42 protein-coding genes and 1 tRNA gene (1 of these 43 cut by a window edge) are annotated in these 50,394 nt (G+C 40.6%); 19 read left to right on the forward strand and 24 right to left on the reverse strand.

The genetic code is table 11. The features are described 5' to 3' along the window. The 3 genes from aspS to FTU79_RS10720 form a co-directional block, all read left to right on the forward strand. A protein-coding gene (gene aspS, locus FTU79_RS10710) for an aspartate--tRNA ligase (RefSeq protein ID WP_180049989.1) crosses the window boundary here: on the forward strand, positions 1-1,130 show its 3' portion. Its footprint begins 655 nt before the window's first position; the window shows 1,130 of its 1,785 coding nt (coding positions 656-1,785); the start codon falls outside the window, past its left edge; the stop codon is at positions 1,128-1,130. Positions 1,131-1,424: 294 nt separating this feature from the next. Beyond that, positions 1,425-2,291 (forward strand): lysophospholipid acyltransferase family protein, encoded by an 867-nt coding sequence (locus FTU79_RS10715; RefSeq protein WP_180049991.1) that lies wholly within the window; start codon positions 1,425-1,427, stop codon positions 2,289-2,291. 125 nt (positions 2,292-2,416) lie between these two features. After that, positions 2,417-2,635 carry a hypothetical protein gene (locus FTU79_RS10720; RefSeq protein WP_168378747.1) on the forward strand — a complete coding sequence of 73 codons (219 nt, stop codon included), beginning with the start codon at positions 2,417-2,419 and terminating at the stop codon, positions 2,633-2,635. 769 nt (positions 2,636-3,404) lie between these two features. On the opposite strand, the gene FTU79_RS10725 is transcribed toward FTU79_RS10720, so the two are convergent. From FTU79_RS10725 to FTU79_RS10745, 5 genes are all read right to left on the reverse strand, one after another. After that, positions 3,405-4,025, reverse strand: coding sequence for an alpha-ketoglutarate-dependent dioxygenase AlkB (locus FTU79_RS10725; RefSeq protein ID WP_180049993.1), 621 nt, complete (start codon positions 4,023-4,025; stop codon positions 3,405-3,407). Next, positions 4,012-4,257, reverse strand: coding sequence for an Ada metal-binding domain-containing protein (locus FTU79_RS10730; protein WP_180049995.1), 246 nt, complete (start codon positions 4,255-4,257; stop codon positions 4,012-4,014). The genes FTU79_RS10725 and FTU79_RS10730 overlap by 14 nt, the downstream gene beginning before the upstream one ends. 2 nt (positions 4,258-4,259) lie before the next feature. Next, positions 4,260-4,991: a 2OG-Fe(II) oxygenase gene (locus tag FTU79_RS10735; protein WP_180049997.1), complete on the reverse strand. Its 732-nt coding sequence runs from the start codon at positions 4,989-4,991 to the stop codon at positions 4,260-4,262. Further along, positions 4,978-5,823 carry a methylated-DNA--[protein]-cysteine S-methyltransferase gene (locus tag FTU79_RS10740; protein ID WP_180049999.1) on the reverse strand — a complete coding sequence of 282 codons (846 nt, stop codon included), beginning with the start codon at positions 5,821-5,823 and terminating at the stop codon, positions 4,978-4,980. The genes FTU79_RS10735 and FTU79_RS10740 overlap by 14 nt, the downstream gene beginning before the upstream one ends. A gap of 545 nt (positions 5,824-6,368) precedes the next feature. Beyond that, a complete protein-coding gene (locus tag FTU79_RS10745) occupies positions 6,369-7,253 on the reverse strand; it encodes a polysaccharide pyruvyl transferase family protein (RefSeq protein ID WP_180050002.1) in 885 nt (294 codons plus the stop codon). 101 nt (positions 7,254-7,354) lie between these two features. Between FTU79_RS10745 and FTU79_RS10750 the strand changes: the two genes are divergently transcribed. Then, on the forward strand, positions 7,355-8,248 hold the full coding sequence (locus tag FTU79_RS10750) for a hypothetical protein (protein ID WP_168378745.1): 894 nt from the start codon (positions 7,355-7,357) through the stop codon (positions 8,246-8,248). A 1-nt stretch (position 8,249) separates the two neighbouring features. Here FTU79_RS10750 and FTU79_RS10755 read toward each other — a convergent pair whose 3' ends face one another. The 8 genes from FTU79_RS10755 to FTU79_RS10790 all read right to left on the reverse strand — a co-directional run bounded on the left by FTU79_RS10755 (position 8,250) and on the right by FTU79_RS10790 (position 18,700). Continuing rightward, entirely contained in the window at positions 8,250-9,242 is a 993-nt protein-coding gene (locus FTU79_RS10755) for a glycosyltransferase (RefSeq protein WP_168378744.1), read from the reverse strand. Positions 9,243-9,244: 2 nt separating this feature from the next. Continuing rightward, positions 9,245-9,898 (reverse strand): YrbL family protein, encoded by a 654-nt coding sequence (locus tag FTU79_RS10760; protein WP_168378743.1) that lies wholly within the window; start codon positions 9,896-9,898, stop codon positions 9,245-9,247. After that, complete coding sequence (locus FTU79_RS10765; RefSeq protein WP_168378742.1) at positions 9,882-10,901, reverse strand: glycosyltransferase; 1,020 nt, start codon at positions 10,899-10,901, stop codon at positions 9,882-9,884. The genes FTU79_RS10760 and FTU79_RS10765 overlap by 17 nt, the downstream gene beginning before the upstream one ends. A 171-nt stretch (positions 10,902-11,072) precedes the next feature. Then, positions 11,073-12,551, reverse strand: a complete 1,479-nt coding sequence (locus tag FTU79_RS10770) for a phosphoethanolamine transferase (protein ID WP_180050004.1) — start codon at positions 12,549-12,551, stop codon at positions 11,073-11,075. Positions 12,552-12,639: 88 nt separating this feature from the next. Beyond that, a complete protein-coding gene (locus tag FTU79_RS10775; RefSeq protein ID WP_180050006.1) occupies positions 12,640-13,533 on the reverse strand; it encodes a mitochondrial fission ELM1 family protein in 894 nt (297 codons plus the stop codon). Between the two features lie 83 nt (positions 13,534-13,616). After that, the gene (locus tag FTU79_RS10780) at positions 13,617-14,543 is read right to left on the reverse strand and encodes a branched-chain amino acid transaminase (protein WP_078191262.1); all 927 of its coding nucleotides are present in this window, start codon (positions 14,541-14,543) and stop codon (positions 13,617-13,619) included. A gap of 18 nt (positions 14,544-14,561) precedes the next feature. Further along, positions 14,562-17,321 carry a bifunctional [glutamate--ammonia ligase]-adenylyl-L-tyrosine phosphorylase/[glutamate--ammonia-ligase] adenylyltransferase gene (gene glnE / locus FTU79_RS10785; protein WP_180050008.1) on the reverse strand — a complete coding sequence of 920 codons (2,760 nt, stop codon included), beginning with the start codon at positions 17,319-17,321 and terminating at the stop codon, positions 14,562-14,564. A 92-nt stretch (positions 17,322-17,413) separates the two neighbouring features. Further along, positions 17,414-18,700: a sensor histidine kinase KdpD gene (locus tag FTU79_RS10790; RefSeq protein WP_180050010.1), complete on the reverse strand. Its 1,287-nt coding sequence runs from the start codon at positions 18,698-18,700 to the stop codon at positions 17,414-17,416. A 1,122-nt stretch (positions 18,701-19,822) separates the two neighbouring features. On the opposite strand from FTU79_RS10790, the gene FTU79_RS10795 reads away from it, so the two are divergent. Together FTU79_RS10795 and FTU79_RS10800 are read left to right on the forward strand one after the other, a co-directional pair. After that, positions 19,823-22,057 carry an NADP-dependent isocitrate dehydrogenase gene (locus FTU79_RS10795; RefSeq protein WP_180050012.1) on the forward strand — a complete coding sequence of 745 codons (2,235 nt, stop codon included), beginning with the start codon at positions 19,823-19,825 and terminating at the stop codon, positions 22,055-22,057. Positions 22,058-22,513: 456 nt separating this feature from the next. Continuing rightward, positions 22,514-22,888 (forward strand): hypothetical protein, encoded by a 375-nt coding sequence (locus FTU79_RS10800; RefSeq protein ID WP_180050014.1) that lies wholly within the window; start codon positions 22,514-22,516, stop codon positions 22,886-22,888. A gap of 431 nt (positions 22,889-23,319) precedes the next feature. Here the strand turns inward: FTU79_RS10800 and FTU79_RS10805 are convergent. Then, positions 23,320-23,406 (reverse strand) — tRNA-Leu (locus tag FTU79_RS10805). A gap of 180 nt (positions 23,407-23,586) precedes the next feature. Between FTU79_RS10805 and queA the strand changes: the two genes are divergently transcribed. The 8 genes from queA to secF all read left to right on the forward strand — a co-directional run bounded on the left by queA (position 23,587) and on the right by secF (position 31,848). Next, the gene (gene queA / locus FTU79_RS10810; RefSeq protein WP_078191326.1) at positions 23,587-24,627 is read left to right on the forward strand and encodes a tRNA preQ1(34) S-adenosylmethionine ribosyltransferase-isomerase QueA; all 1,041 of its coding nucleotides are present in this window, start codon (positions 23,587-23,589) and stop codon (positions 24,625-24,627) included. Positions 24,628-24,648: 21 nt separating this feature from the next. Continuing rightward, on the forward strand, positions 24,649-25,677 hold the full coding sequence (locus FTU79_RS10815) for a hypothetical protein (RefSeq protein ID WP_180050017.1): 1,029 nt from the start codon (positions 24,649-24,651) through the stop codon (positions 25,675-25,677). Positions 25,678-25,731: 54 nt separating this feature from the next. Continuing rightward, the gene (locus FTU79_RS10820) at positions 25,732-26,298 is read left to right on the forward strand and encodes a LemA family protein (RefSeq protein WP_180050020.1); all 567 of its coding nucleotides are present in this window, start codon (positions 25,732-25,734) and stop codon (positions 26,296-26,298) included. Between the two features lie 80 nt (positions 26,299-26,378). Then, the gene (locus FTU79_RS10825; RefSeq protein WP_180050022.1) at positions 26,379-27,275 is read left to right on the forward strand and encodes a DUF4303 domain-containing protein; all 897 of its coding nucleotides are present in this window, start codon (positions 26,379-26,381) and stop codon (positions 27,273-27,275) included. Between the two features lie 80 nt (positions 27,276-27,355). Continuing rightward, positions 27,356-28,486, forward strand: coding sequence for a tRNA guanosine(34) transglycosylase Tgt (gene tgt / locus FTU79_RS10830; RefSeq protein ID WP_168378731.1), 1,131 nt, complete (start codon positions 27,356-27,358; stop codon positions 28,484-28,486). A 106-nt stretch (positions 28,487-28,592) separates the two neighbouring features. Beyond that, a complete protein-coding gene (gene yajC / locus FTU79_RS10835; protein ID WP_078191271.1) occupies positions 28,593-28,922 on the forward strand; it encodes a preprotein translocase subunit YajC in 330 nt (109 codons plus the stop codon). A 54-nt stretch (positions 28,923-28,976) separates the two neighbouring features. Then, complete coding sequence (gene secD / locus FTU79_RS10840; RefSeq protein WP_078194180.1) at positions 28,977-30,875, forward strand: protein translocase subunit SecD; 1,899 nt, start codon at positions 28,977-28,979, stop codon at positions 30,873-30,875. A gap of 10 nt (positions 30,876-30,885) precedes the next feature. Continuing rightward, positions 30,886-31,848 carry a protein translocase subunit SecF gene (gene secF / locus FTU79_RS10845; protein ID WP_111885820.1) on the forward strand — a complete coding sequence of 321 codons (963 nt, stop codon included), beginning with the start codon at positions 30,886-30,888 and terminating at the stop codon, positions 31,846-31,848. 62 nt (positions 31,849-31,910) lie between these two features. Here secF and FTU79_RS10850 read toward each other — a convergent pair whose 3' ends face one another. The 5 genes from FTU79_RS10850 to cysM form a co-directional block, all read right to left on the reverse strand. Continuing rightward, positions 31,911-32,561, reverse strand: coding sequence for a hypothetical protein (locus FTU79_RS10850; protein ID WP_180050025.1), 651 nt, complete (start codon positions 32,559-32,561; stop codon positions 31,911-31,913). Positions 32,562-32,640: 79 nt separating this feature from the next. Next, complete coding sequence (locus FTU79_RS10855) at positions 32,641-34,947, reverse strand: bifunctional (p)ppGpp synthetase/guanosine-3',5'-bis(diphosphate) 3'-pyrophosphohydrolase (protein ID WP_078191275.1); 2,307 nt, start codon at positions 34,945-34,947, stop codon at positions 32,641-32,643. 33 nt (positions 34,948-34,980) lie between these two features. Next, positions 34,981-36,369 (reverse strand): 23S rRNA (uracil(1939)-C(5))-methyltransferase RlmD, encoded by a 1,389-nt coding sequence (gene rlmD / locus FTU79_RS10860; protein ID WP_180050028.1) that lies wholly within the window; start codon positions 36,367-36,369, stop codon positions 34,981-34,983. 6 nt (positions 36,370-36,375) lie between these two features. Then, the gene (locus FTU79_RS10865; protein WP_180050031.1) at positions 36,376-37,194 is read right to left on the reverse strand and encodes a 3'-5' exonuclease; all 819 of its coding nucleotides are present in this window, start codon (positions 37,192-37,194) and stop codon (positions 36,376-36,378) included. 32 nt (positions 37,195-37,226) lie between these two features. Beyond that, complete coding sequence (cysM, locus tag FTU79_RS10870) at positions 37,227-38,147, reverse strand: cysteine synthase CysM (protein WP_078191278.1); 921 nt, start codon at positions 38,145-38,147, stop codon at positions 37,227-37,229. A gap of 153 nt (positions 38,148-38,300) precedes the next feature. Between cysM and FTU79_RS10875 the strand changes: the two genes are divergently transcribed. The 5 genes from FTU79_RS10875 (at position 38,301) to rsfS (ending at position 44,225) form a co-directional block, all read left to right on the forward strand. Then, positions 38,301-41,108: an ATP-binding protein gene (locus FTU79_RS10875; protein ID WP_180050034.1), complete on the forward strand. Its 2,808-nt coding sequence runs from the start codon at positions 38,301-38,303 to the stop codon at positions 41,106-41,108. A 111-nt stretch (positions 41,109-41,219) separates the two neighbouring features. Then, the gene (locus FTU79_RS10880; RefSeq protein WP_168378725.1) at positions 41,220-42,008 is read left to right on the forward strand and encodes a crotonase/enoyl-CoA hydratase family protein; all 789 of its coding nucleotides are present in this window, start codon (positions 41,220-41,222) and stop codon (positions 42,006-42,008) included. 32 nt (positions 42,009-42,040) lie between these two features. Beyond that, on the forward strand, positions 42,041-42,910 hold the full coding sequence (locus FTU79_RS10885; protein WP_180050037.1) for an NAD(P)-dependent oxidoreductase: 870 nt from the start codon (positions 42,041-42,043) through the stop codon (positions 42,908-42,910). 42 nt (positions 42,911-42,952) lie between these two features. Continuing rightward, on the forward strand, positions 42,953-43,750 hold the full coding sequence (locus tag FTU79_RS10890; protein WP_180009001.1) for a hydroxypyruvate isomerase family protein: 798 nt from the start codon (positions 42,953-42,955) through the stop codon (positions 43,748-43,750). A 73-nt stretch (positions 43,751-43,823) separates the two neighbouring features. Further along, the gene (gene rsfS, locus FTU79_RS10895) at positions 43,824-44,225 is read left to right on the forward strand and encodes a ribosome silencing factor (RefSeq protein ID WP_078191283.1); all 402 of its coding nucleotides are present in this window, start codon (positions 43,824-43,826) and stop codon (positions 44,223-44,225) included. 94 nt (positions 44,226-44,319) lie between these two features. Here the strand turns inward: rsfS and FTU79_RS10900 are convergent, their stop codons facing one another. From FTU79_RS10900 to FTU79_RS10920, 5 genes are all read right to left on the reverse strand, one after another. Further along, on the reverse strand, positions 44,320-44,937 hold the full coding sequence (locus FTU79_RS10900) for a hypothetical protein (protein ID WP_180050041.1): 618 nt from the start codon (positions 44,935-44,937) through the stop codon (positions 44,320-44,322). A gap of 13 nt (positions 44,938-44,950) precedes the next feature. Further along, positions 44,951-46,282 carry an ammonium transporter gene (locus FTU79_RS10905; protein WP_180050044.1) on the reverse strand — a complete coding sequence of 444 codons (1,332 nt, stop codon included), beginning with the start codon at positions 46,280-46,282 and terminating at the stop codon, positions 44,951-44,953. A gap of 332 nt (positions 46,283-46,614) precedes the next feature. Next, positions 46,615-48,069 carry an NAD(P)(+) transhydrogenase (Re/Si-specific) subunit beta gene (locus FTU79_RS10910; RefSeq protein ID WP_180050047.1) on the reverse strand — a complete coding sequence of 485 codons (1,455 nt, stop codon included), beginning with the start codon at positions 48,067-48,069 and terminating at the stop codon, positions 46,615-46,617. A gap of 3 nt (positions 48,070-48,072) precedes the next feature. Next, positions 48,073-48,393, reverse strand: coding sequence for a proton-translocating transhydrogenase family protein (locus tag FTU79_RS10915; protein ID WP_078191287.1), 321 nt, complete (start codon positions 48,391-48,393; stop codon positions 48,073-48,075). Positions 48,394-48,404: 11 nt separating this feature from the next. Further along, positions 48,405-49,532, reverse strand: a complete 1,128-nt coding sequence (locus tag FTU79_RS10920) for a Re/Si-specific NAD(P)(+) transhydrogenase subunit alpha (RefSeq protein WP_111885447.1) — start codon at positions 49,530-49,532, stop codon at positions 48,405-48,407. Positions 49,533-50,394: the final 862 nt, after the last annotated feature.

The following is a 50,394-nucleotide window of genomic DNA, read 5'->3' on the forward strand; positions in this document are numbered from 1 at the left end:
GTTTCCGTGATGAAGACTTACGTGCTGACCGTCAGCCTGAATTCACACAAATCGACGTTGAAACATCGTTCATGAGTGACGATGACATTATGGATTTGATGGAACGTTTAACGGTTAAGATGTTCAAAGAACTTCTAAACGTTCAGTTCGACAAGTTCCCACGTATGACTTATGCAGATGCAATGCGTGACTATGCATCTGATAAACCTGACTTACGTATTCCTTTGAAACTTGTTGATGTTGCAGACATGATGCAAGACGTTGAGTTCAAAGTATTCGCAGGTCCTGCTAAAGACCCTAAAGGCCGTATTGTTGCGCTTCGCGTACCAGGTGCTGGCGCGCTTCCACGTAGCCAAATCGACGAATATACTAAATTTGTTGGCATTTATGGCGCGAAAGGTTTGGCTTACATCAAAGTCAACGAGCTTGAAAAAGGTATTGAAGGTCTTCAATCTCCAATCGTTAAATTTATCGAGCCTATCGTACTTGATCTATTGAAACGCGTTGGTGCTGAAAATGGCGACATCGTATTCTTTGGTGCGGACAAAGCGAAAATCGTAAATGATGCGATGGGTGCTTTACGTATTAAAGTCGGTCACGACATGAAACTTGCAACTTGCGAGTGGGCGCCACTTTGGGTTGTTGACTTCCCAATGTTCGAAGAAACTGATGACGGTAAATGGACGTCTGTTCACCACCCATTCACGCTGCCAAAATCAAGCGTTGAAGAAGTGAAGAACAACCCAGGTGCTGCACTTTCTGTTGCTTACGATATGGTATTGAACGGTACTGAAATCGGTGGTGGTTCATTACGTATCTTCAACCTAGAAATGCAAAAAGCGATCTTTGAAGCGCTTGGTATTTCTGAAGAAGAAGCAGAAGAGAAATTCAGCTTCTTACTTAACGCATTGAAATTCGGTGCGCCTCCTCACGGTGGTTTGGCATTCGGTCTTGACCGTCTAGTCATGTTGATGACTGGTGCATCTTCAATTCGTGACGTGATTGCATTCCCGAAAACTAAAACTGCTGAATGTCCATTGACTCAAGCACCAGCGCCAGTTGAGTCAACTCAACTTCGTGACCTTGGTATTCGTTTACGCGAAAAACCAAAAGCTGAAGAATCTAAATAATCTTACATTTTAAGATTTAGATTTTAAGGTTCAAAAAACCCTGCGCTATGCAGGGTTTTTTTATTTCAACCTACAAAACATAAATTAAAGATTTGATTGACTTTGCTAATATCAAAATGATTCAACTGCGTTATGATGTTGCACTACATCCTTTGGGCAATGGATAGCTCAATTTTCCACTTCCAATTATTTTGTTTTTAGATTCAGATCTTTTTATACTTTTCACTGAATAAGTCCGGTCTCTTGGCAAAATTTATTTTATTCCATGCTGTAAATTTTGAGACCTTGTGATCCATGTACTTTATATTCAAAATCATCGCGCTATTGCCACTTTGGCTGTTACAAAACTTCGCCTTGATGATCGCGTTTATTCTTGACCTGTTTAACTCATCAATCAAACGTATCACTAGCATCAATATTCAACTGGCCTACCCAGATATGTCAGCGACAGCGAAGAGACAGCTCGTCAGTCAAAGTATCCGCAGCCAATGCCTGACCTATATTGAATTTATTAAATGTTGGGGTATGCCACCAAGTTATAGCCTGAGCTTACTGAAAAATATTTATGGTGAAAATATCCTCACGGAAGCACTTGCGAATAAAAAAGGTGTCATTGTTGTGGTTCCGCATTTTGGCTGTTGGGAACTACTCAATGCATGGCTCAACCTGTATACAGAACCGATGATTATGTATAAACCGAATAAAAATAAAGGGATCAATCGTTATCTGTTAGAAGCACGAGAGAAGTTCAATGCAACCTTAGTCCCGACAGATGAAACAGGGATCCGTGCCATTTTTAAACATTTAAAACAAGGCGGCCTAACGGTGATTTTACCAGACCATTTACCAAAGCCTTCAGGCGGCATTTATTCCAATTTTTTTGGGCAAAATACCTTATCGATCACACTTGTTTCAAAACTTGCTGCAAAAACCCAATGCAATGTCATCGGCTTAAGTTGTATCCGACAACCCAACTTAAGGCACTTTGATGTGCATTGCCACCCCTTAGCAGACGAGATTTTATCTAAAGATTTACAATCGTCTGTCGACGCGCTGAACATCGCGATGCAAGACATCATTAACCAAGCACCAGAACAGTATATCTGGTCTTATAAACGCTTTCGGGTCTGCTTTGGCAACATCAATATGTACCGCAAATAAAGGCGATCTAAACAGAACTCAACCTTAAGATTTGTGTATCACGCGCTTGGATTAATCTTATTCAATTGAGATCGATTATCGACAGTGGCATAATAGCCTCAATTTCCACTTTAAGTGATTCTCCTATGGCTATGCGTCCTGAAGTCCGTCGTCGTGCAATCGTCTTGATTGTTTTTTCTGTCGTACAATGGTTGTTCATGCGCTACATTTTAGCCAACGAATTATTTAACTTAACCACCTATAACCGTATTGTTTTATTCTGTGTCAGCAGCCTTGCAGGTGCTTTATTAATCTTTGTCGGTTTGATTTATATGGTGTTGAAAGGTAATGCGGAGAAGGAATGACTCTATTCCTCTTTTTCCCAAAATAAAAATTATACAGGTTGGCATCTGTAGGTATTTTATAATGGCAACCAAATACATATACAAGCTAAGCCAATTGGACTTTCATCGTTACGCCTTAGCTTGTCATATCAGGTTGAAATTTTTATAGAATATTCCACTCCACAACTGGGATTTTCAACTAAGCACCTGATTTTATATAGCCGTCAACCCATATGATCAGAGAAAGTTTTAAATTCACTTTAGCATCTATTTCGATAATTTTTTAGAATCATATTTCTTACCAACACATAAAATACCAGCCAACTCTATATCGAATGCATCAAGTAGATTCGGTGCAATTTATACATTATCTGTCCCCCATAAGTATCCTCAGCTAAATGTATTTTGAGGTTATTTCCAAAGATGTTTATTTGCAATACGGAGTGTACCAACTGCATTTTGATGAGCATCAGCCTCAATAAACAAGCACTCTAAATCATCAGATTTTGACATTTATCCAAATATTTTTAGTAAATTGCAAAATCAATAACTACTTGGATATCTATTCTTCTTTCATCTGAACATTTTTTTCTGTTTTTAAGGTTAAATGAAACTATACAAAGATGTGGAACATTGTTTAAAAAGTAATCGTGAAACACCATTAACTATTAAAAATCCAAATACATTTGAGTTGGGATTTATAAAATAAATTAACACATTGAATTATATTAAATAAAAAATTGAATTACGTACGACTTTCATTATGTTAATTTTAGGTAAAGTTAAAAATCTAGGTTTTAATATCATAATTTTCAATTTGCCGAAAAGTTAAATTAATACGGGCTGTTGTAACTCGCTTACTTGGTGGTAAACGATGTAACCAGTGAGTCTGTGTCGAATCCTTCATCACCAATAAACTGCCATGTGCTAAAAATAACTCTCTCTTTTCTTTGGTCATTTTATGTTTAAAAGCAAATTTTCTTTCAGCCCCAAAGCTAAGAGATGCAATTGCACCATTTTTTTTTAAATCAACTTCTCCATCACTATGCCATGCCATACTTTCATTGCCATCATGATAAAGATTTAACAAACAGGAATTAAACGTTTCCCCCGTCAATTGCTCGACCATTTTTTTCAATTCAAGTAATACAGGACTCCAAGCCAAAGCGTGTTTTGTCGTTTTTGAATAGGTATATGAGAACGGGTGATCGCCATACCAAGCAACTTTACGTTTAGTTATGATTCGCTTTCCATAAATGACCGCTTCATCATGTTTCCAAGCAATTGAACGAAATAACTCATCAAAATATGTATTTGCTTGCTGTGATGTCAGAATCTGACCGAAATATAAAACCGTGCCGTCATAGGGCAATAGGTTTTTATGGAGATTTTCTTGCTCAAACATATCCATTTTTCCAGTCCATATACGCTTGTTTCATGCAATGTCCACAAGGACGGTAGCCTTGTGCAAGTGCTTCAACTTCATCTTTAAAAAAAACACGGTTCTTGCGTTTCATACGTTTGCCTGATCGACATCGCAACGAGCCATATATTTTTAAGTTCAGATTTCCTCCAAACAAGATTTTTTCCTGTCGAAGCAAACCATAAAGCTCCTGATCAGTAATCATTTCATGACGTATCATCTTTAGCTCACTGCATCATGAAAAATAATACCTAATGTATAACGCTCTCCATGATGTAACGGGCTGACTCCATGTTTCATATTGACCCGATAATAACCACGAGTCCCTTTTTCTGGTTTGAAGTGTGTTGTAAAAATGAGTACATCACCTTTTTGCGGCTGTAATACCGTGGCTTTGGATTGAGCGCGCGGAATTTGCTGAGTTAAAACAAATTCTCCACCTTGATAATCGACATTCACTTGGTTCAGAAATATCACCAGTTGAATCGGGAAATACACGTCACCATAGAGATCTTGATGCAAAGTATTAAAACCATCTTTGCGGTACTGTAGAATTAATGGGGTTGCTTTCTGTTGTCCATTTTCGTGACATTGTTGCAGTAATTCTTGATGCGTTTCTGGGAAAATCGTATTCAAATTCAGCACCTTAATCCATACATTAGCAATAGGCATAAGATAAGAATACATCTGCGTTCGTAATTGATGAATCAAGTGTGGCAGAGGATAAGTAAAGTACTTATATTCTCCTAATCCAAATCGATAGCGTTGCATATTCACGGTCTTACGATATAGCGTGGGATGATCATAATTGTTTTTTACAAGGTCACATTGTTCCTCAGTTAAAAACTTTTCGAGTACTACGAAACCATGTTGATGCATCGCCTCAGTAATAGCATTCCAATCGAGTTGAGCCAATCTAGCTTTAAAATATTCTTCTAGCTCAGTGAGATGCATGGGTTTTCACTCCTTCCCAACCAATGATGGCTGTTTTTCGCGTTGTTCCCCACATGTAACCACCAAAATGTCCTGATGATTGAATCACCCGATGGCATGGAATGAGAAATGCAACAGGGTTACTTCCTATTGCAGTTCCTACGGCACGCGAAGCTTTGTTATTGCCTATGTCCTTTGCAATTGCACCATAGGTCGTCAATTCACCCATAGGGATTTTTAGTAGGCTTTCCCAAACTTTAAGTTGAAATTCGGTGCCCTTTAGATGCAGCTTAATTTCGGATAGATCTTGATGATCCGACTGCAAGATAGAGACCGCTTTTTTCTGCAATTCATCTTGTTGCTGGACAAATTTTGCCTTTGGAAATTGTGCTTTAAGCTGTAAAAAAGCTTCATCATAATTCTCAGTGAAAGCCATATAACAAACACCTTTAGCTGTTGAGGCAATCACAATAGAACCAAAGAGTGTCTCTGAGAAACTATAATTAATTTGTAACGACTCTCCACCATTTTTATATTCAGCAGGAGTCATTCCTTCTATCCTTATAAATAGATCATGCAAACGGCTCGAGCTTGAAAAACCAGTGTCGAATGTAGCATCTAACACACTATTTTCTTTATGATTTTTTAAAATTGATTTTGCATGTTCCAGGCTAATATATTGCAGGAACTTTTTAGGGCTAATACCTGCCCATTCAGTGAAGATCCTTTGAAAATGGGCTTGGCTTAGATGAATATGTTCTGCAATTTCAGATAAGGTTGGTTGTTCTTTGAAATTCTGATTAATATATTCAATTGCCTTTGCAATGCGAATATAGTTTGTATCTTCTAACATTGTCATGTACCGCTTTTTTGGGCCTAAGAACAACATTAACAAATAGAACGGCTGAGAAAAATCCGATTCTTGCTATGAGTGAGAAATGCTATTTAATTTTATTTATCATAATGGTGATTATGCGAAATCGAAATGTTCGAACCCATTTAAAGTGTCCAAGTTAGATACGACTCGCTGTTTATTTATTTGTATGATTTGGTGTCCTTTAGGATAAGAATCTGCAGTAATTTAGATATTTTTGACTAATAACTAAATTTATAAAAATTTGAATTTGAATTACCAAAATTTTCCATTACTTATGCCAAAGTCAGTCGATCCCAAGTCTATAAAAAATCACTTCAAAAGTTGATCATAAATTTTACTAAAATAAATATATACATTTAGGAGAAGAGACTTCAGCTTAAACGAGTGTTGATCTTTCAGTTTTGTGCGAGGCATAGCGAGAAGTGAAGTTAGTGTAATTATGTAATTAATTAGATTCAGCTTTCTCACTATTTTTTGAACATTATATTTCAACAGCCCCTAAAAAATATTGGTCTTTATAATTACAGTGGGAAACTATTTTTTAAATCATCTAATGAAATATTAAATTTACCTAGGCGTCCCGTATTAGCGTGTAAATGAATAAAGTCCGGATTAAGACACTCATAACTAACATCTACGGGCAAAATTTGTTCACCATCTTTAAAAATCGAAAAAAAATCATAAAACTTAAATTTATCACCAACCAATTGATCTTCAGAAAACCGCAACCATCTCCATGGAACTTCATAGGCTTGGGCAATGATTAATCCATGCAAGGAACTTGATAAACAAACATCAGCACTCGCAATTTCATCAATCACTTTTTCTGGTGACTGCATTACATCCACGACATGTATATCATCACAACCTGCCAATTTATTCTTAACTTCCTGATAATGTATATGATGTGGGCAAATTGCGATTTTTATATCCAATGAATGTGGTTGATAATAATCTGAAATAAGCAAAGCTGGATCACCGTAAACATTAGGCACTTTCCAGTTCAATTTATTTTGAATTTCTTGTTGAGTTAGCGTTCCTCTCACCGCATGTATTTGGGGAATAAAAGAGCTTTTTAAACGCTTTAATATCTTCTTTTGTTCCAAAGGAGCAATAAGCCCACTCCCCCAAATATCAACAACTCCTTGATCTTCCGTGATATGGCCCAAAATAGAGCCTACACTAAATAAACTCTCATTAACGCGTTGGTCTCTAGTATTAATTACAACACGATCAGTCATTAAGCCAATTAACCATGGGCCAATCCAATCGCCAAAGTTTTGATTAACATCCCACCAATATGCAAATATAGGTGGTTTAGCGTTGATCAATCCATCTTTATTAATTGTTAAACATGCCTGATTTTCAAATCCTAAAGGCTTTTTTTTCCGAGAAAAAATACTCATTCTTTATACTACATCACGGTTTCACATCAAGGATAACAAAACAATAAATTTGAATAAATATCTAATATAATAAAGATTATATACTTTTATCCGAGTTTACTATGTCTTTATTTCGACGTCTTGCAAAAAAATACTATAAATCCCAAGAAAAAAAGAGAGATAAAGAGTTTAGGTCGCGTTGGTATCTTCGCTTCGGTAAATTAGAATCCAGTTTTGAAGCCAGTCTCATTCCGTCATTACATGAAATTTATGCGCCTGAGGGACATGTCTACGCTGATCCATTTATCGTAGAAGAAAATGGACATACTTATATTTTTATTGAAGAAGTGGCACCAGATCATCCTGTTGGTTTTTTGTCAGTAATGGAAGTATTTGAAGATGGTACATACACTGAACCCAAAGCTATTATTCAGTGCTCTTATCACCTTTCTTATCCTTGTATATTCAAACATGAAGATATTTGGTACATGATTCCTGAAAGTGCAGCCAACCAAAGTATCGAGTTATGGAAATGTACAAATTTTCCATATTCTTGGGAATTTGATCGTACATTAATAAGTCATATAAATGCTGCAGATACTACACCGTATTATCAAAATGGAATGTGGTATCTATTTACCGCGATTAAAAATCAAAAATCAAAAAAATATGGTAATGAACTCCATATTTTTTACAGTGAGAATCTACTGAGTAGTGATTGGCAACCACATCCTCAAAACCCAGTTAAAAAAGGCATTGTGCAATATCGCCCAGGTGGTCACTTGAGCATGATCAACAATAAATTAGTCCGCCCATCACAGGACTCTCTGAAACGCTATGGTGGCAGCTTAGACCTCAATGAAGTTACAAAACTTTCTCCAGAACACTACGAAGAGAAATTTTGGATGAAATTAGATAGTGAGTGGCACCCGAATGATAATGGCTGTCATACCTTTAATATTTTTAACCAACATATTGTGATAGACGCAATTCGTGAAACCCCTAAAAAACTTTAACTTAATTTTGATACAAATTTTCAGTTTGCTGCAACATTGATTCAAATTTTAGGTTTTGCTCTGCTTTTATAAATGCTGCTTCGAATAGAGGGAGCATTTCAGCTCTAGGTTTTAATTCCCTCGATATCAAGTTCGCCATCTGTTCACTCGAATTCGGTTCACAGATAAACTGCCCATCAATAAAGTCAGGCACCATCCCAACATCAGTCGATAGAGTTGGTACGTGACTCAATAGAGCTTCAGCCAAAGTAATAGGACCACCTTCTTTTAAAGAAGAAATTACGAAGCAATCTACCTGAGCAAGTAAATCAGAAATATCTGACCGAAAACCCAATAGTTTTACACGATCATTTAAGTTAAGTTGGTCGATCTGAGTTTTCAGCGATTGGTACTGAGTCCCATCCCCTACAATCCATAATTCAGCATTGATATTTTTCCAAGCATCAATCAGGATATGAAAGCCTTTCACTGTTTCCAATCTACCAATCGCCAAGGCAATGGTAGGCTGATTTTCACATTTCACTTTATTATTAATTTGATTAATATCTTGATCTACACCATTCCAAATCACATGAACTGATTTTGAAATCGGAAATTTTGCTTTAATTTTCCCACTCACAGCAATGATGTCATCAAACGCCATGAATGGTTTTAAATTACTTTTCATCCCATGTACGGTGACAATCTTTTTACAAGAAAACTGCTTTAACCACGGTGCTAAAATACTTGCTGCTTTACTTGCCTGAACATGTAAAACGTCTGGTTGAAGTTGCTTTATTTGTTTAACTAACGCATAAATGAGAAACGGATTCCAGCGACTTCTAGAAAAATCAAATGGATGTAGTGTGATATGACCACTTAGTTTTTGTTGATAGGAACGATCTGCAATTAAATGAACTTCATGACTTTGCGCCAATCCACGACATAAATCTAATGTATGTTTTTCCAACCCCCCCATACCACCATTCGTTGCCATGACCTGTACAATTTTCATGATTACTCCGACTTCATATTTTTTTGTATCAACTGCTTGAGACGCTCTGCACGGCGACGAAGTTTTTTATGCATTAAGAAATCAGACCAATAAGACCATGGAATAATCTCCTTACTCTTTAATGTTGATTTAACATCAATACATTTTAATCTAAGCCCACCTCGATGATGTTGAACAACTAAATTACCCGAGTTTAAATCAAATAGTGGAATATTATGTTGAATTAGCCAATCCGTTAACTGATCAATCGAGTGACATACAGCCTCTATATTCAATGGTATTTGATGCTTGAGATAATGATGAAGACTAAGCGATACCTCACCTTGCTCATCCCGAATTAACTCACAACTAAGAATTAGTTGTGCATGAACAACTTCTAACTTCAAACAAGAGGCAATAAATTGATGTAATTCATGCTCATCAATACGTCTTTTTAAACGCTGATATGCACTCCATTCAATGTAATTTTCATTAAACCGATAAAAATGAGCGCTTAAAAAGCGTTGGATTTTTTGGCGAAAATTCTTAATTTGACGTTGTTCTGGAGGTAAATCTATTTTTAAACACACCTGAGGATCGGAAGGTGAAATCACGCAATAACGATTTGCTCCCGCCCCCAAATACTCTGCTGACTCTAACTTAGCAACTGAAAACATGATCCTTCCATTCATAGTCTTCGGTATAAGGCTGTGAGAAAATAGTCTCTAACATGAACTTTGTGACACGTTTTGAACTATAGCTAGAATGCGTTCTGTTCCAACCAGCTTCAGCAATCACTTTTGCTTCCTCGGGATGATTCACATAATATTGAACCTTATTTGCTAAATCATCAACATCACTAAAATACACCACTTCTTTATCTGAAAATAACGTCTCAAATCCAGGAATATGAGGTGTGAAGGTCAATAACCCATTACCTGTCAGTTGTGTAATACGATCTGATGTATATAAATCTAATGAATTCGCACGTGAATAGTTTAAGCCCATACGGGATTGACTTAAAACTTTAAAATATTCCGCACCAAAAACTTTTGGATCTTCATCAAAACCGCAATAACGTGTAGGAATATGTTTAATTTTTTGTTGCAAACTACGAATAAATTGAGTACGTTCCACATCAGAAGATGAACCACAAAAGACCAATTCATTCACAAATTCATTTTTTTCAAAATTTTTTAGACTATCAACAGCATCCAGACTCATATTTGGCATATAAGCCACTTTATTGCCATTTCCTAAAGTCTTTAATAACTCACCACTTGTGGTGACAAAAATACAATCTAAATAAGGCGACCATTCTTTAATAAAATTCGCTTTCTTATCTACGCAAATCCAATCAACATACCAAAATGCTACTTTCGTTTTGGGATATTGTGCTTTAACTTGTTTTAACGTTTCCGTACTCAATAATGATGAATGGCCTATTAGGATTAAATCTGGTTCAAAATTTTTTACAACTTTTAATACTTCTTGATTTGCCCATTTTTTACCAACTTTTTTAGTGCGCCAAATGGTGCCATAATAAGCCATATCATGAAAAGAGAAGTCATAAACATGATGACCATTTAAAATCAAACCTGCCGAAATTTTTCTGTCTGTATTATAAAATTCAGCCCCAGATTTTTTAAAAGCAAAATTATTGATATGTAATATTTTCATAAGTTAACTCTGCAATCATATTTTAACATAATTAAAATTTCTTTCTTAATCTTACCTGGGTAATTCAATTATAAATAACCTCTAACAACAAATTAAAAGTGATTTATCAATTCTGCTAAGACTTACAAATAAAACAAAAAAAATCAATTCATTTTTATTTTTTGCTGTAAATCATTGCGCTTCGCTTTCATTTAATTTTTTATATGGCACATAATCATCCCAATCAAAAACGGTGACATTTTGATTGTCTTCGATATTCGCCAACGATTTTTTAGGATCTAATAATGGTGTTTTCACCCCCAATAAATCTGCATAAATATGCATATAATCATAGGCACTCACAGTCTTGTTATAGTGGTTTTTGGCCTGCGCATCGCTACGTAATACAAAAAATGGAACCTGATAATTATCTTTAAATTCATTATCTACATGATATGAATCTTCATCCACGGTCATACCATGATCAGAAAAATAGGTCACACTGAAACTACGCTGATCAGCCTTCAAAGAGGTATATATCTGTTCTATAAAGTGATCCAACTTATTGATCGAAGATAAATAACAATTAATCGTTTCAGGTTTATTCGCATACATACGTGGTGCCTTAAACAGACGTTCACAAGCATCCGGATGTGAACCCATCATATGAATAAAAATTACATTTTTTTGATTGGCATATTTTTTTAACTGGGCCTGTAATATTTCGACCATTTTGTCGTCATCAATATTACTCGACATATAGTTACCACTTTTCAGGAAGAACTGATGATCGGCATGAATGGCAATTTTAGAAATCGCCGTATCATTTTTCCCCATAAATCCCTGATTTGAAATCCATATGGTGTTATAGCCCGCTTGTTTTGCTAGCGTCACAACATTTTTTGCAATCTGCGGTTCACGATTTTGATCAACCAAAGTCAGCGTTCGAGTCAGACTGGTGACCGTATTCGGTGCAGTTGCGATGTAATGATCTACAACATCCAGTGGCATCTCATTTAAAAAAGGTGTGGTATCGTCTTTCGAACCGTAGAGTGATAAATGATCTCGCTGAACACTCTCACCAATGATAATCACTTGATTGTCATAGCTAGCATTCACCTGCTGAATTTCCCAATCGATATCTTGCAAATTATCTTCAAGGAGTTTGGCCTCTTCTTGTTTATATTTAACCGTCGCCATTGCAGTTTGAATACCAAACACACTAACGCCGTTAGCAATAAAGATAAGTGTCAAAATCAGCTTGGGATAATTTCCCTGATTAGATTGATTAAAAAATAAAACATAAAAACAAAGGCTTAAGAAAACAACAAAGGCAAAAACAATATATTTAGGATCGACTACAGATAAAAACTCAAAGGCTTCATTGGTATTACTTTGAAACATCGATGCCACGATTCCCAAAGACATATGCCCTTGTAAGAACCCTGTCCCACTTGCAATATACAGGCTAATGACAAAAAATAGCGCAAGGAAAATGTACTTAAAAATAGAACTATGTAGTTGTTTTACTGCAATGAAAAAAAACGTACTCGAAAGAACCAAAACAAAGAATAAAGGAGCATCTTTGATTTCAGATAAATAGTCCCAAAAACCTAAGCCAACGCAAAACCCAATTGAAAGCAAAAATGGAAACAAATAGGTTTTTAGCATTGACCGGACAACCCTGTAATATTATTCAAACATTTCCAAGATAGACTGAAATGTTGGTAGAAATTTTTCGTCGGGTATTATCTATACTTTAGGGACCGAGTACAATCTTTTTGGCGATACGGTCAGTTTCTTTAAATTCGGTAGCGAGATTCAAATCAGTTAAAGTGGTCTGTAACGACACCAAGCCTTGTTTTAAAATTTCATCTACCGACTTGGTAATCCGGTCTTCCTTCAACCGATCCACTTCAATCACCCCGACTTTACAACCCGCGGTGAGAGCCTCGTAAATCATTGAAACACTATCTTCAGTCACCCAAACTGCTTCGGCTTTTTGCATTTCTTCAAAAATCCAACCTTGCGGAGTGTCTTCAACTGGGAAAATCTGTACTTTTTCAATATTCTTTAACTGTTTTAATTCTGCTAAAAACGCTTTTGGTGTGCGCCGTGAAGTGGTCAAAATGATTTGTGAATTTGGATTCTGCTCGACTATTTGTTCAATCGCTTGGAGTACTTTAGCAGCATTCCACTGATGGCGTTTTGAAGAGCCCCCCAAGGCGATAAGGATTCGACCATGCTGATGCCGCTCCTCATTCACAATAGGATTTAACGCACCCTGTGTGGTCAGTACTTTATTTGATGCCTGAATACCATCGTGCTGTGGAATTACTGCATAATCAAACCATGCAAACGGCAAGCTGGGCTTCATTAAAATAATAGTTTTGGCTTTGTTATACACTTTGCCTAACAGCCATACTCGAAAATGTGTATGGCTGCCGACGCCAAAAATATAAGTTGGCTCGTGTTCTACGGCATGAAGCTGATGGCTAAATAGCGCAGAAATAAGTGTCACTATAGGCAAATCATCAATTGAAATTTCTTGAAATGTGACTGCTTCCTGAGATTGGCGCTGCATGGCTTTAAATAAACCCAAAGCTTGTGAGCGATGTCCTGCTTTACCATCACTGACATAAACAATATGCATAGTCACTTTCCCAAAAATTCAATGTCTTCAAGCCAATAAAAAAGGCGAAACTTAGTTTCGCCTTTTCATCTTAACCGATCAGCTTATTTTACGTAAGTTAACCAGTGCGCATATTTAGGGTCTTTACCCTGAACCGCATTAAAGAATGCAGTTTGGATTTGCTCAGTGATTGGACCACGACAACCTTCACCAATTTGACGGTCATCATATTCACGGATTGGCGTCACTTCAGCAGCAGTACCTGTGAAGAATGCTTCATCAGCGATATAGAATTCGTCACGTGTAATACGACGTTCAACCACTTCAAAACCAAGGTCTTTCGCAATCGTAATAATGGTTTGACGGGTAATACCATCAAGTGCACCACCCGCGATGTCAGGAGTATGAATCACGCCATCACGCACTAAGAATACGTTTTCGCCTGAACCTTGACATACATAACCTTGTGGGTCGAGTAACATTGCTTCGTCATAGCCAGCATGTGCCACTTCTTGGTGTGCAAGAATTGACAAAGTATAGTTACCAGATGCTTTTGCTTTACACATGGTCACGTTTGGATGATGGTGCGTAAATGAAGACGTTTTAACACGGATACCCTTCGCCATCGCTTCATCACCAAGGTAAGCACCCCAGCTCCATGCAGCAACAACGGCATGAATTGTATTGTCAGTTGCTGCAATACCTAATTTTTCTGAACCAATAAAAATAATTGGACGTAGGTAGCAAGAAGCCAATTTGTTTTCACGAACCACATCAATTTGAGCTTGTTCTAATGCTGCATGATCAAATGGGACTTTCATTTGATAAATTTTTGCAGAATTTAATAAACGCTTAGTGTGTTCTTTTAAACGGAAAATAGCCGTTCCATTCGGAGTTTCATAAGCACGGACGCCTTCAAACACACCCATGCTGTAATGCAATGTATGTGTTAATACGTGAGTTTTCGCCTCACGCCAGTCAACTAATTGTCCATCTTGCCAAATAAAACCATCACGATCAGCCAAGTTCATGGCACACACTCCAAATTTTTATACACAGTCATTTTTATCCAATGCAAACGTTGCAGTTGGATCAATTAATCTTTGCCATAGCTTGCAAACGACCACTCGGGTATCGTGCCAATCGTCAGCTGAAACTTGCATGGATTGATTCGCAAGTGCTAAACGGTGGCTCTCGGCTCGTTCACGGAGATAAGCTTGAATCAATGCTGTCGCATCGGCGCTGGATAAGCAATCCGTTCTTGCGGCATCCTCAAGGATTCGTACGTTGTCAGAGTAATGGGCGAGATCGGGATTCGACCCACTCCATGCTAATACTGCATACTGTGCCATAAATTCGATGTCAACGATACCACCTGCATCTTGTTTTAAATGAAAAATTCCATCTTTTTGCTGCTCTTTAGAAGAACCTAGATGGTCTTTCATTTTTTGGCGCATTTTGAGCACTTCTGCACGAACATTGTTCTCATCTCGTGGCTGCGTCAAAATATTGCAGCGCAAGTTTTCAATTTCAATCCGTAAACTGTGCTCGCCTGCAATGGTTCTGGCACGTACCAAAGCTTGATGCTCCCAAACCCAAGCATTTTTATGTTGATATTGCTCAAAAGCTTTTAAGCTGGTCACCAATAACCCCGCCTCTCCCGAAGGTCGTAAACGTGTGTCCACTTCATACACTCGACCATCTAGGGTTTGCGTGGTCATTAAGGACATAAATTTTTGTGCCACCCGCATGGCAAATTCAAAGCCACTAATTGGTTTCTGTCCATCGGTATCCGCTTGTTCGTCCATATAGTGAATAAACACCAAATCCAAGTCCGAACCATAACCCAGCTCGATGCCACCCACCTTGCCATAGCCAATTACCGCGAAAGCCGTGTGATCAATCGAACAACGCTGCCCTTCTGCATCAATTGGATAGCCATGTTTTTTGGCAACAATTTGATATGCCAAATGCAAGGTTGCATTCACCGACACTTCAGCAATATCGGTCAATGCATCCGACACTTTCATCAACGGACTTTCTGCCAAAACATCACTAGCAGCTACTGCTAAGACATTGGATTTTTTAAATAATCGAAGAACACGCATTTGGTCTTCGACTTGATCAATTTCAATTCGAAGCAGTTGTTGACGTAGAGAATCTTCTAAATCTTTACGCTTTGGCAGCTCAAAATCCATCGATAAAAACTCATCCAACAGCACGGGATAATGCGTCAATTCTTCGCAGATCCACGGACTCACTGTTGCCATTTTCACTAATCGTTGTAATGCCCCTTTGCTCTCAATCAGCATCACCAAATAGACCGTACGGCGCAGCACCGACTCCACCAAAGGCATGAGACGTAGTAAAGCCACCTGAGGTTTATCTGACTGTAATATCGCTTCAATGAGATGTGGCCAAAAGGTTTTTAAACGCTGTACTGCTTTGGCAGGTAATTTTTTCAGCGCATGTCCATACCAAAATTCGTGAATTAAATTTTTGGCATCATCATCTAGAACATCGTTCAACTGGGCTTCTAAATGACTAAAACTTTCCAATAACGGATCGGGTTCTTTTTCTTTAATAAGATGCTCAAATTGGTAAATGACTTTGGCACGCTTCTGATTGAGTACATGCAAAAATTCATCCCAAGATGCAAAACCTAAAGTATCTAAAATGCGCTGGCGGGGTTCAGGCTCATGTGGCAACGATTGGGTTTGCTGATCATTGAGCGCTTGAATCGCATGTTCAATGCGACGTAAAAATAAATATGCATCTTCTAGATCAGCAACTGCGGTTTTTTCTAATAATCCAACTTCACCTAAATGATGCAGACTCACTAAACATTGACGGTCTTGCAACTCGAGTTTTGAACCGCCATAGATGAGCTGAAAGACTTGAACAATAAACTCAACTTCACGAATTCCGCCTGCACCGAGTTTAATATCATCTTCGATATTACGACGTAGCACTTCACGTTCGATCATGGCTTTCATGTCACGCATAGCTTCGAAAGCGGTGTAATCGACATATTTGCGGAAGACGAAAGGTCGGGTCATTTCCAGTAACTCGGCGCCTTCTTTACCGCCCGTGACGATACGTGCCTTAATCCAGGCATAGCGCTCCCATTCGCGTCCATGCTGGCTTAAATATTTTTCTAATGCCGCATGACTGATTGCCAAGGCAGAACCATCACCCCATGGGCGAAGACGCATATCTACACGGAAGACAAAACCATCTGCGGTAATATGGTCAAGCAGGTAAATTAATTTTTGTCCCCACAAAATACAGAACTGCTGTACATCAATACATTTTCGACCATTGGTTTCGCCCTGTTCATCAAAGGCAAAAATAAGATCAATATCACTTGAAAGATTAAGTTCCTGTGCACCAAGTTTTCCCATGGCAACCACAATTAGATCTTGAACTTTCCCCTTATAGCCTAGCGGTTCGCCATATTTCGCAATCAACGGCTTTAGTGCAAAATCTTTTGCCGCACAGATGGACGCATCGGCAAAGTCTGAAAGCTCTCGCGTTAAGGTGACGACATCGGTGAGTTGATTGGCATCTTGCCAAATCCAACGAAACATCAGACGTGCGCGCAGCACACGAATTGCACGCATCCAACTATTTTCATCTTGGATATCGGCAAGGCTGCTTGCGACAAAATGTTGAATTTGTGCTGTACTGAGCGAGGTTTGAAACTGATCAATTGCATAGTCTTGTTCTAAACTGGCCTGATGGATTCCGAGCACCTGTTCAGCATATTGACTGGCACGTAATGTTTTCTGCAATTGCTCCGTATTCATTTCACAAACCCTAGCGTGATTTTTTTCTAGTTATAACAGTTGATAACGCTTAGGGAAAAGTATTTTTAGGCTTTTATACCAATAGATGCGCATTAAAGTTCACTTAAGGTCGCATCTTTCTGTGCACTGCTGCTCTCGGTACTTAGGGTTTGATGCAGGCTCGTCGCCTGTGGCAACCAGACTTTAAATTGTGTGCCTTCACCTTCTTTCGAGTTCACCACAATTTCACCCTGATTTAAGTCCACAAAACGTTTACAAAGGACTAAACCCAACCCCGTACCACGTTCTCCTGCCGTACCTTTAATACTAACCGTCAGTTTTTGCTGAAATAAATCATCAATCTGAGCTTGGGTCATCCCCAATCCAGTATCTTGAATAGTGAACACAACCCGTTCTCCATCTCGATCGGCTGAAATCGTCACCACACCTCTACCATCGGTATGGGTAAATTTCAATGCGTTTGACACCAAGTTTTGCATCACTGATGTGATCATATTGATATCTGCATTGACTTTAATGCCTTCAGGCACGGCATTGATCAGTCGAATATTTTTCTTCACAGCCAAGCTATTTAAGACATCACTTACGATTTTTGCAGACTGATGTAAATCAAAATTAATCGGATGATAAACAAAGCGACCACCTTCTGCCATGGCCCAGTTCAACAGGCTTTCTAAGAGGTTATACGTCGATTGTGTGGTGTCATATAAATAGTCTGCAATATTTTGCACACTTGAATCATCTAAGGTATGACGCTCCTGTGCCAAAACTTCAGAAAATCCAAGTAGACCATGAAAAGGTGCTCTTAAATCATGCGCAATAATTTGGAAAAATTTAGTCTTACTAAAATTCAGTGCCGACTGCTGTTCATAGGCTTCTTTTAATTCGGCATTTTCAACACGGAGTTGAATGATATTGACTAGACTTTGTACAAATTCTTCAACGATCTTTAATTGTTTGGCTTCAAATGCAGTGACTTGATCATCAAACAAAATCACTTTACCAATAGAGTCTTGATCATATTTTAAATCGAAAGCCACTAGACGCTGATGTCCTAAACCCAGTTCCTGCATATAGTCGCAGTAAGCTTGATAATTTGGAGCCGCTTGGTCTATTCGGGACTGTTCAGCAAAAAACTGATCGAGGCGATCATCATCGGCTTCGGCCAAAAAGGCTTTAAATGTGTGCTCTGAGGCATACCAGATATAAGGCTCATTTTTAAACGTTAGGACAGCGTTATCGACTTGCACGATACTGCGCGCGAACTTTAAAAATTCTGCAATGCGGTTGTCGTCCGTATAGACCCCCATCAATAAAGACAAACGACAGGCGGTCAATAATTCGGTTTGTGTACCAATATCCAGTAAACGTAAAGCCATCCCGTTGCTCTCCTCAGGGTTTATCTTAAAGATAAAAACCAACTGTTATGTTCAAGATTAATAGCAAAAATAGCCCAAACACTCAATAACAAAACCCAACAAAAAGACAAACATCATTTACAAATGCGCTATTTAATCGAACTTTCATCCAATTAGAAAATAAAAATATCTATAAAGAACATAACATTAAAGGTAAAACAAAAATTAAAACAATAAAATTAGAAACTTAAATTAATTTAAATTTTATTAACTGTTTATTTTAAATCGTACTTTTCGCGTTTTATTCAAACTAAAAACATGACCAAAAGAAATATTCACTTACATAAGACCTAAAAAACTGGGTTTAATTTTCTTTAACTACATCACAAAAAATAGTGAGTTTTATGATTATTCTACGACCAGATTGCTCATCAGGATGCTCGTTTCAGTCAGCTACACTAAATGAATCTATTTTTAAGTTTTTCCATTAGACTAATTTATTAGTTTTTATCAGTTGTGTGTGTCATTTGAGCGTTAAACCATACCTGCTCGCTTTTACTTTATTAAACTGAGCTAAAGATTCGTTTCATGCTTCTACTGTACATGAACTCATTCACCCAAATGACTGAAGCTGAAAAAGTGCCATGCCTTATTCATCAGATATATAAGTTATCGCATAAACATTCCGCGAACGTTCAAAGTCAAACGGAGCATCAAACTCACGTCGTTCTTTAATAAAGTCCTCAATCCTGACTAATTTTCGAACTTCCGCACCAAATCTACACCTAAAAGTTAAGGCATTCGGTTTGACCTATCAAACGCTTTGCTTTACAAATAAAACTTGAACGAGCCATAAAGAACAGATCAGCCCAAAAAAAATGATTTAAATTTAATTGTTCAATAGCTTTAAGCTATGAATAACAAGCTTTCAATATTTCCCTTTTCGGTTTTGCGCTAAAATTGGGCGTCAAACTGCACTTCTTTTGTATCATTTTTCTACGAAATGACCACATCACAGGATCTTGCGTTGACTGAAAAGCAATGAACCCCGATACTTTCATAGTTTTATTTAAGCAAATCGGTTCATAGAGGCGAGCCACAAGCTCGGACCTCAAAGACACAATCTAAAGCAAGGGGCTATATATGGCTGGTGGAAAGTCAACTATCATCTACACACTGACCGACGAGGCGCCATTATTGGCGACTTACTCTCTGCTGCCGATCATTGAAACCTTTACTAAACCTGCTGGCGTTGAAATCGTTAAACGCGATATCTCAGTTGCAGCACGTGTACTCGCTGAATTTTCAGACTACCTAAGCGAAGAACAAAAGGTGCCAAATAACTTGGCAGAGCTTGGACAATTAACCCAAGATCCAAGCACAAACATTATCAAACTTCCGAACATCAGTGCTTCAGTTGGCCAATTAACTGCTTGCATTAAAGAATTACAGTCTAAAGGTTTTGCAGTTCCGAACTACCCAGAAAACCCAACGACTGAGGAAGAAAAAGAAATCAAGGCGCGTTATAGCAAATGCCTAGGTTCTGCTGTAAACCCTGTACTTCGTGAAGGTAACTCTGACCGTCGTGCGCCTACTGCAGTAAAAAATTACGCGAAGAAACATCCGCACTCTATGAGCGAATGGAAACAGTGGTCACAAACTCACGTTTCTCACATGGACGAAGGTGACTTCTACCACGGCGAAAAGTCTATGACTTTAGACCGCGCTCGCAATGTAAAAATGGAATTGATCACTAAGTCTGGTGAAACTGTTGTTCTTAAGCCAAAAGTTGCGCTTCAAGACGGCGAAATCATCGACTCAATGTTCATGAGCAAAAAAGCACTTTGCGACTTCTATGAAAAAGAATTAGATGACTGTAAAGAAGCAGGCATTTTGTTCTCTCTACACGTAAAAGCGACCATGATGAAGGTATCTCACCCAATCGTTTTCGGTCACTGTGTGAAGATTTACTACAAAGAAGCATTCGAAAAACACGGCAAATTGTTTGATGAGTTAGGTATTAACATCAACAATGGTATGTCTGGTCTTTACGAAAAAATTGAAACTCTTCCGACTTCTCTTCGTGAAGAAATCATTGCTGACTTACATGCTTGCCAAGAACACCGTCCTGCACTTGCAATGGTTGATTCTGCAAAAGGCATCACTAACTTCCACTCACCTAACGACGTAATTGTAGATGCATCTATGCCTGCAATGATCCGTGGTGGCGGTAAAATGTGGGGTGCTGACGGCAAACAGTACGACTGTAAAGCTGTAATGCCTGAATCTACTTTCGCGCGTATCTACCAAGAAATGATCAATTTCTGTAAATGGAATGGTAACTTTGACCCACGTACTATGGGTACAGTTCCTAACGTTGGTTTGATGGCGCAAAAAGCTGAAGAATACGGCTCACACGACAAAACTTTCGAAATCACTGAAGCGGGTGTTGCAAACATCACTGACCTAGAAACTGGTGAAGTGTTGATGTCACAAAACGTGGAAGAAGGCGATATCTGGCGTATGTGCCAAGTGAAAGACGCTCCAATCCGTGACTGGGTGAAACTTGCAGTGACTCGTGCACGCAACTCAGGCATGCCTGCGATCTTCTGGCTTGACCCGTACCGTCCACACGAAAACGAACTCATCAAGAAAGTTCAAACTTACTTGAAAGAGCACGACACTACTGGTTTAGACATTCAAATCATGTCTCAAGTACGTGCTATGCGTTATACACTTGAACGTGTTGCTCGTGGCCTAGATACAATTTCTGTAACTGGTAACATCCTACGTGATTACCTAACAGACTTGTTCCCAATCATGGAATTGGGTACTTCTGCGAAAATGCTTTCTATCGTGCCTCTAATGGCTGGTGGCGGCATGTACGAAACTGGTGCGGGTGGTTCTGCGCCTAAACACGTACAACAACTTGTAGAAGAAAACCACTTACGTTGGGATTCTTTAGGTGAGTTCTTGGCACTTGCTGTTTCTCTTGAAGAAATGGGCATCAAAGAAGACAACGCGAAAGCTAAACTTCTTGCAAATACACTTGATGCTGCGACTGGTAAATTGCTTGACAATGACAAGTCTCCATCACGTCGTACTGGCGAACTTGACAACCGTGGCAGCCACTTCTACCTTGCTAAATACTGGGCTGAAGAACTTGCTGCGCAAGACGAAGATGCAGAGCTTAAAGCGAAATTCGCTCCTCTTGCTCAAGCACTTGCTGAAAACGAAGAAAAAATCGTTGCAGAACTTGCTGAAGTTCAAGGTAAAGCCGCGGACATCGGTGGTTACTACGCTGTAGACACAGCAAAAGTAAATGCTGTAATGCGTCCAAGCGCAACTTTAAATGCTGCTCTTGAAGCTGCTCAATAAGTTGATGCAAAACTAACTTAAGTTAGTGATGTAAAAAAACCAGCGCTTCGGCGCTGGTTTTTTTATACCCCAATTTATATAGTGTTATGCCAACTATTTCATTTAATACTTAGCTCTAAATTTTATGAATGTGAGTTATCAAAGGTTAGGATTTTTCATTCAACTACAGTCCAATGATATATTTACATATTTTAATCTTAGGCGAATAAGCAAAGGAATTAAAGGGTAAAATAAAACCTAAATCCAATGAGAAACTTTTACTAGTAAGCCATAGCATAAATGCTCTCTACAAGATATGGATGTCTAGAAGTATTATGTAGAAGATCTCATGGAGAATATTATTGGATAGGTGATAATACACACGGGGCATACTGCTATTAATCACCCTATATGAAAGAGAACGACTATCAAACATAATCCCAATCATCATTTTTTTTGGTTTTAAAGTGGTAAAAAATGAAAAAAATCATAAGTTTATTTATTCTATACTCAGTTGCATTGCATACTCACAGTCAAGAAATTTTAGACCAGGCTACCAAAGACATAAATGATGGAATGTTCCTAATTACCAAGTTGGATGAGTTAAATGATGTTAATGAAAGAATTGATGCTAACGTCAAATTAGGCAAATCAACTAAAAATTCTAGAGTATTAGATTCTATAATTTGTTCAACACGCCCCCTTATGGAGAAGAAGTTATTGATTATTAATGAACTTATTGATTCTGAAATATTGCTAGATGCAAATTTAAGGGATGCTAGAGATGAAAAAATAGAAGATAGGGTAAAAGTAAAAGCCTTTTTAGAAATGACTAAAAGTAGATGTTTATAAAATGATTATTTAGATACCACCTCGAACTTAGCACCATATTGCGTTGGCAGTAATACATATAAAGAAAATAAAGGCTTTCTAACTTGGTTCCACTCTGAGAATGCTCGAAAAAGAAGTGTTAACACTGAGACAATCGCAGATGTCATCAAAGTAGCTTTAGATAGTTAATAAAGCTTTTAAATACTACAAGCCCCTATAAGACACCCGATCAATCACATTTGATTATTGTATTGATCTAATAATTTAAGCTTAGCATCTGATTACACCATGAGTACCCAAACAAAGATCAGGTACTCATTTTACGAAGTGACCACCTGATATGTAGCTAATGGAATCATTGAAAATTTTCTAGGGATTTGATATAAGTTATTAATTCTAGACATAAAAAAAGCCCTCAAGTCTTATAGTGCTTGAGGGCTTTTCCAGATATCTGGTCCCGAGGGTCGGACTCGAACCGACACATCATCTCTGATAGTGGATTTTGAATCCACCGCGTCTACCAATTTCACCACCTCGGGAAGGTGTTGAAACGTATAATAAACTGTTTCAAAAACTTGTCAACGCATGATGTTCTCATTTGATTAAAAATAAACCGTATAAGATTTTTTAGATGGATAATCCATCAATTTCAGCGTTAAAACCCAAAAAAGCTTATACTAAGCCAAATTTCATTATCCCCCTTTTCAGATTTCTTAAACATGCAACTTTCTGACTTTAACTTCAATCTCCCGGACGAACTCATTGCCCGCTATCCGCTTGAAACACGTAGTGCATCACGCCTGCTCCATCTCGACCTGAATGGTGAATATCACGACCATCATTTCACTGACATTTTAGACTTGCTCAATGAAGGTGACTTATTGGTACTGAACGATACCAAAGTGATGAAAGCCCGCTTAAAAGGCAAACGTGCAACTGGCGGTGCAGTTGAAGTCTTGGTTGAACGTATTCTTGACCCAAAAACCGCACATTGCCACATTAAAGCCAGCAATACGCCTAAAGAAGGTGCGGAATTATTTATCGGTCCAGACGAAGTTAAAGTGACCGTTCAAGGCCGTCATGAAAACTTATTTGTTGTGGAATTTTCACAGCCTATTTTACAAGTTTTAGATTTATACGGCGCATTACCGATTCCGCCTTACTTTAACCGTGAAGCAGAAGCGATTGATACCGAACGTTATCAAACCGTGTTTAACGACCCAACCAAATTGGCATCTGTTGCAGCACCAACAGCAAGCTTACATTTTGATGAAGCGCTACTCAAAAAATTGGCAGACAAAGGCGTAAATAAAACCTTTGTTACCTTGCATGTGGGTGCTGGTACATTCTTACCCGTGCGCACCAATGACATTGAAAATCACATCATGCACAGCGAATGGTGTGACGTATCAGAAGAATCTATGGCTTTAATCCGTGAGACAAAAGCACGTGGCAATAAAGTCATTGCTGTCGGTACTACAGCGACTCGCGCGACTGAAAGTGCCGCTCAAGCCAATGGCGGCGAACTCAAGGGCTGGACTGGTGATACACAAATCTTTATCTACCCAGGTTATGAGTTCAAAGTAGTCGATCGTTTAATTACCAACTTCCATTTACCTGAGTCTACCCTGCTCATGTTAGTGTCAGCGTTGTCTAATCGGGATAATATTTTGAATGCCTATCACCATGCCGTCGACAGCCAATATCGCTTCTTTAGTTATGGCGATGCGATGTTAATTGATAACATTAACCACAAATAATCGAACGCTGAAATCATCCCTATGCCGATAGATTCTGTAAAGCATTCCATCCATATTCGTCGCAAAAAGAATGAAGTTGTTTTTCAGAATATTGCTCGGCTATGGGATATAGGCCGAAACGCAAAAACACACCAAGAGCTCCTCGATGGGTTACACCCTTGGAACGCGCCCATTACGCTCAAATTTGAAAATTTACTGCCGCTGGCTTTAGCCGCACTGGGTATCGGCTTCATGCTGTTTATTGTGATTCAGCCCGATCATGGCTGGGCACAGCTTTGCTTTGCTGCGGGATTGGTCATGGTGTTTTGGGCGTATATCAGCTATGAAAAAGATGATCCGATCGAAGATGTAATTGCATTTTTAGAAACCGAATGCATTGCAAAAAAATACCAACTGGCCTTTAACCGACAGCCTGAATACATTTCGATGCCACTGAATAATCTACAGTTTATTGGCAATCTTAAACGTATGTTCCCCGTGTTTAAGCAAGGCAGCCTTTCGAATGATATTCAGACCTTTGCGAGCACCGTTTGGGAAGATGAAAATCAGCAACAGCATCAGGTCATGGTCTTTCATTATCACTATGTGAATGAACTGAAAGTACGTGACAAAGACGGTGATGAAGTCACGGTCAAAGAAATTCATAAAGACCTGTGGGGCGTATTTGTTTTTGATATTGGCATCCATGGACTTGCCGTATCTGCAACAGGCAAAAACTTTGGCTATCCCTATAGTTTTCCTTGGCACAGCAGCGACATCCAAACCAATCAAAAATTAAAGTTTTATGGCGATAACCAAATGGAAATGGCTAAATTACTCAGCCCGGGATTTGTCCTCCGACTGGCGGATTTTTTTCAAAACCGTGAAGGTGATCTGCTATTTCATCCGAGCCACCGAATAATGTGCTATCTTGGCTCTACAGATTTATTTAAAGTCAGTAGTAAAGCAAAACGAATTCAGGATGTTTCTGCATTGCGTGGACATCTCAGAACCTTTAAATTAAATGCTTTAGAAAATTTGAAAAACGACTTAACGCAGTTTTTAAAATAGATTTCATACAATAATGTTTTAAACTACGACCTTTTATCTTGAGGATAAAATTTTATGGGGCTTTTGATCTTTGTTTTAATCATCATTGTATTGGTGATTGGCGCAATCATGATTCGCAACAACATTGTCCGACATCACAATGCAACCATTCGTGCATGGTCAGATGTAGCCAGCTATGAACGTCAAAAAATCAAAATTTTAGATGGATTACAGCCTTTGGTTGAGCAATATTCCAATTTTGAACAAGGGACTTTGGCAAAAGTCACTGAACTCCGTCAAAACATTATGAATTTGAACGTAAATAGTACCGATGTCAGCCAATTACAGCGTATCGAAGCCTTAAATCAAGATCTAATGCGCAGCCTGAATGTTGTAGTTGAAAACTATCCTGAGCTCAAAGCCAATGATATTTATCTGAAAATGATGAATGAAATTGAAGAACAAAACGAAAATGTCGGTGCGGCAATTACTATTTTTAACCGCAACGTCGAGTTGTTCAACAACCACATTCAAGTGTTTCCTAACAATATTATTAATACGCTATTGCTGAGTAAAAAAGCGGTTCGCCCTTTCCGCGATCAAGCTGCCAGCCAAAATTTTGATTATCGTCCGAACTTTTAAGTTCGGGCTTTAACGTACCAAAGTAAAAAAATAATGATGAGGTGATCAAGCACCTCCAAAACTAGAAAGAAAAATAAAATATGCACAATCAAATTAATGCACTAAAAAATGTGCTGATTCAGGCGTTTTTCAAACTCTATGAACAGCACCAGGACGACCATATTTACGCATGTACGTTGGTCTTCAATTCCTATTTATCCATGGATTATATCGCTGTCTCTACGCAGCGTAGTATTTTTGCCGAAGATGAAGATTCTGCTCAATATCTTGCAGCGCATGATCGATGGAATGTGTCGAAATGGCGCTATCGTAGCCTACCGTCTTTAAGTCAAGACTTGGCGCAGTTTAAACTAACATCTGTAAATGAAGTGAGCTATTTAAACCTTGATCCATCTTCGATCGAAAGCTCAATGAAGTCTGAGTCAACTAACCATCTTTCAATCTTGCTCAATGCCATACAACAAACAAAAGTCGACTTGGCTCAGTCCTACGGCATTGAATTGGACAATATTCTGTTTTTTATCACGGTGCCTACACAGCCCGAAATAGAGATTTATTCAGCTCAGGTTTTAAATATACCAAGTACACAACTTGACGATTTTCTCAAATCCAAACAACCGCTCAAACTCGACAGCTTACCTAAACGTATGAAGCTGTCTCAGTATGATAAAGACCTGCTGATTGATTTGGCTCAAATCGTTGAAATACAACCTTTTAACTATTTACATGTAGCCAATGAAGTCTATCTTTTAAGCTTAGAAAAAAGTTATGCAACCACGAACCCCTATATTCAAAAGCTTATTGACAGCATCGTAGCCATGACATCAGACCCGAAAGGCACATTTGCGATGGAAAAAGAAGAAATTTTGCAGCGAATTAACCAGTTTTATTTTAATGCCAAGAGTTCAGATGAAGCCCTGTCACAAGAAGCGATCTATAAATTTACAGACTTAACACCCGACAAAGCTAGCGTTTAACCGCAGAATCAAGGAAAATAGAGCACTTTTAGCACTCTTACCATCAGCGAACTGTTTTTTCGCCTTGATCTGGACCTTGTATGAAGTTTGAAAAATTGGCGCAATCGGGCCGTGCTCGTCGCGGCCGTTTAACCCTTGAACATGGTGTCGTTGAAACACCTATGTTCATGCCTGTCGGTACTTACGGTACTGTAAAAGGCATGCTCCCACGTGACATTAAAGAAATTAAATCCCAAGTTATTTTGGGTAATACTTTCCATTTATATCTACGCCCAGGCCTAGATGTTATTCGTGAACATGGTGGTTTACACCAATTCATGAAATGGAATAACCCGATTTTGACAGATTCAGGCGGTTTCCAAGTCTTCAGCCTTGGCGCTATGCGCAAAATTAAAGAAGATGGCGTAACTTTCCGCTCTCCAATTGACGGCTCTAAAGTCTTTTTATCTCCTGAAATTTCGATGGATATTCAGCACACGCTGAATTCAGACATCGTGATGATTTTTGATGAATGTACGCCTTATCCTGCGACACATGAAGAAGCGCAAAAATCATTGCAGCTTTCTTTGCGTTGGGCAAAACGCTGTAAAACTCAACATCATGACGTGCTGAAAAACCGTAATGCCCTGTTTGGTATTATCCAAGGCGGCATGTACGAAGATTTACGTGATGAATCTTTAAATGGTCTGAAAGAAATTGATTTTGATGGTTATGCGATTGGCGGCTTGTCCGTTGGCGAACCAAAAGAAGAAATGATCAAAGTATTGGATTATCTTCCAGAGAAAATGCCTGCGGATAAACCACGTTACTTGATGGGTGTCGGTAAACCAGAAGATATCGTAGAAGCGGTTCGTCGCGGTGTCGATATGTTTGACTGTGTGATGCCAACTCGAAATGCACGTAATGGTCATTATTTTGTGACCGACGGTTTAGTGCGTATTCGTAATGCCAAATATCGTCATGATCAAAGTCCGCTTGACTCACATTGCGACTGTTATACCTGTACAAACTTCACCAAATCTTATCTCTTCCATCTTGAGAAATGCGGCGAAATGCTCGGTTCGATGCTCGGTACTATTCATAACTTACGTTATTACCTACGTCTGACTGAAGCGATGCGTGATGCTCTCGATCATGGCACTTTTGATGAGTTTGTTGAAGACTTTTATCGTCGTCGCGGCATGGAAGTGCCACCTTGTCCTCAAGATTAATTCTTTCAGCATTTGCGCTGAAGAAAAAGACAAGGTAAATTGCTGAACAAGTCCAATTTATTTATCAAAGTATTGATAACCAGTTTTTTTAGTTTAGGAAAATGAAATGAGCCTTTTTATTTCTACTGCTCACGCGGCAGGTGAAGCTGCACAGCAACCAAGCATGATGGCAAACCTGTTGATGATTGCGGTATTTGTCGCAATCTTCTACTTCTTGATCTGGCGCCCTCAATCAAAACGTGCAAAAGAACATCGTGCACTAATTGAAAGCCTAGGTGTTGGTAGTGAAGTTGTTTTTGCGGGCGGTTTAATGGGTAAAATCACAAAAATCGAAGGTGATTTTGCAGTTGTTGAACTGAACCGTGGCGTAGAAGTAAAAGTACAACGCGCAAGTGTGATTTCAGTTCTGCCTGAAGGCACTCTAAATAACCTTTAATCAAAAAATAAGTCGTGCACCCGCACGGCTTTTTTCATTTTAAGAAGAAAACGAATGCGTTACCCAGCATGGAAATATCTACTGATTCTAGTGGTACTAGTCATCAGTACATTATATGCCCTGCCAAGTTTGTATCCTGATGAACCTGCTGTTCAAATTTCAGGTGCCAAAGCCGGTACCCAGATTGACCAAAGCATCGTACAAAAAGCAGAGCAGATTTTAAAATCTGAAAATATTGCCAGCCATGACAATAGCTTCACCAATAATGCCGCTTTATTACGTGTTGATTCGAGCGAACAACAATTAAAAGCGAAAGAAGCACTACGTCGTGGGCTCGGTGAAAATTATGTCGTCGCACTGAACCTTGCGCCTACTACCCCAGAATGGCTACAAAAAATTGGTGCTAAACCAATGAAGCTGGGTCTGGATTTACGTGGTGGTGTACATTTCCTACTCGAAGTGGATATGGATAAAGCCATTTCACAACGTATGGAAACGTCTGCGGCTGACTTACGTCGCCAACTTCGTGACAATAAATTAAAATTCAATAGCTTATCTTTGAACAACAACACCATTACGATGCAATTTGCAAATAATGATGACCGTTCTGCAGCTATGGATTTCCTTCGTCGTAACGGCAATGAATATACTCAACAAGCGGTTGCAACAACTGAAGGTTCGACTCTTCGTCTAAGCTACACAGATACACGTAAACAAGAAATTCAGTCTTATGCTGTCAACCAAAACTTAACAACTTTACGTAACCGTATTAACGAGTTAGGTGTAGCGGAAGCATTAGTACAAACTCAAGGTAGCAACCGTATTGTGGTTGAATTACCGGGTGTACAAGATACTGCTGAAGCAAAACGTGTACTTGGTCGTACTGCAAACCTTGAGTTCCGCTTAGTTTCTGACTTAAATGATCAATATATCGATCCTTACACAGGTCAAGCAAAAGGCTCATTACCGCCAGGTACAGAAGCATTTGCTTATGAATCTTTGGACAGCGGTCGTCAATTATTGCTTAACCGTAACCGTATCTTAACAGGTGAACGTGTACAAAATGCGTCATCAGGCTTTAGCCAAGATACAGGTGGTGCTGAAGTAAATATTACTTTGGATACTGCGGGCGGTAAGTTGATGTCTGAAGCCACTCGTAATGCTGTAGGCAAACGAATGGCTGTTCTGTTCATCGAGAACAAACAAAAAATTAGTTATGTTGCAGATCCTACAACAGGCACACAAACTGAAGTTCGTACACCTTATACCGAATCTGTGGTCATCAATGCGGCAACGATTCAAGCCGTATTGGGTTCTCAGTTTCGTATTACTGGTCTGGATTCACCTCAAGAAGCGTCTGAACTTGCATTGATGCTACGTGCAGGTGCATTGGCAGCGCCAATGTACTTCGTGGAAGAACGTGTGATTGGTCCAAGTCTCGGTCAAGAAAACATCGACAAAGGCGTATTATCAACTCAAATCGGTTTCTTATTGGTTGCGATTTGGATGGTGGTCTTCTTCCGTGTGTTCGGTTTGATTGCCAACTTTGCTCTCGTGGTTAACCTTGCCATGATTTTAACCATCATGTCTTGGATTGGCGCGTCCCTCACCCTTCCGGGTATTGCAGGTATCGTGATTACCATTGGTATGGCGGTCGATGCCAACGTACTGATCTGTGAGCGGATACGAGAGGAAATTAAATGGGGTGCCTCACCGAAACAGGCGATTGTTGCGGGTTATGATCGTGCGTATAACACCATCTTTGACTCCAACTTAACCACATTCTTGGTTGCTTTCATTCTGTTTGCAATTGGTACAGGCCCGATTAAAGGCTTCGCGGTTACCCTAATGATTGGTATTGTGTGCTCAATGTTCACAGCAATTACTGTGACACGTGCAATCGTACAAATCATTTATGGTAAAAAACGTAACCTGAAGAAGTTGAGCATTTAGGAGATCTAAGATGACTGAAAATACTCAACCGAAACAATACGGCCGTCCTGACAACGAGCGCATTATTCCGTTTATGAAGATTGCCAAACCGGCAGCCTTGATATCGATTATTTTAACGCTCGCAAGTATCTTTTTTATTTGCACCAAAGGTCTAAACCTCGGTTTGGACTTTACTGGCGGTGTAGCAGCAGAGTTGAACTATAGTCAACCAGTAAAATCTACCGATGTGAGCTCAGCGCTGACAAAAGCTGGTTTTAAAGACCCTGTGGTACAAACCTTAGGATCTGACCGCGACCTGATGGTTCGTATGCCAGTTCAAAAAGACATTGAAGCTGAAGACCTAACCAAAGCCATTACGACTGCCGCTCAATTGCCAGGCAATAAAGCAGAAGTACATAAAGTTGATGTGGTTGGTGGTCAAGTCGGTAATGAACTCTACGTGCGTTCTGCGGGCGCTGTTGGTCTTGCCCTACTGCTCATGCTGGTTTATGTCACTATTCGCTTTGAGTTCAAACTTGCGATGGGCGCTGTACTGTCTTTATTCCACGATATCGTGGTGACCATTGGTATCTTTGCTATGATGCAGTGGCCGTTTGACTTAACAGTTTTGGCTGCGCTACTCGCGATTATCGGTTTCTCGCTCAACGATAACATCGTTGTATCTGACCGTATTCGTGAAAACTTCCGTAAGATTCGTGGTGCTGAGCCTCTCGAAGTTGTCAACAGTGCATTAACTGAAACACTTCGCCGTACCATTCATACCTCAATGACACTATTACTGGTTGTTGTGGCGATGATGGTACTGGGCGGTGATGGTCTGAAATGGTTCTCTGTTGCAATGTTTGTTGGTGTATTTGTGGGTACATATTCATCAATCTACATTGGTACAGCCTTCGCGTTATGGCGTGGCCTGAACCGTCAAGACTTCATTGTACAAGTGAAGCCTGAATTTGAAGAAGAAGAGATTCCTTAAGCTTTTCAACTTATAGTTCAGATCAAAACCCATCTTCGGATGGGTTTTTTTATGCGACTACCTTAAATAAATGAGCTAGGCAAAATCGCAATAATAGGATGTAACTTTTTAATATCGGATTGCAGGAATTCTACCTGTCGTTTTTGGTCTAGACTTGCAAATTGCCATGTATCATCTGTTTGCTGTATCACGTTTAAAATTAAATTTAAGCCATTTCGCAAATAGACACAGGCTAGATCCGATCTCTCTACCCCTCGCCGTTCATCACAGACCACAAGCCAACCCTCTTGTAATACAGGGGCATAATACGATGCTGTGATGCGAATCAAATACAGGTCTTGAGTGTTTTTAAATAATGCTGAATATTGAGATGAATCATTTGAAATCGGTTTTAAAGAAAATGCCTGTGTCTCAACCACCTGCATTTCAAAAAGGACCAAGCTTGCTTGCTCCTCAGTGCACTTGTCTTGTTCTATAAACTGAACCTCATTATCTAAACTTCCCTTAATGAGTCCCAATTGTGACTCTAATTCACGTGCAAATTTCTCTCCAATCTGCCGATGACTATTTAATAATTGGGAAATTAAAGGAACTGATAAGCCAAAATGTTCACATACGGCTTTACCATTTTTAAAAGGGCCAATTGACACCCAATGATCGATAGCTCGTGTTAAATTCTGTCGACGCTTTTCAAAAAGCTCTGAAGGCAGCATAAGCACTCAATTTTATAATTTCTCTCCCCCAATATAATAAAAAACCCGCACGCAGCGGGTTTTTTATACAGCTTTATTTTTAGCTACCTTGTACCAAGCGACGTGCGCTGATAATGCCCGGTTGTTGTTCTAGACGTGCCAACAGTTTCGACAACTGTGCCAAGCCCTTCACTTCAATCAACAGCTTCATATTGGCAATACCATCACTTTCGGAAATCGTATTCACCTGACGAATGTTGATTTGGTCTGAGAAAATCACTTGAGTCAAATCTTTGAGTAAACCACGACGGTCATAAGCTTCCACCACGATTTGCACACTTTGACCACGGGTTGGCTGCATTTCCCAATCCGCTTCAACCGCACGTTCAGGCTCTTGTCCAATCATACGGATATAATCCGGACATGCGACCTTATGGATACTCACGCCACGATTCAGGGTGATATAACCAGCAATCGATTCACCATGCACAGGCTGACAACACTGAGCAATGTGTAGTTCTACATTGTCCAGACCATCAATCAAAATACCATGCGCCGAAAGCGTATGACTTGCACGAGGGTTCAAGGTCGGTTTTAACACCAGTTCAGGCTCATCCTGATCGAGGTGCATATGACGGTTAACCTGATTGATTAAGGCATGTAAGCTAATGTCGCCACTCACCAAGCCAATCAAGATATCTTCACCCAATTTCACATTAAAATGATTGCAGTAATCATTCAAATCGATACTTTTCGGGTGAATCGCCAAACGTGACAATTCTTTATTCAGAATCTCACGTCCCACTTCCAAATTTTTACTACGGTCTTGCTGACGGAACCAATGACGCAACTTATCACGTGCACGAGCCGTCTTGATATAACCCAGCGAGTTCACCAACCAATCTCGGTTAGGCTCACGATCTTTCTTGGTTAAAATCTCAACCTGTTCCCCAGTTTTGAGGGTATAGGTTAAAGGCACATAACGTTGGTTCACTCGTGCCGCATAGCACTTGTTGCCTACTTCAGTATGCACATGATAGGCAAAGTCGAGCACGGTGGAACCGCGTGGTAATTCTTTGATATCACCATCACGACTAAACACATAGATTTTCTCAAAATCTTCAAACTCTTGGATTTGTTCGAAGTTTTCAGAATCTTCATCTTCTTTATGGGCGCTAGCATCATTTCGTTCTTGATAATGTTCAAGCACTGCACGCAAAGAATGTAAGCGATGATTAAATGAATAATCTGTGGTTTTAGAGCCTTCTTTATAGTTAAAGTGCGAACACACCCCGAGTTCAGCTTCTTCGTGCATATTGTGCGTACGAATTTGCACTTCTAAAGATTTGTTCTCTGCAATCACGGCCGTATGCAGTGAGCGATAACCATTGGCTTTCGGGTTGGTAATATAATCATCGAACTGATGCGGAATATGACGCCAAATCTGATGAACGATCCCCAGTGTGTGATAACACTCAGGTACATTATCCACCAGAACACGAACCGCTCGAATGTCATAAAGCTGATCAAAGCTCAGGTTCTTACTCTTCATTTTTCGATAAATCGAATAAATGTGTTTCACCCGACCATTAATCTCGGCCTCAATGCCATGATCTAATAGTTCTTTACGTAACTTTTCTGTCACGAACTGAATATATTGTTCACGCTCTAAACGTTTTTCATTTAGTAAGGATGCAATTTCTTTATAGCGTTCAGGTGCAAGATAACGGAAAGCAAGATCTTCAAGCTCCCATTTAAGCTGTGCAATCCCTAAACGGTGCGCAAGCGGCGAGTAAATGGTTAAAATTTCTCGTGCGACACGCTCTTGACGCTCTTTCGTTGAGTGCGCCAACTCACGTAATGCATAGGTACGTTCAGAAAGTTTGATTAATACAACACGTACATCTTCGGTCACCGAAATCAGCATTTTATAAATGCCGGTCAAATGTTCACGCTGATTATTATTAAAATGATCTTCTAGACGTTTATTTTGCTCGATCAGGTCAGACAACTTACCCATGGCAAGCGTGCCTTTCACCAAAGCATGCACTTGATCGCCAAATTTGCTTTGGACTTCTTCTAAACTGGTTACGCCTTCACGAACACTTCGATACAGCATGGCTGCTGATAACGTATCTTCATCCGCATACAGATGAGCAAGAATATCCGCCATTTCAATACCGGTATAGAAGGTATTCGAGCGATGGTTGACCGTTGTTTCAAGTTCATTCTGTAAGGTCAGATGTGCAACTTCTTCGAGTTGCTTTAGAGGAGCCCCGTCAAACATGCCACTCACACGCTCTAGCCATTCAGCCAAATCATGCTGTGCTTGCTCGGCATGTTCTACAGTCGTTTCCTGAGACAGCTCATTGAGACGTCCAGGTAATTGTTCACGTACTGTGACCATACCCTACTCCTAGTTTTCTACGCTTCATAACTTTTAATCGTTTATCTGATTTTCTTTTTCGAACAAAGCAATCGATTCGACATGCCCTGTATGGGTAAACATGTCCATGACACCCGCTTTTTTCAAACGGTAGCCTTGTTGTACCAACATTCCAGCATCGCGTGCTAGTGTTGCAGGATTACATGACACATAAACGATTCTTTTTGCACCAAATTTGGGCACATAACGCATTATTTCTTCTGCACCAGAACGTGGTGGGTCTATCAATAATGCATCAAATCCTTGTTTTGCCCAAGAATGATGCGAAAAATCTTTTGTTAAATCTTGTGAATAAAATTTCAGTTGCGAAAGGCCATTGTTTTGTGCATTTTCTGCACCACGCCGAACCATTTCTTCACTCCCTTCAACTGCAACGACTTGACCCGTTGAACCCACACATTGAGCAAGTGGTAAAGAAAAGTTTCCTAAGCCACAAAACAGATCTAGAACTCGCTCACCCTGTTGTAACTGAAGCAATTCACATGCCAGTTTCACCATTTGCGGATTAATCGTGGAATTCACTTGCGTGAAGTCTTGAGGATTAAAGCCAAATTCCACACCAAAGTCACTTAGACCATAGTGCAGACGCATCGGTGCATCGGGATGATCCACACGATGTAAGCTGTCTGGCCCTTCAGGTTGTAAGTACAGTTGCCACTCTTTATGTAACGCAAATTTTACTAATTGGTTGACATCTTCCGTGCAAAGTTCCGCCGTATGACGAATCAGGAGAGCAATTTCTTGATCTCCCATGGCCAGTTCCATATGCCCAATATCTGCTTTACCTTGCAAACTTTGTAACAATTGTTTGAGTGTGGTGATTGAGCCAAACTCACGATCCAACACCATACAACGGTCAATCGAAGTCAGCTTATTTGACTGGCTCTCACGAAAGCCGACCACGAGCTTATCTTTTGCAGGTAGGTAACGCACACCAATACGTGCTTTGCGACGGTAGTCTTCACGCAATGAACGTAAAGGAGCTAACCATTGATCAGGCTGAATGCCGGCAAAATGTTGCAAATGTGATTGTAAAACATCTTGTTTTAAACGAATTTGCTCGTCGGGATGGATATGTTGCATGCTACAACCACCGCAGACCCCATAATGTGGGCAGGCCGGTTTTACTCGTAGTGTAGACTCTTCGCTCAGCAATTCCAGACTGTCTGCATCTTCAAGACGCTTAACGACATTGGTAATACGCGCACGCACTGTTTCACCCGGCAAGGCATAACGGATAAAGACTTTCTTACCGTGTTTTTCTGCAGGATGATCTGGATGCGTGCCAAAGTGCGCTATGCCTCGCCCCTCATGTGAAAGCGATTCAACCTGAAATGTATAAATGGGTTGTTGGGCTTTTTGGGGTTTGGCTTTGTGTTTCATGCGTACCTAATGTGTGGAAGATGGGAAATCAGATTGAGTGAATTCGGTACGCTGCGAGGTTTGCTGCCATACCGATAAAAAGTCAGCGTGTTGCGGCTGAGTTTGTAAATATTGAATCGTACTTTGAATCAGGTGCTGATGATCATTCAACAATAACTGCCCTTTCAGCAACAGCCAGCGTAAATAAATCAACCATGTATTGAGCACATCGCCTTCACAGTAGCTGGTCAGTTCCATCCACTGTTGTTCACGTACATATTCAGGCACATGGTAGCCACCATCACCACGTTTACCGGGGAAACCAAGTAAATGTGCTGCATCGTCGAGCTTTTGAAAATGACGACCATGGAACATGGCCATGACATCCATCAAATCTACATGACGATGATGATAACGATTCTGGTAGTTATTATAGCGCTTTTGCGTATCAATCTCGCCCTGATCGAACAAACTTGGTGCAGATAATCCGTGATACATGGCACGGAACAAAATCACAGGCAAATCAAACTGCGAACCGTTCCAACTGACCAAGGTCGGATGACGCTTTTCAAAAATAGAAACGAATTTTTTTAAAATTTCAGCTTCGCTATTGTCTTCACGGCTAAATGAAAACAACTTCATGCCCTTTTCATCAATCCATAGTCCAGAGATACAGACAATTTCATGCAAGGCCAAACGCTGAAAATCCGTGCCCACCTCTTGGCGACGCAGTTTAGTCAGCGCTGCATCTAAATCCACCTCAGGCAGATCCAGTCCATACAAATGCGCACCTGACTTCAAATCTGTCAGTGTTTCGATATCAAAAATTAAAACAGGTAAACGCATAAGTACTCACCAGTGCCGATCGGCTACTGTAATTATTCAGGATCAACAACAGAGAATAGACCAGTAGATAAGTAACGGTCACCACGGTCACATACGATGCAAACAATCACGGCATCCGGATTTTCTTCAGCCAATTTAACTGAAGCCCATACCGCACCACCCGATGATGTACCTGCACTGATACCTTCTGTACGCGCTAAACGACGAGCCGTTTTTTCCGCTTCAATTTGCGGAATATCCATAATACGATCAACACGTGAAGGGTCAAAAATCGTAGGAAGATATTCTTGTGGCCAACGGCGAATACCAGCAATGTTTGAGCCTTCAGACGGCTGTAAACCGACAATTTGAATATCCGGATTTTGTTCTTTTAAATATTTCGAAATCCCCATAATGGTCCCGGTGGTTCCCATAGAGCTGACGAAATGTGTAATTTTACCGCCCGTTTGTTTCCAAATTTCTGGACCCGTAGTGAGGTAATGTGCTTCTACATTGTCCGGGTTACCAAACTGGTTTAGGACTAAACCTTTGCCGTCTTTTTCCATTTGAAGGGCAAGATCACGTGCTTCTTCCATGTTTTCTGATTCGATCAGTTCGGCACCGTAGGCACGCATGGCATCTTTACGCTCTTGGCTAGAACTTGCAGGCATGATCAAAGTCATTTTATAGCCACGCATTGCAGCAACCATGGCTAAAGCAATCCCTGTATTTCCGCTCGTCGCTTCAATCAACGTATCACCCGGTTTAATCTGACCACGCTTTTCCGCTTGCATAATCATGTTATATGCAGGGCGATCTTTGACCGAACCCGCTGGGTTATTGCCTTCTAACTTGGCTAATACTGTTGCTTGAGTATGACTTGCCAGACGTTGTAAACGCACTAACGGCGTGTTGCCGACGTAATGGTCTAATAAAAAATCGTCTGCTTGAAAATCAGGGGTTGTATTACTCATTATTCACACCTATATCGAGGTGCGCCTATTGTATGAAAAAATGCCTTTGCCTGCACCCATTTGCCTCGCTTTTTCGCGAAAGTGATTAAAGCGCAATCAGTTTTAAATAATCCATGCTAATATTCGGGGCATAAGGAATAAACTGCTTAAACCATGTCAAATATCAACAAAAAGCTTTTTAAACGCCTACACTTAAATCATGCCTATGGTCAGTTGATTGCACTTATTTTCGTGCCGATCACCATTTTGGCCTGTGTCGGTGCGATGTTGGTAATAACAGAAACCTCCAATGCAGCCAAAGCACAACAAAAACAAATGGCTGTCGCGATCCTGACGCGCTATCAACCCACGTCAGAATCTGCCATAGAGTTGCTCAACCATTATCCGTGGCAGTTTGATCAAGCTCGCAACGCCATGCAAAGCATGTTGAACGAAAAACATTTGATTCGTGCCGCGATTTTAGATCTCAAAGGCAACAACCGCCTGAGCATTGGCTTTCAAGATCAAGATATTTGGCCTGCTTTTGACAGTAAAGCGTCTTTTATTGGACCGATTGCACATCAGGGTAACCATATTTATGCCCTGAAAATTTTAGATTCAACCCAGACGCCGGCATGGTTAAGCATTGAACTGGATAATCAACCGCTGCAAATTGCCCGCTATCGCGTGTTAATCGTGTTGATTGCAACAGGCTTATTGACGCTCTTATTACTTTTGCTGTGTTTGAATTTTTATTCACGTCGTTGGATCGCACCAATGTACGAAATTCGCATGCAGTTACAACGTTTAAATGCCGACACCCTAGATCAGCACATGATCATTAACAGTACTGGCGAACTCCGTTTATTACAGCGTGATATTGCCAATGTTGTTAAACGCTTACATTTCAGCTTTTTAGAACTACGTGAACATACAGAACAAACGGAAGATGACTTAAGACGCACGCTCGATACTTTAGAGGTGCAAAACATCACCTACCGTCAAGCACGTGACCAAGCAATCCATGCCAATCAGTCGAAGTCGGTGTTCTTAGCCAATATTTCCCATGAACTGCGCACGCCACTTAACAGTATTGATGGTTTTATTCATCTTTTACTGCGCCAAGGCAACCTCAGTAATGAGCAAAATTTATATCTACAAACGATTCGTAAATCTTCTGCACATTTATTGGCTTTAATTAATGACGTGCTCGATTTCTCCAAAATTGATGCCGGCAAACTAGAACTCGAAACTGCGCAATTTGACTTAGAAGAAGCCGTCTTTGATGTGATGGATATGTTGTCGCCATTGGCAGCGCAAAAGCATATTGATATGACCTTCTACTATGCGGACAATGTGCCGAAATTTGTGGTCGGCGATGCCCTACGCTTCAAGCAAATTTTGACCAACTTAATTTCAAATGCGATTAAGTTCACCCCAGATGGTGAAATTATTGTCCGTGTCCGTATGGAGCATGATGACATCGGTCAATGTCTGCTGCATTTTAGTGTCCAAGACAGTGGTATCGGCCTAAGCGGTACCGACCGTAAGAAACTGTTTGAATCCTTCTCACAAGGTGATGCATCTGTGACCCGTCAATTTGGCGGTACAGGTTTAGGTCTTGCCATTTCCAAACAATTGGTCAGCCTAATGCATGGACAAATTGGTTTTGAAGATAACCAAGAACGTGCCCCAACAGAAAAAGGCTCAACCTTCTGGTTTACTGCGCGCTTTGTGGTGGATGATGAAATTGAAATTGTGCATCCACAATTTAGCAATCTACAAGTTGTGTCTTATTTGGCGCACCCAGCAACTGCCAATGTCCTACGTCATTATTTAGAAAATTATGATGTTGAACATATTGAAACGCAGTCAATCCTAGATTTATTTAGCCGACTCAATCAGTTGCAAACCAACGAAAATACCTGGTTGATCGTCGATCACAGTGGTGACTCCGAAGCCTTACTGAAAGAAATTCGTCATCGTTATAGCGGTAACTTAGCGGTTTATGGCTACCAAATGATGCTCGATCCAAACATGTTGAACGAGTACCGTGCCCGTCCATTGCATCAACCACTCAGCCGTACAGCGCTGATTCAGTTGTTGAGTAATGAGCCGTGGTTTGATCAAGAGCAACATGAAGAATTTAATGGTCAAGGTCTGCACATTTTGGCTGTCGACGACCATTTGCCAAACCTGATTGTGCTTGAAGCCCTGCTCTCTGAGTTAAATGTGAAAACCACCAAGGCTTTGAGTGGACAAGAAGCCATAGAAATCATTCAGGCTCGCCAAGAGCAAGGTTTGGCAGCTTTTGACCTCATCTTTATGGATATTCAAATGCCTGTGATGTCAGGTGTCGATACTACGCGCGCTATTCGTTCACTTGAGTCAACCTTTGAAAATCATAAGCGCCTTCCTATCATCGCTTTGACGGCACATGCGCTCTCTGATGAAAAACAAAAGCTCCTACAAAGCGGTATGGATGACTATGTCACCAAGCCAATTCAAATGGATCAAATTATTCAAATCTTGACCCAATGGACTACCGATAACTTTAAGAAAGTACCGGTTTTAGAGCGCAGTTCAGTGATTGAAGCCCTAGAGCCGAGTATTTTAGATTGGCAGCAAAGCTTGCAGTTGGCCGCGAATAAAGAAGACCTTGCAATCGATTTACTGAAAATGCTCGTCGATAGCTTTGAGCAAGAAATCCATGAAATGGCACAGCTCATCGAAGATGAAGATTTTCCACAATTAGAGCATGTGCTACATCGGCTTTATGGTGCAACCCGCTATGTGGGCGCTCCGACCCTCCAAGAGGTTTCAGGTCAATTTGAGCAATTTGTATCGACCTTACGTAAGGAACGCCGTAAAGCAGATGAAGCTTTTGTTCAAGAAACCCTGAACCGTTTTGATGAGTTAAAAAATGTCATGAGGCAAGTTGAACACGCGGCTCAACAAATCTTAGCCAAACAAAATAATTAAGCGCAGTCCGACTAAAGTCAGTGCCGTCCAGCTTCTGTTGTGACTGCACTGTCATGTATCCTGTCAGGGTGCATGCTATGCTCGGGCGCAGAAACAACAAGAGTAATTACCATGGCTTTATTACGTGTAGAAAAAAATAATGGCATTGCAACGGTTTACTTAAACCGTCCAGAAAAACGTAATGCAATGAGCTTTGCATTGCTCAAAGAATTGGTTAGCACCGCTGAAAAATTAAAAAAAGATCGTAGCTTACGCTGTGTCATTTTAACGGGTGAAGCCAATGTATTTAGTGCTGGCATTGATTTGGCTGACCTCAATGATCCGAAAAATCGTGCCTATGCCGCGTGGGAACTGTTAAAGCCCGGTCAAAGTTTATTTCAAAAAGCCTTTTTGATTTGGCAACAACTTCCTGTGCCGGTGATTGCCGCACTTGAAGGCTTTTGTTTTGGAGCAGGCATGCAACTTGCCTTGGCTGCAGATATCCGTATTGCCCACCCGAAAACGCAAATGTCGATTATGGAAAGTCGTTGGGGCTTAGTACCCGACATGGGCTTAACTCGCTCACTCAAAGGTGTGATTGGACTGGATTTAGCCAAAGAATTAACCCTTACAGCACGTATTTTTGACGCAGAATATGCCAAGGATATTGGCTTAGTGACGCATTTAAATGAACAGCCTTTGCTTCAAGCGCAGCAGTTAGCCGAAGAATTATCACAACGTTCACCAGATGCCTTGGCAGCGGCAAAACAAGTACTAGATGCCATGGAACATAGTCCAAAACGCTCTTTACGCTTAGAAAAAATCTGGCAATTTAAATTACTGCTCGGCAAAAACAGCCAATTGGCACGTAAAAAAGACAAGAACCCAGAGGTTCAGTTTTTACCACGCCAATATAAGTAAAATAATCACACAGGATAGATTGAGTACAGCACATGGCGTTTGATCGTAATACAAAAATTGCATTTCTAGGTATGGGGCTGATGGGTAGCCGCATGGCCACGCGTCTCATTCAGGCAGGATTTGAAGTTGCGGTGTGGAACAGAACTGCCGCTGCGTGTGATGAGTTGATTGCGATTGGCGCGACGGCGCTTCAATTGGAGAATATTGCCCATTATCCTGTGGTTTTATCTTGTCTCGCAGATGATGCTGCCGTTGCCGCGGTGTATGCAAGCATCGAAACCCATTTAGTGGCAGGACAAATTATTGTCGATTTTTCGAGTCTTTCTGTAAATCAAACCCATCAATTGGCTCATGCTGCAAAGTTGAAACAAGTCACCTGGATTGACTCTCCTGTTTCGGGGGGCACAGCCGGTGCTGAACAAGGCACCTTGGTCATCTTTGCCGGTGGTGATGCTCAAACGATTCAAGATTTGAGTCTGATTTACAATGTTTTATCTCAACGTGTTACTCGCATGGGCGACTCAGGTACAGGTCAAGCCACCAAAATTTGTAATCAGCTGATCGTCGCTGCCAATAGTACTTTAATCGCAGAAGCTGTAGCACTGGCCGAGAAATCAGGTGTAGACACCACGTTATTAGCACCAGCACTTGCTGGTGGATTTGCAGACTCAAAGCCTTTTCAGATTTTAACTCCACGTATGGCAACGCATCAGTTCGAGCCCGTGCAATGGAAAGTTCAAACTTTATCTAAAGACCTGAATAATGCAGTCCAACTGGCTGCCCAGTTTGAATTAAGCATCCCTGTTGCCAGCCTTGCTTTATCGCAACTCAAAGCCCATCAGGACAATGGTTTTGCAGAAAAAGATTTAGCCACCATCATTCAACATGTCGAACATAACTAACGACTTTCACTTTAGAAGTAAATTGCTTCAAGGACGATATACATGACTCAGCTCGCGGTTAATTTATCCATGATTTTTACCGAAGTGCCATTGTTAGAGCGTTTTGCGTTGGCTCGTGAACACGGTTTTAAGCATGTAGAAATTCAGTTTCCGTATGAGCTGAGTATTGAGCAGATCCAAACCCAACTCACCATCAATGATTTAAGCCTGTGTTTAATCAATGTCCCTGCGGGTGATTTGATGCAAGGTGGTGATGGTCTTGCGGGAGTTCCGGGGCGTGAAAATCAATTTCATCAAGCCTTAGAACAATGCATTCGCTATGCCACTGCGTTAAATGTACCGAGTGTCAATATTTTAGCCGGCAAACAGCCACAAGATGCTGACTTGCTCCCATGTTTAAATACCTTGTCGAGCAACCTAAAACTGGCGTGCCACATGTTGTCTGAACATCATATTCAACCGGTATTTGAAATGATTAATGGCACTGATATGCCGCGCTTTTTGGTCCAAAATATTGCCCAAGCTCAGGAAATGCTTGAAGCTGTACAACACTCTGCTTTGAAGATGCAATATGACTGCTACCACATGGCGATGATGGGTGAAGATATTCTCAGTACTTTGGCAGAAAATATTCAGGATATCGGTCACATACAGTTTGCTGACTGTCCGGGGCGACATGAACCTGACTCAGCGCAGATTCCATTTGCAGAGATTTTTAAATGGTTAGATCAAAGCCAATATACAGGCTACATCGCGGCTGAATACCGACCACGAAGCAACTCATCACATTCTTTTGCGTGGAAAGACAAATACTTCCCTCATTTAGCTAATGGTCAATGACGTGTTGATTTGAAATTCAGCAACAAAACCGCTATATTAGACCATGTAAAATTGTCAGGAAATCATACCCTCTATGAATTTAGAACCATCGCCCAGCGCTTCTAATTCTCTCGATCTCGCAAAATCAACGCAAATCAAAGACGTACAAGCTTGCTTAGCTGTTGTACGTGAAGCACTTGAAGATGTAAAAGCCAAAGATATTATTGAACTTGATATCAGCACTATCAGCAACGTAGCAGATGCGATTGTTATTGCGAGCGGTACTTCAACTCGTCACATTAAGTCTCTTGCAGACAACGTGGCAGAAGAAGCACGTAAAGCTGGATTCCGCCCTATCGGTGTTGAAGGCGAACGTGATGCAGAATGGATCCTGATTGATCTCGGTTTTGTAGTGGTACATGTGATGTTACCTACAGCACGTAAATTCTATGATTTAGAAAGCTTATGGCGTACAGCTCCAGAAACTGTAGCTTAAGCTTCCAGAAAAAAGCGACCTAATTAGGTCGCTTTTTTTATCCCTTGATTTTATACACCAAGGACTATCAGCTTCATGGTGTTTCCCCCCGGCACTAAACCAGTTGATGTAAATCCACCTCAGGATAATTGGCTTTAATTTTCAGCTTGGTTTGTGCATAAACTTGGTCTGCACGCATCGGGCCATAAAAGTCACAATACACTTCATAAATGCTCGTTAAAACTTTGGCATAACTGGTCAAGGGCAAAAACTCGACAAAACTCGCCGTATTTATTTGTGCATTTGCCGCAATTGCCAGCCCGATTTCTTCTAATTGCTCAATCACATCTTGGGTGAAATCAGCCTGATCTGTAGATTTCACCGTCAGCATGACTGACTCGATAAAGCCTAAAAAAGCGTCGCTAATGGTCTCTGCAATGAGCTCGTCGTCTTGCTCCTGCTCCTGCGGTTTTTCACCCCTTAACAGTTCCTGCTTTTCTAAGGTAGATAACTCATACAAGACTTGCTTCAGCATATCTTTACGATAAAAGCGAAGCTCCTCTGTGGTACAGATATCATTTAAGAAGCGATTTAAGACAAATGACGGTTTCATGCTGTACTGCTGCTCCCAGTGCCGTAGCGCACTGTCGAGTAACGTCCCATGAATAAAATGTTGTAAGCCTTTTTCTAAAGCTTCGCGGCGTTGTGCCAAATTTAACAGTTCGGTGCTCATTGCTTTACTCCTGTTAATGACGTTTAGTCATATCATCCGTTTCAAAAGTCACATCTTTTTGAAACTCGGGATAAGACAATTCAGCATGCTCGGTATAGTCCAAACCCCGTTGTTCATGTTGCTTACTCACCCGTAAGCCACCCAACAATTGATCCAAGACCTTAAATACAATGAACGCAACGCCAAAGCCCCATAAAAAGGCTGCAATCACCCCAAGCCCTTGTATCGCGATGACATCGCCATTAAACATGTTATTTTCAAGGAAGATCCCTGCAGCCAATGTTCCCCATGCGCCACAGAAACCATGTACCGTCACCGCATCCACCACATCATCCAGTTTCATTTTTTCCATGAGCATTGGCAGGAAGGTCACCATTACACCTGCACATAAACCGGTGATGACTGCATAGAGTGGAGACATCGTTGCACAGCCTGCCGTAATGGCAACTAAACCACCCAGTGAGGCATTTATCGTACTGCGGATCAAAATGGCTTTAGATCGGATGAGACAGAGCAACATATATGCAACCACGGCAGCACACGCCGCAAGATGCGTATTTAAAGCAATACGTCCTACGCTGACATTGGCATTAATGGTCGAGCCTGCATTAAAACCAAACCATGCTAACCATAAAATAAAACCGCCTAATGCTACCAAAGGTAAGTTATGCCCTGGTAAATAATGGCTTTGCCCATTGCGTCCAAATCGACCCAAACGTGGTCCCAATACAATGATGCCAGCCAAGGCAACCCAGCCGCCCATTGAATGCACCACGGTCGAACCTGCAAAGTCGATAAATCCGAGTGCTTTTAACCAACCGTCTCCGCCAAATAAACTGCCCCATGCCCAACTACCAAAGACAGGATAAATCAGACCTGACACAACGGCCGCACTCACCACATAAGCCACAAAATGAATCCGCTCCGCCATGGCACCACTGGCAATAGTGGTTGCCGTTGCAGCAAACATCATTTGGAAAAACAAAAGGTTCCAGTGCCAATCATCCAGTTGATCGGGTGCAAAATGACTTAAGCCAAACCAGCCCGTGGTATTGACCCCAAACATCAGACCAAAACCCACCAGCCAAAACACCAGACCACCCAAGCAGGCATCCATGTAGTTTTTCATGAGTACGTTCACGGTGTTTTTACTGCGAACTGAACCACTTTCGATCATGGCAAATCCGGCTTGCATAAAGAACACCAAGATACCGCCCAGTACCACCCAAATACTGTCGAGCGAAATACGAATGTCTTGAATATTACTGGCGATTTGCGGGTCGACTGCCCATGCAGTCGATGTCAGGACACTCAGAAACAGTGCCATCAAGTATGTTTTTTTCATGATTATTCCCCCAAGAATAACCATGCTGTGCAAAAAGAATACCAAATTTCAGACAATTAATTATTTTTCAATGCATTGCGTCACAAAACCAGTTCGCGACAATATTTTGAATCACTGAGATCGAATTTAATGAAACAAAACAGCGCATAAATCTGCACCTTGGTTTCAAAATACGCATCAATTTGATTCAAGCACCTGATGCGCTAAATATTTGTGCACTTTTAGTGTGAAACATCAATTAATCAAAAGCGAACAAAACAAAAAACCACCCGAAGGTGGTTTTAAATCTTCCTCAGTCCCGCTTTATCACAGCGGGACTTTGGCAATATGGATTAATGACCGCCGCCATTAATGGCTTTTGTCATATCTTCCACAACTTTCTTCGCATCACCGAAGATCATCATCGTTTTATCGTTATAGAACAAGTCATTATCTAGACCTGCGTAGCCTGTAGCCATAGAACGTTTGATCACCATAATAGTACGTGCTTTATGCGCTTCAAGGATTGGCATACCGTAAATTGGAGAACTTGGATCGTCTTTTGCCGCTGGGTTCACAACGTCATTCGCACCAATCACTAGTACTACATCAGTTGCTGGGAAGTCTGAGTTGATCTCATCCATTTCAAGAATGTCTTCATATGCAACGTCAGCTTCAGCTAAAAGTACGTTCATGTGACCCGGCATACGACCTGCCACTGGGTGAATCGCAAAACGAACTTTTACACCTTGCTCTTTTAAGATTTCACACAATTCTTTCACGGCATTTTGTGCACGACCTTGCGCCATACCATAACCCGGTACGATCACCACGCTGTCCGCATTTGACATCAAGAAGCCAGCATCGTCTGCAGAACCTGAACGGTGATTACGCTGTGCTTTTTCACCATTATCCGCCGCCGCTACTGCTGTACCACCCATTGCACCACCAAACAAAACGTTGATGATTGAACGGTTCATGGCTTTACACATGATGTAAGACAGAATTGCACCCGATGAACCAACCAGTGAACCTGCAACAATCAGCATGTTGTTTTCAAGCGTGAAACCAATCCCTGCTGCTGCCCAACCTGAGAACGAGTTTAGTAACGATACCACCACTGGCATATCACCACCGCCTACTGGCGCAATCCATACCCAACCAAATGCAAGTGCAAGAACAGTCATTGCCCAGAATGCGTTCATGTTGCCTGTGGTAAAGAAGTAGATACCACACGCCAACATCGCAAGGAAAATTAAAGCTTGAACAGGTTTTACCCATCCACCTGAAATGGTTTTTGCCCATTTCTTCGCAGCCAATTTACCGTAAGCAAATACAGACGCTGTGAAGGTAATCGCACCAACGAAACAGCCTACAAACAATTCAAATAAATGAACTTTGCTCATGTGGGCATTTTCTACACCCGCAGCTGTTAATACTGCCTCATTTTCCGCGAATGCCGCAGTCAATTGGTTGTTATGTAGAATCGCAGCGATCGCAATCAGTACCGCAGCCAAACCGACTAATGAGTGCATCAGTGCGACAGTTTCAGGCATTTGAGTCATCGGAACTGTTTTTGCACGTGCAATACCTACGACTGCACCCAACACCATTGCACCCACAATCATCCAAATCACAGGATGATCTGCGACAAAGAATGTGGTGATTACAGCAATCGCCATTGCGATCATACCGTAACGGTTACCCTGAATCGCAGTTTTCGGACCAGACAAACCACGCAACGTTAAGATAAAAAGAACGGCACCAATCAGGTAGAACCAATCCGCATATTCTTTAATGAATTCCATGGATTAACCCTCTTTTTTCTTTTGCTTAGGTTTGAACATTTCAAGCATACGTGCAGTCACCGCAAAGCCACCAAAAATGTTGATACTTGCAAGGAAAACGGCAATCGCACCTAAAATACTCACCACGTTAATGCTTTGGAACTGTACGCTTGCATCCACAATACCTGGGATACCAACGGTTTGAATCATCGCACCAACGATAATGATCGATGACAAAGCATTGGTTACAGCCATTAATGGTGTGTGTAGCGCAGGTGTTACCCCCCAAACCACGTAGTAACCAACAAAGATTGCCAAGACAAAAATAGTAATCGTTTCAACCATGATGATTCTCCTTAACCACGTTTCAGCAGCACTTGGCCGCCATGAGTGACAAGTAGTGCTTTTTGAATTTCTTCTTCAGGGTTAATTGCGAAGTTCTTTTCGCTATCAAACAGGGTTTCAATGAAATTCAAAACGTTACGTGCATACAGTGCCGACGCTTCAGTCGAAACTGTTGAAGGAATATTTGGAATACCAAGAATTTTCACACCATTGGCAGTCACAACATTTTCGCCGCAAACAGAACCTTCAACGTTACCGCCTGTTTCAACCGCCATATCTAAAATGATTGAGCCCGGTTTCATTTTGGCAACGGTTTCTGCTTTGATTAAACGTGGTGCGTCACGACCCGGTAATAATGCAGTCGTAATCACGATGTCAGCATTCGATACGGCTTTATCAACAATAATCGCTTGATCGCGAATGTAGTCTTCACCCGGCATCCAGCCATAACCATTTTTCGCAGCATCAGCTGCTTTTTGTTGCTCTTCTGGTGACATTGGTACGTCTAACCATTTACCACCTAAAGATTCAACTTGGTCACGTGCTGTAGGACGTAAGTCAGTTGCTTCAACTACGGCACCTAAACGTTTCGCTGTTGCAATGGCTTGTAAGCCTGCAACACCTACGCCCATGATCACAACCCGTGCAGGTTTTACTGTACCTGCTGCTGTCATCAACATTGGGAACATACGTTGATATTCTGCCGCAGCCAAAAGCACAGATTTATAACCTGAAAGGTTGGCTTGAGATGAAAGTACGTCCATGTTTTGCGCACGAGATAGGGTTCGTGGCAAAAGTTCCAATGCAAATGCAGACACGTTTTGTGACGCAAATTGGTCAAGTTCGGTGTTGCGGTAAGGGTCAAACATCCCCACAACGGTGGTACCCGCTGTGAGTTTTTGAATTTCGTCACCTTTAGGCGCACGAACTTTCAAAATCATTTGACTACCGGTATAGGCATCATCCGTAATTTTGGCACCAACTTGTTCATAGGCACTATCGATGTAAGCAGCGTTTACCCCTGCTCCACGTTCAATAACGACGCTATGACCAGCGCTGATCAACTTCTTTACTGTTTCAGGCGTCGCAGCGACGCGATTTTCACCGACAACAGTTTCGGCTGGAATTCCGATCTGCATGAGCGTTCCTCAAGCTAATTTTTCTTAAGTAAACATCGCAATCCGCGATGTCTCCCCTCAGGATGTGTTTTTGTACAATTTTTGGATTCTAATTGAACTTTTTTAAAATACTACCCAATATTTATTTAATAAATACCCATATTTTGAACTCATGATTCATGAAAAGAATGGTGCGATATTTCATTTATTCAGTTTTATTTGTCGATTTATTACTCATTTTTATCCTATTTATAACTTTTTAATATTACTTAAGACCAAAAACATAAATAATTTCGCTAGTTTTAGTGCAGATTGTTTCACTGCGTTGATCATTGTGACATTTTCATTCAACCCACAATGAGCTGAACGTGTCATTAAAAATCGACTTAAGTCAGGTAGAGTCACTCTTTCATGCAGACTGCATCAGCTCGTTGACTCATTTGACAGTTTTGACGTGTTGACCTGCATTGAAAACTGACATTTTTCTGCCACAGTCTCGTCAAATTGGTCAGCTTGAATATCCGATGGATTTTTGCGCACGTTTCGGGTTTATTGAGATCTTGCCCTCCCCACCTGATGCTTCGCCTTAAGTCTTAGAATTGACTTTTTTAGCTAAAAAAATAATTTTTTGAATATTTAGCATCATGATATCGCTACTGACTTTCTATCCCTAAAAAACACTATTGCACCATTTGTGTGCAATTTTCACCTTAAATGTTTCAGCCTGATATATTTGACCTGCCGAGTCATGTTGAGATTAGGGTCTGTTGACATTTGCTGTTCAAAAAAATAGCGAGAAAGTAAAATTTAATCGCCAAACCAAACTTACTTCTCGCTATGCCTCGAACTATGCTGAATGATCAACACTGGTCTAAGCTGAAAC

Origin of the sequence: Acinetobacter sp. YH12144 (assembly GCF_013418345.1) — a bacterium.
GTDB classification, from domain to species: domain Bacteria; phylum Pseudomonadota; class Gammaproteobacteria; order Pseudomonadales; family Moraxellaceae; genus Acinetobacter; species Acinetobacter amyesii.

Excerpts from the sequence above, each read along its gene's own strand:
- FTU79_RS10725 (WP_180049993.1), bottom strand. The coding sequence starts at position 4,025 with ATGGATATGTTTGAGCAAGAAAATCTCCATAAAAACCTATTGCCCTAT.
- FTU79_RS10815 (WP_180050017.1), top strand. The coding sequence starts at position 24,649 with ATGCCGATAGATTCTGTAAAGCATTCCATCCATATTCGTCGCAAAAAG.
- FTU79_RS10745 (WP_180050002.1), bottom strand. The coding sequence starts at position 7,253 with ATGAGTATTTTTTCTCGGAAAAAAAAGCCTTTAGGATTTGAAAATCAG.
- FTU79_RS10890 (WP_180009001.1), top strand. The coding sequence starts at position 42,953 with ATGACTCAGCTCGCGGTTAATTTATCCATGATTTTTACCGAAGTGCCA.
- FTU79_RS10880 (WP_168378725.1), top strand. The coding sequence starts at position 41,220 with ATGGCTTTATTACGTGTAGAAAAAAATAATGGCATTGCAACGGTTTAC.
- FTU79_RS10765 (WP_168378742.1), bottom strand. The coding sequence starts at position 10,901 with ATGAAAATATTACATATCAATAATTTTGCTTTTAAAAAATCTGGGGCT.
- FTU79_RS10780 (WP_078191262.1), bottom strand. The coding sequence starts at position 14,543 with ATGAACTTGGCTGATCGTGATGGTTTTATTTGGCAAGATGGACAATTA.
- FTU79_RS10755 (WP_168378744.1), bottom strand. The coding sequence starts at position 9,242 with ATGAAAATTGTACAGGTCATGGCAACGAATGGTGGTATGGGGGGGTTG.
- yajC (WP_078191271.1), top strand. The coding sequence starts at position 28,593 with ATGAGCCTTTTTATTTCTACTGCTCACGCGGCAGGTGAAGCTGCACAG.
- FTU79_RS10825 (WP_180050022.1), top strand. The coding sequence starts at position 26,379 with ATGCACAATCAAATTAATGCACTAAAAAATGTGCTGATTCAGGCGTTT.
- FTU79_RS10800 (WP_180050014.1), top strand. The coding sequence starts at position 22,514 with ATGAAAAAAATCATAAGTTTATTTATTCTATACTCAGTTGCATTGCAT.
- queA (WP_078191326.1), top strand. The coding sequence starts at position 23,587 with ATGCAACTTTCTGACTTTAACTTCAATCTCCCGGACGAACTCATTGCC.
- FTU79_RS10720 (WP_168378747.1), top strand. The coding sequence starts at position 2,417 with ATGGCTATGCGTCCTGAAGTCCGTCGTCGTGCAATCGTCTTGATTGTT.
- FTU79_RS10875 (WP_180050034.1), top strand. The coding sequence starts at position 38,301 with ATGTCAAATATCAACAAAAAGCTTTTTAAACGCCTACACTTAAATCAT.
- tgt (WP_168378731.1), top strand. The coding sequence starts at position 27,356 with ATGAAGTTTGAAAAATTGGCGCAATCGGGCCGTGCTCGTCGCGGCCGT.
- FTU79_RS10865 (WP_180050031.1), bottom strand. The coding sequence starts at position 37,194 with ATGCGTTTACCTGTTTTAATTTTTGATATCGAAACACTGACAGATTTG.
- glnE (WP_180050008.1), bottom strand. The coding sequence starts at position 17,321 with ATGAATACGGAGCAATTGCAGAAAACATTACGTGCCAGTCAATATGCT.
- FTU79_RS10900 (WP_180050041.1), bottom strand. The coding sequence starts at position 44,937 with ATGAGCACCGAACTGTTAAATTTGGCACAACGCCGCGAAGCTTTAGAA.
- FTU79_RS10850 (WP_180050025.1), bottom strand. The coding sequence starts at position 32,561 with ATGCTGCCTTCAGAGCTTTTTGAAAAGCGTCGACAGAATTTAACACGA.
- secD (WP_078194180.1), top strand. The coding sequence starts at position 28,977 with ATGCGTTACCCAGCATGGAAATATCTACTGATTCTAGTGGTACTAGTC.
- FTU79_RS10795 (WP_180050012.1), top strand. The coding sequence starts at position 19,823 with ATGGCTGGTGGAAAGTCAACTATCATCTACACACTGACCGACGAGGCG.
- FTU79_RS10750 (WP_168378745.1), top strand. The coding sequence starts at position 7,355 with ATGTCTTTATTTCGACGTCTTGCAAAAAAATACTATAAATCCCAAGAA.
- FTU79_RS10905 (WP_180050044.1), bottom strand. The coding sequence starts at position 46,282 with ATGAAAAAAACATACTTGATGGCACTGTTTCTGAGTGTCCTGACATCG.
- cysM (WP_078191278.1), bottom strand. The coding sequence starts at position 38,147 with ATGAGTAATACAACCCCTGATTTTCAAGCAGACGATTTTTTATTAGAC.
- FTU79_RS10760 (WP_168378743.1), bottom strand. The coding sequence starts at position 9,898 with ATGTTTTCAGTTGCTAAGTTAGAGTCAGCAGAGTATTTGGGGGCGGGA.
- FTU79_RS10790 (WP_180050010.1), bottom strand. The coding sequence starts at position 18,700 with ATGGCTTTACGTTTACTGGATATTGGTACACAAACCGAATTATTGACC.
- secF (WP_111885820.1), top strand. The coding sequence starts at position 30,886 with ATGACTGAAAATACTCAACCGAAACAATACGGCCGTCCTGACAACGAG.
- FTU79_RS10715 (WP_180049991.1), top strand. The coding sequence starts at position 1,425 with ATGTACTTTATATTCAAAATCATCGCGCTATTGCCACTTTGGCTGTTA.
- FTU79_RS10730 (WP_180049995.1), bottom strand. The coding sequence starts at position 4,257 with ATGATACGTCATGAAATGATTACTGATCAGGAGCTTTATGGTTTGCTT.
- rsfS (WP_078191283.1), top strand. The coding sequence starts at position 43,824 with ATGAATTTAGAACCATCGCCCAGCGCTTCTAATTCTCTCGATCTCGCA.
- FTU79_RS10910 (WP_180050047.1), bottom strand. The coding sequence starts at position 48,069 with ATGGAATTCATTAAAGAATATGCGGATTGGTTCTACCTGATTGGTGCC.
- FTU79_RS10920 (WP_111885447.1), bottom strand. The coding sequence starts at position 49,532 with ATGCAGATCGGAATTCCAGCCGAAACTGTTGTCGGTGAAAATCGCGTC.
- rlmD (WP_180050028.1), bottom strand. The coding sequence starts at position 36,369 with ATGAAACACAAAGCCAAACCCCAAAAAGCCCAACAACCCATTTATACA.
- FTU79_RS10855 (WP_078191275.1), bottom strand. The coding sequence starts at position 34,947 with ATGGTCACAGTACGTGAACAATTACCTGGACGTCTCAATGAGCTGTCT.
- FTU79_RS10915 (WP_078191287.1), bottom strand. The coding sequence starts at position 48,393 with ATGGTTGAAACGATTACTATTTTTGTCTTGGCAATCTTTGTTGGTTAC.
- FTU79_RS10885 (WP_180050037.1), top strand. The coding sequence starts at position 42,041 with ATGGCGTTTGATCGTAATACAAAAATTGCATTTCTAGGTATGGGGCTG.
- FTU79_RS10770 (WP_180050004.1), bottom strand. The coding sequence starts at position 12,551 with ATGCTAAAAACCTATTTGTTTCCATTTTTGCTTTCAATTGGGTTTTGC.
- FTU79_RS10740 (WP_180049999.1), bottom strand. The coding sequence starts at position 5,823 with ATGTTAGAAGATACAAACTATATTCGCATTGCAAAGGCAATTGAATAT.
- FTU79_RS10735 (WP_180049997.1), bottom strand. The coding sequence starts at position 4,991 with ATGCATCTCACTGAGCTAGAAGAATATTTTAAAGCTAGATTGGCTCAA.
- FTU79_RS10775 (WP_180050006.1), bottom strand. The coding sequence starts at position 13,533 with ATGCATATTGTTTATGTCAGTGATGGTAAAGCAGGACATCGCTCACAA.
- FTU79_RS10820 (WP_180050020.1), top strand. The coding sequence starts at position 25,732 with ATGGGGCTTTTGATCTTTGTTTTAATCATCATTGTATTGGTGATTGGC.